Source organism: Anaerococcus ihuae (assembly GCF_928368155.1).
In the GTDB taxonomy this organism is placed as follows: domain Bacteria; phylum Bacillota; class Clostridia; order Tissierellales; family Peptoniphilaceae; genus Anaerococcus; species Anaerococcus ihuae.
Map to the genome: position 1 here is coordinate 1 of NZ_CAKMRU010000001.1, position 57,671 is coordinate 57,671.

At 29.1% G+C, this 57,671-nt stretch carries 53 protein-coding genes and 1 tRNA gene (1 of these 54 running past the window's edge); 41 read left to right on the forward strand and 13 right to left on the reverse strand.

What is annotated here, in order from left to right:
• Positions 1–76: 76 nt before the first annotated feature.
• From L6653_RS00005 to L6653_RS00035, 8 genes are all read left to right on the forward strand, one after another.
• Entirely contained in the window at positions 77–1,177 is a 1,101-nt protein-coding gene (locus tag L6653_RS00005) for a SpoIIE family protein phosphatase (protein WP_236784719.1), read from the forward strand.
• Positions 1,167–1,808, forward strand: coding sequence for a deoxyribose-phosphate aldolase (gene deoC / locus L6653_RS00010; protein ID WP_236784721.1), 642 nt, complete (start codon positions 1,167–1,169; stop codon positions 1,806–1,808). The genes L6653_RS00005 and deoC overlap by 11 nt, the downstream gene beginning before the upstream one ends.
• Positions 1,809–3,254 carry an alpha-amylase gene (locus L6653_RS00015; protein WP_236784723.1) on the forward strand — a complete coding sequence of 482 codons (1,446 nt, stop codon included), beginning with the start codon at positions 1,809–1,811 and terminating at the stop codon, positions 3,252–3,254.
• A 5-nt stretch (positions 3,255–3,259) separates the two neighbouring features.
• Positions 3,260–3,847 (forward strand): ribonuclease H1 domain-containing protein, encoded by a 588-nt coding sequence (locus L6653_RS00020; RefSeq protein ID WP_236784726.1) that lies wholly within the window; start codon positions 3,260–3,262, stop codon positions 3,845–3,847.
• Positions 3,844–4,407, forward strand: a complete 564-nt coding sequence (locus L6653_RS00025; protein ID WP_305854529.1) for a sugar O-acetyltransferase — start codon at positions 3,844–3,846, stop codon at positions 4,405–4,407. Before L6653_RS00020 ends, L6653_RS00025 begins: the two co-directional genes overlap by 4 nt.
• Positions 4,408–4,517: 110 nt before the next feature.
• Positions 4,518–4,652 (forward strand): hypothetical protein, encoded by a 135-nt coding sequence (locus L6653_RS08740; RefSeq protein WP_256444837.1) that lies wholly within the window; start codon positions 4,518–4,520, stop codon positions 4,650–4,652.
• Between the two features lie 877 nt (positions 4,653–5,529).
• A complete protein-coding gene (locus L6653_RS00030) occupies positions 5,530–6,036 on the forward strand; it encodes a helix-turn-helix domain-containing protein (protein ID WP_236784728.1) in 507 nt (168 codons plus the stop codon).
• Between the two features lie 31 nt (positions 6,037–6,067).
• Positions 6,068–6,937 carry an IS3 family transposase gene (locus tag L6653_RS00035; RefSeq protein WP_236785827.1) on the forward strand — a complete coding sequence of 290 codons (870 nt, stop codon included), beginning with the start codon at positions 6,068–6,070 and terminating at the stop codon, positions 6,935–6,937.
• A 428-nt stretch (positions 6,938–7,365) separates the two neighbouring features.
• Here L6653_RS00035 and L6653_RS00040 read toward each other — a convergent pair whose 3' ends face one another.
• The 3 genes from L6653_RS00040 to L6653_RS00050 form a co-directional block, all read right to left on the reverse strand.
• Positions 7,366–8,535 (reverse strand): IS256 family transposase, encoded by a 1,170-nt coding sequence (locus L6653_RS00040; RefSeq protein ID WP_236785828.1) that lies wholly within the window; start codon positions 8,533–8,535, stop codon positions 7,366–7,368.
• Between the two features lie 227 nt (positions 8,536–8,762).
• Positions 8,763–10,199, reverse strand: a complete 1,437-nt coding sequence (argH, locus tag L6653_RS00045; protein WP_236784730.1) for an argininosuccinate lyase — start codon at positions 10,197–10,199, stop codon at positions 8,763–8,765.
• A 9-nt stretch (positions 10,200–10,208) separates the two neighbouring features.
• Positions 10,209–11,744, reverse strand: a complete 1,536-nt coding sequence (locus L6653_RS00050) for a Na+/H+ antiporter NhaC family protein (protein WP_236784732.1) — start codon at positions 11,742–11,744, stop codon at positions 10,209–10,211.
• Positions 11,745–12,247: 503 nt separating this feature from the next.
• Between L6653_RS00050 and L6653_RS00055 the strand changes: the two genes are divergently transcribed.
• Positions 12,248–13,192: an alpha/beta hydrolase gene (locus L6653_RS00055; RefSeq protein ID WP_236784733.1), complete on the forward strand. Its 945-nt coding sequence runs from the start codon at positions 12,248–12,250 to the stop codon at positions 13,190–13,192.
• A gap of 225 nt (positions 13,193–13,417) precedes the next feature.
• On the opposite strand, the gene L6653_RS00060 is transcribed toward L6653_RS00055, so the two are convergent.
• On the reverse strand, positions 13,418–13,972 hold the full coding sequence (locus L6653_RS00060) for a DUF3783 domain-containing protein (RefSeq protein WP_236784736.1): 555 nt from the start codon (positions 13,970–13,972) through the stop codon (positions 13,418–13,420).
• Positions 13,973–14,072: 100 nt separating this feature from the next.
• Between L6653_RS00060 and L6653_RS00065 the strand changes: the two genes are divergently transcribed.
• From L6653_RS00065 to L6653_RS00075, 3 genes are read left to right on the forward strand one after another with little or no spacing between them, the layout of a single operon-like run.
• Positions 14,073–14,558 carry a hypothetical protein gene (locus tag L6653_RS00065; RefSeq protein ID WP_236784738.1) on the forward strand — a complete coding sequence of 162 codons (486 nt, stop codon included), beginning with the start codon at positions 14,073–14,075 and terminating at the stop codon, positions 14,556–14,558.
• A gap of 53 nt (positions 14,559–14,611) precedes the next feature.
• Positions 14,612–15,037, forward strand: a complete 426-nt coding sequence (locus L6653_RS00070) for a phage holin family protein (RefSeq protein WP_236784740.1) — start codon at positions 14,612–14,614, stop codon at positions 15,035–15,037.
• Positions 15,034–15,843: an N-acetylmuramoyl-L-alanine amidase gene (locus tag L6653_RS00075; RefSeq protein ID WP_236784742.1), complete on the forward strand. Its 810-nt coding sequence runs from the start codon at positions 15,034–15,036 to the stop codon at positions 15,841–15,843. Before L6653_RS00070 ends, L6653_RS00075 begins: the two co-directional genes overlap by 4 nt.
• A 41-nt stretch (positions 15,844–15,884) precedes the next feature.
• Here the strand turns inward: L6653_RS00075 and L6653_RS00080 are convergent, their stop codons facing one another.
• The 3 genes from L6653_RS00080 to L6653_RS00090 form a co-directional block, all read right to left on the reverse strand.
• Entirely contained in the window at positions 15,885–16,526 is a 642-nt protein-coding gene (locus L6653_RS00080) for an SdpI family protein (RefSeq protein WP_236784743.1), read from the reverse strand.
• Positions 16,516–16,791, reverse strand: a complete 276-nt coding sequence (locus tag L6653_RS00085; RefSeq protein WP_236785829.1) for an autorepressor SdpR family transcription factor — start codon at positions 16,789–16,791, stop codon at positions 16,516–16,518. The genes L6653_RS00080 and L6653_RS00085 overlap by 11 nt, the downstream gene beginning before the upstream one ends.
• Before the next feature lie 131 nt (positions 16,792–16,922).
• On the reverse strand, positions 16,923–19,631 hold the full coding sequence (locus tag L6653_RS00090; RefSeq protein WP_236784745.1) for an ABC transporter ATP-binding protein/permease: 2,709 nt from the start codon (positions 19,629–19,631) through the stop codon (positions 16,923–16,925).
• Positions 19,632–19,730: 99 nt separating this feature from the next.
• On the opposite strand from L6653_RS00090, the gene L6653_RS00095 reads away from it, so the two are divergent.
• The 9 genes from L6653_RS00095 (at position 19,731) to L6653_RS00135 (ending at position 30,303) form a co-directional block, all read left to right on the forward strand.
• Positions 19,731–20,783: an alpha-amylase family protein gene (locus tag L6653_RS00095; protein WP_236784746.1), complete on the forward strand. Its 1,053-nt coding sequence runs from the start codon at positions 19,731–19,733 to the stop codon at positions 20,781–20,783.
• Positions 20,784–20,793: 10 nt separating this feature from the next.
• Positions 20,794–21,468 carry a hydrolase gene (locus L6653_RS00100; RefSeq protein ID WP_236784747.1) on the forward strand — a complete coding sequence of 225 codons (675 nt, stop codon included), beginning with the start codon at positions 20,794–20,796 and terminating at the stop codon, positions 21,466–21,468.
• Between the two features lie 299 nt (positions 21,469–21,767).
• On the forward strand, positions 21,768–22,700 hold the full coding sequence (locus L6653_RS00105; RefSeq protein WP_236784748.1) for a P1 family peptidase: 933 nt from the start codon (positions 21,768–21,770) through the stop codon (positions 22,698–22,700).
• A 98-nt stretch (positions 22,701–22,798) separates the two neighbouring features.
• Positions 22,799–23,083: a 30S ribosomal protein S6 gene (gene rpsF / locus L6653_RS00110; protein WP_004839216.1), complete on the forward strand. Its 285-nt coding sequence runs from the start codon at positions 22,799–22,801 to the stop codon at positions 23,081–23,083.
• A complete protein-coding gene (locus L6653_RS00115) occupies positions 23,084–23,611 on the forward strand; it encodes a single-stranded DNA-binding protein (protein WP_236784749.1) in 528 nt (175 codons plus the stop codon). It abuts the gene before it with no gap.
• A gap of 16 nt (positions 23,612–23,627) precedes the next feature.
• Positions 23,628–23,852 (forward strand): 30S ribosomal protein S18, encoded by a 225-nt coding sequence (gene rpsR, locus L6653_RS00120; protein ID WP_004839214.1) that lies wholly within the window; start codon positions 23,628–23,630, stop codon positions 23,850–23,852.
• 84 nt (positions 23,853–23,936) lie between these two features.
• Positions 23,937–24,860: a tRNA modification radical SAM protein MnmL/YtqA gene (mnmL, locus tag L6653_RS00125; protein WP_236784750.1), complete on the forward strand. Its 924-nt coding sequence runs from the start codon at positions 23,937–23,939 to the stop codon at positions 24,858–24,860.
• Positions 24,845–25,450 (forward strand): isochorismatase family protein, encoded by a 606-nt coding sequence (locus L6653_RS00130; RefSeq protein WP_236784751.1) that lies wholly within the window; start codon positions 24,845–24,847, stop codon positions 25,448–25,450. The genes mnmL and L6653_RS00130 overlap by 16 nt, the downstream gene beginning before the upstream one ends.
• A 593-nt stretch (positions 25,451–26,043) precedes the next feature.
• Positions 26,044–30,303 (forward strand): 2-hydroxyacyl-CoA dehydratase, encoded by a 4,260-nt coding sequence (locus L6653_RS00135; RefSeq protein WP_236784752.1) that lies wholly within the window; start codon positions 26,044–26,046, stop codon positions 30,301–30,303.
• Between the two features lie 17 nt (positions 30,304–30,320).
• On the opposite strand, the gene L6653_RS00140 is transcribed toward L6653_RS00135, so the two are convergent.
• The gene (locus tag L6653_RS00140; protein WP_236784753.1) at positions 30,321–31,028 is read right to left on the reverse strand and encodes a glycerophosphodiester phosphodiesterase family protein; all 708 of its coding nucleotides are present in this window, start codon (positions 31,026–31,028) and stop codon (positions 30,321–30,323) included.
• A gap of 87 nt (positions 31,029–31,115) precedes the next feature.
• Between L6653_RS00140 and L6653_RS00145 the strand changes: the two genes are divergently transcribed.
• The 15 genes from L6653_RS00145 to L6653_RS00215 all read left to right on the forward strand — a co-directional run bounded on the left by L6653_RS00145 (position 31,116) and on the right by L6653_RS00215 (position 45,586).
• Positions 31,116–31,205 (forward strand) — tRNA-Leu (locus L6653_RS00145).
• 449 nt (positions 31,206–31,654) lie between these two features.
• Positions 31,655–33,640, forward strand: coding sequence for a BglG family transcription antiterminator (locus tag L6653_RS00150; RefSeq protein ID WP_236784755.1), 1,986 nt, complete (start codon positions 31,655–31,657; stop codon positions 33,638–33,640).
• The gene (locus tag L6653_RS00155; RefSeq protein ID WP_236784757.1) at positions 33,591–34,058 is read left to right on the forward strand and encodes a PTS sugar transporter subunit IIA; all 468 of its coding nucleotides are present in this window, start codon (positions 33,591–33,593) and stop codon (positions 34,056–34,058) included. Before L6653_RS00150 ends, L6653_RS00155 begins: the two co-directional genes overlap by 50 nt.
• Before the next feature lie 12 nt (positions 34,059–34,070).
• Positions 34,071–35,408: a PTS galactitol transporter subunit IIC gene (locus L6653_RS00160; protein WP_236784759.1), complete on the forward strand. Its 1,338-nt coding sequence runs from the start codon at positions 34,071–34,073 to the stop codon at positions 35,406–35,408.
• Positions 35,409–35,411: 3 nt separating this feature from the next.
• Complete coding sequence (locus L6653_RS00165; RefSeq protein WP_236784761.1) at positions 35,412–35,696, forward strand: PTS sugar transporter subunit IIB; 285 nt, start codon at positions 35,412–35,414, stop codon at positions 35,694–35,696.
• A 1-nt stretch (position 35,697) separates the two neighbouring features.
• Complete coding sequence (locus tag L6653_RS00170; RefSeq protein ID WP_236784763.1) at positions 35,698–36,531, forward strand: class II fructose-bisphosphate aldolase; 834 nt, start codon at positions 35,698–35,700, stop codon at positions 36,529–36,531.
• Positions 36,532–36,543: 12 nt separating this feature from the next.
• On the forward strand, positions 36,544–37,233 hold the full coding sequence (locus L6653_RS00175) for a triose-phosphate isomerase (RefSeq protein WP_236784765.1): 690 nt from the start codon (positions 36,544–36,546) through the stop codon (positions 37,231–37,233).
• Between the two features lie 3 nt (positions 37,234–37,236).
• On the forward strand, positions 37,237–37,758 hold the full coding sequence (locus L6653_RS00180; RefSeq protein ID WP_236784767.1) for a YjbQ family protein: 522 nt from the start codon (positions 37,237–37,239) through the stop codon (positions 37,756–37,758).
• A gap of 111 nt (positions 37,759–37,869) precedes the next feature.
• Entirely contained in the window at positions 37,870–39,303 is a 1,434-nt protein-coding gene (locus L6653_RS00185) for a glycoside hydrolase family 32 protein (protein WP_236784768.1), read from the forward strand.
• Between the two features lie 257 nt (positions 39,304–39,560).
• Positions 39,561–41,726, forward strand: coding sequence for a hypothetical protein (locus L6653_RS00190; RefSeq protein ID WP_236784769.1), 2,166 nt, complete (start codon positions 39,561–39,563; stop codon positions 41,724–41,726).
• Positions 41,719–42,237 carry a signal peptidase I gene (gene lepB / locus L6653_RS00195; protein ID WP_236784770.1) on the forward strand — a complete coding sequence of 173 codons (519 nt, stop codon included), beginning with the start codon at positions 41,719–41,721 and terminating at the stop codon, positions 42,235–42,237. Before L6653_RS00190 ends, lepB begins: the two co-directional genes overlap by 8 nt.
• 122 nt (positions 42,238–42,359) lie before the next feature.
• Positions 42,360–43,535 carry a DUF7601 domain-containing protein gene (locus L6653_RS00200; protein WP_236784771.1) on the forward strand — a complete coding sequence of 392 codons (1,176 nt, stop codon included), beginning with the start codon at positions 42,360–42,362 and terminating at the stop codon, positions 43,533–43,535.
• 19 nt (positions 43,536–43,554) lie between these two features.
• Entirely contained in the window at positions 43,555–44,550 is a 996-nt protein-coding gene (gene srtB / locus L6653_RS00205) for a class B sortase (protein ID WP_236784772.1), read from the forward strand.
• A 97-nt stretch (positions 44,551–44,647) separates the two neighbouring features.
• Positions 44,648–45,181: a Spy0128 family protein gene (locus L6653_RS00210; protein ID WP_236784774.1), complete on the forward strand. Its 534-nt coding sequence runs from the start codon at positions 44,648–44,650 to the stop codon at positions 45,179–45,181.
• 123 nt (positions 45,182–45,304) lie between these two features.
• Positions 45,305–45,586 (forward strand): DUF6506 family protein, encoded by a 282-nt coding sequence (locus L6653_RS00215; protein ID WP_236784776.1) that lies wholly within the window; start codon positions 45,305–45,307, stop codon positions 45,584–45,586.
• 132 nt (positions 45,587–45,718) lie between these two features.
• Here L6653_RS00215 and L6653_RS00220 read toward each other — a convergent pair whose 3' ends face one another.
• On the reverse strand, positions 45,719–47,047 hold the full coding sequence (locus tag L6653_RS00220; protein WP_236784778.1) for a radical SAM/SPASM domain-containing protein: 1,329 nt from the start codon (positions 47,045–47,047) through the stop codon (positions 45,719–45,721).
• Positions 47,048–47,079: 32 nt separating this feature from the next.
• Complete coding sequence (locus L6653_RS00225; protein WP_236784781.1) at positions 47,080–47,658, reverse strand: TetR/AcrR family transcriptional regulator; 579 nt, start codon at positions 47,656–47,658, stop codon at positions 47,080–47,082.
• A 306-nt stretch (positions 47,659–47,964) separates the two neighbouring features.
• On the opposite strand from L6653_RS00225, the gene L6653_RS00230 reads away from it, so the two are divergent.
• From L6653_RS00230 to L6653_RS00240, 3 genes are all read left to right on the forward strand, one after another.
• Positions 47,965–49,656: a Na/Pi cotransporter family protein gene (locus L6653_RS00230; RefSeq protein WP_236784783.1), complete on the forward strand. Its 1,692-nt coding sequence runs from the start codon at positions 47,965–47,967 to the stop codon at positions 49,654–49,656.
• A gap of 91 nt (positions 49,657–49,747) precedes the next feature.
• Positions 49,748–50,473: an ABC transporter ATP-binding protein gene (locus tag L6653_RS00235; protein ID WP_236784785.1), complete on the forward strand. Its 726-nt coding sequence runs from the start codon at positions 49,748–49,750 to the stop codon at positions 50,471–50,473.
• Positions 50,463–52,097: a permease-like membrane multi-spanning protein gene (locus L6653_RS00240; protein ID WP_236784787.1), complete on the forward strand. Its 1,635-nt coding sequence runs from the start codon at positions 50,463–50,465 to the stop codon at positions 52,095–52,097. The genes L6653_RS00235 and L6653_RS00240 overlap by 11 nt, the downstream gene beginning before the upstream one ends.
• A 469-nt stretch (positions 52,098–52,566) precedes the next feature.
• On the opposite strand, the gene L6653_RS00245 is transcribed toward L6653_RS00240, so the two are convergent.
• The gene (locus tag L6653_RS00245) at positions 52,567–53,418 is read right to left on the reverse strand and encodes an aggregation-promoting factor C-terminal-like domain-containing protein (protein ID WP_236784789.1); all 852 of its coding nucleotides are present in this window, start codon (positions 53,416–53,418) and stop codon (positions 52,567–52,569) included.
• Positions 53,419–53,667: 249 nt separating this feature from the next.
• Here L6653_RS00245 and hydE point away from each other — a divergent pair, with 249 nt between their 5' ends.
• Positions 53,668–54,702: a [FeFe] hydrogenase H-cluster radical SAM maturase HydE gene (gene hydE, locus L6653_RS00250; RefSeq protein ID WP_236784791.1), complete on the forward strand. Its 1,035-nt coding sequence runs from the start codon at positions 53,668–53,670 to the stop codon at positions 54,700–54,702.
• A gap of 354 nt (positions 54,703–55,056) precedes the next feature.
• On the opposite strand, the gene L6653_RS00255 is transcribed toward hydE, so the two are convergent.
• Complete coding sequence (locus L6653_RS00255; RefSeq protein ID WP_236784792.1) at positions 55,057–55,851, reverse strand: histidinol-phosphatase HisJ family protein; 795 nt, start codon at positions 55,849–55,851, stop codon at positions 55,057–55,059.
• A 135-nt stretch (positions 55,852–55,986) separates the two neighbouring features.
• On the opposite strand from L6653_RS00255, the gene L6653_RS00260 reads away from it, so the two are divergent.
• Entirely contained in the window at positions 55,987–57,294 is a 1,308-nt protein-coding gene (locus L6653_RS00260) for a V-type ATP synthase subunit I domain-containing protein (RefSeq protein WP_236784793.1), read from the forward strand.
• 44 nt (positions 57,295–57,338) lie between these two features.
• Here the strand turns inward: L6653_RS00260 and L6653_RS00265 are convergent, their stop codons facing one another.
• A protein-coding gene (locus tag L6653_RS00265; protein WP_236784794.1) for a fructose-1,6-bisphosphatase crosses the window boundary here: on the reverse strand, positions 57,339–57,671 show its final stretch. The gene runs 1,596 nt beyond the window's last position; the window shows 333 of its 1,929 coding nt (coding positions 1,597–1,929); its start codon lies off the right edge, out of view; the stop codon is at positions 57,339–57,341.

A 57,671-nucleotide genomic window follows, 5' to 3' on the forward strand; every position in this document is an offset into this window, starting at 1 on the left:
AGTTTATTTAATTAATTGAAAATAAATCTCATAAATGTTACCATTAATAGAGAATAAATGTTTTAAAGAGGTTCTTATGGGTAAGGCAAATATAGAAAAATTTAGGGATGATAACTTCTATGTCTTAAACTCAATGGATGACTGGGTTAGGATTCTTGATAAGTATGGGAGACTTGTATTTATCAATGAAAAGATGAGGCGTGATATCCACCTTGATAGGTCACTCATTGAGCAAAATATTGACACAGAAAAACTTAGTGAAAAGGCTGATATTTTTAAAAATACTACAATTGAAGAAGAAAAACTTATTAATGGGAAATATTATTCTATTAAATCTTCTCCGCTTTATAATAACAATGAATTTATGGGGATTATTGAAGTTTATAGGGATATTACTAGTGAATCAAAAATGAAGGTTGATCTTTTTAATGCTAATAGGAAGATGCTTGAAGATATAAGATTTGTTAGGAAAATCCAATCTAATATTTTGCCTAAAAATAAGACTTATGGGGATATTAGGCTTGAGGGTAGGTACATTCCTTCAAATGATTTGTCTGGTGACTTGTTTGATATTATAAAGGTTGATGAAAATAAGTATGCTTTTTATATTGCTGATGTGATGGGGCACGGGGTAAAGGCCTCTATTATGACAATGTTTGTGAAATTATCCATAAGTGGTATTTTTGAAAGACACAGTGACTATTCTCCAGGTCAGCTTTTGAAAAAACTTAGAAAAGATTTTGTAAAACTTGATATGAATTCATCCCAATATTTTACTGTATGGATAGGGATTTTTGATAGCAAAAATGATAAACTTACCTATTCAAATGCTGGTCACAACTGCCCACCTCTTCACCTAGTTGAAAATAAAAATAGAGTAAATAAACTTGTTGTTTCTGGTAGGATGATTTCAAATATTATTGAACAAAATATCTACCAAGAAGTAAGTATTAATCTTCACCCAAAAGACAGGATTTTGTTTTATACTGATGGGGTTACTGAAAGTAAGGATATCAACAAAAATGAGTATTCTATTGAAAGATTGGTGGATAATTTGAAAAATAAAAAGAACCTTGAATATATATTAGAAGATTTGGAAAAATTTACTTGGGGCGAACAAGATGATGATATAAGTCTTGCCCTAATTGATTATAAAGGAGAAATAAATGAAAATTAACCAATATATTGATCACACTTTGCTTAAGGCTGATGCAACAAAAGACCAAGTTAAAAAAATTGTTGAAGAAACAAAGGAATATGATTTTAAATCTATTTGTGTAAATTCTTCTTATGTTTCTTTTATTAGAAATATGGATAAGGATATTAGAATTACTTCTGTTATCGGTTTTCCTTTGGGGGCAATGACAACAAAGGCTAAAGTTTTTGAAGCAGAAGATGCTATTAAAAACGGTGCAGATGAAATTGATATGGTAATTAATGTTGGAAGAGTTAAAGATAAAGATTATGATTATGTTCTTGAAGACATAAAAGAAGTGAAAACGGCTTGTGGGGATAAAATTTTAAAGGTTATTATTGAAACTTGCCTTCTTGATGATGAGGAAAAAATCAAGGTATGTGAACTTTCTAAAGAAGCTGGTGCGGATTTTGTAAAAACTTCTACAGGATTTTCTACAGGTGGAGCTACAAAAGAAGATGTTGCTCTTATGAGAAAAACTGTTGGAAAAGATTTGGGAGTTAAGGCAAGTGGAGGAATTCATACTTATGATCAGGCTTTGGAAATGATTGAGGCTGGAGCTAGTAGACTTGGTTGTTCAGCATCAATTGAAATTGTAAAAGGTGAAAAGTAAATGAGTGATGTTATGATGCAAGCCTTCGAGTGGGATACTCCCGCTGACGGAGGCTATTATAAATTTTTAAGGGAAAATGCGAAAAAAATAAAGGATGCAGGAATTGATGCTCTATGGCTTCCACCAATGTGTAAGGGCGGTGGCGACCAAGATGTTGGATATGGAATTTATGACTTGTGGGATTTGGGAGAATTTGACCAAAAAGGCACAGTTAGAACCAAATACGGTACAAAAAAAGAACTTCTTGAAGCCATTGATGAGCTTCATAAAAATGAGATAAAAGTTTATGCTGATGTTGTTTTAAACCATAAGGGAAATGCCGATTTTGAAGAAGAATTTATGGCGAGAATGGTAGATCAAAACAACAGAGAAAAAGATGTATCAGAAGATATGAAGATAAAAGCTTGGACTGGATTTGATTTTCCTGGAAGAGATGGCAAATATTCTGATTTTATTTGGCATTATTATCATTTTACAGGCGTAGATTACGATGCAAATACTGACACAAAAGCAATATTTAGAGTCCTTGGTGATGGTAAATATTGGGATGAAGGTGTAAGCGATGAAAAAGGAAATTTTGATTACCTAATGAACGCTGACATTGATCATTCTCACCCAGAAGTTAGAGAAGAAATTTTCAAATGGGTTGATTGGTTTATGGAAGAAACTGGAGTTGATGGATTTAGGTATGATGCTTTAAAACACATATCTGATGAATTTATATATGAACTTTCCAAACATATAATGGATGTAAAAAAAGATGATTTTTATCTTTTTGGGGAATATTGGCAATATGATGAAGGTCAAATTGATGGATATTTGGATGATACTGATTGGAAAATAGATTTATTTGATGTGCCACTTCATTTTCATATGCAAGAGGCAAGCAAGTCAAATGGAAATTATGATATGAGAAATATTTTCAACAATACAATAGTAAAAAATCATCCTCTCCAAGCAGTAACCTTTGTCGATAACCATGATTCCCAACCAGGTCAATCTTTGGATTCTTGGGTTGAAGATTGGTTTAAAGAAATTGCCTACTCCTTAATTTTATTTAGAAAAGACGGCTATCCTTGCATATTTGCAGGAGATTATTATGGTCTAAAAGGAGAGGTTAAAAAAGATCCATTAAAGGAAATGATAGATAAGATGCTTGGTGTGAGAAAAAAATATGCTTTCGGCGATCAAGATGATTATTTTGACAATCCTCAAGTTGTAGGCTGGGTAAGAAGAACAGATGCTGACACATCTTCTCTTGCAGTTTTAATTTCTATTGGAGATATGGCAGAAAAACAAATGTTTGTTGGTAAAGAAGAGGCAGGAAAAGTTTATATAGATTTATCTGGAAAAAATAAAAACCAAGTTACAATTGATGAAGATGGAAATGGAATGTTTAATGTTGGACCTGGTTCAGTTTCATATTGGGCAGCAAAGGAAAATTAAAATAAATGAAATATTACGCAGTAAAAAAAGGCAGAAATCCTGGGATATATACATCCTGGGATTTGTGCTTAAAAGAAGTAAAAGGCTACAAGGGAGCAATATACAAGTCTTTTAAGAAAAAAGAAGATGCAGAAGATTTCTTGGAAGATAGAGAAATTGAAATAAAAGCAGATAAAGATTCAGTAATAGCCTATATAGACGGATCTTATTCTAAAAAAGACAAAAAATATGGAGTGGGAATAGTCTACATAACAGATGAAAAAATCGAAGAAATCTATAAGGATTTTGATGACGAATTTCATATACACAGAAATGTTGCGGGTGAAGTTAAGGCAAGTGTAGGAGCAATCAACAAGGCAATTTCAGAAGGAAAAAAAACAATATATATTCATTATGACTACCAAGGAATAGAATCCTGGGCAAAAGGCGAGTGGAAAAGAAACAACGAACTTACAAAAAGATATTACGAATTTTTTCAAAAAGCAAAAGAAAAAATAGATGTTCATTTTATTAAAGTAAAGGCCCACTCAAATGACAAATATAATGATATGGCAGATGCTTTGGCAAAAAAATCTTTGGGAATAGAATCGTGAGAGAATTAGAAAAGATGCTTAAAGGCGAGCTTTATAATGCAAATTATGATGAAGAAATATTAAAATTAAGGCAAAAAGCTCAAGATTTGTGTTACGAATATAACCAAACAATGCCATCAAATAGAAAAAAACAAGAAGAAATAATAAAAAAATTGAAAATAAAAACAAAAGAAAATTTCACGATAGAAAGTCCATTTTTTTGTGATTATGGTTTTAATATAGAAATAGGAGAAAATTTTTATGCAAATCATAATTTAATAATCTTGGATTGTGCTAAGGTAGAAATTGGAGATAATGTATTTATAGGACCTAATGTAACAATTGCAACAGCAGGTCACCCACTAGATTATAAAAAAAGAAACAAGGGACTAGAATATGCCTACAAGATAAAAATCGGAAACAATGTGTGGATAGGGGCAAATGTAGTAATAAATCCAGGAGTAAAAATAGGAGATAATACAGTAATAGGATCAGGATCTGTAGTTACAAAAGACATAGAAGAAAATTCCCTAGCATTTGGAAACCCATGTAAGGTTAAAAAAGAAATAAATGTTGAATAAATAAAAATTAACATTTACTATAATAATATTATATAAAAACTCAGACATGATAGAATATTTTGTGAAAAAATATTTGATATAGAAAGTTAGATAATAAATTTAGAATTTTAATGAGAAATAAAATTAAAGATAAAAAAATTAATGGAAATATTTCGCCCATATTTATGGCGAGATTTTTATATTTGGAAGTAGAATTAGGTGTAGGAATTATGTATATTTTAATTTTAAAAAAGATAAATCATTAAGATTAGATAGGGCAGACTTAAAATACAATTAGCATGATAGGACTAGATATGCTTGCACTCTTGATATTTATGATAGAATAAAAATTGGTTCAGAAGCTAATGTATCAATTTTAAAAAATTTTGAATTCGTATCGACTACTTATTATATTTAAGGGAAAAGTTACATCTAGACTATGGATTACCATATTTTTTATAATAATCTCAAGTTTTATTTTAACATTTGATAAAAAGAGTCTTGAATTTTCAATTGGATCTGTATTTGTAATTTTAGTAACCATATCATTAGGACTAGAAAATAATTGTACCAAAAAAATATCTATAAAATAGTTAGATTGAAAGGAATATTTTCAGGCTTAGGTTCTTTAATAATTGGACTTATTTTAAGAAAAAAAATATTAGAATATAAATATATTGGCTTTGCAATGATTTTAGGATTTGTATCCTATGGTTTAAGTATATTTTTATGTTAGAGCACAAAGAAATTTTGGCGCAGCCAAAATAAGCGCTCATTATTCAGTTTATCCTTTTATAGTAAATGGGAAAAGACCAGGTGAAAAAATTTTTCTATCTTTGCTTTTTATCTTAATAGGCACAATTTTTGTAGTTAACGATAGCTTAAAAGAAGAAAGTTATGAAAGAAATTAAGGGCTTTCTTATAATAATTTTTAGGTAAATAATCTGGAAATTTTTTAAAATCATCTAAATAGGTCTTATAAAATTAAAAGGAATTTATATAAATCTAAGCTTTGGAAAACAAAATTAGAAAATAAAAAACCACTCGAGTGAGCAAAGTCCAAATCGAAAATCTATTTGGATGATTTATGAACTGACCCCCAAAAGTTGGACTAACAACCCAACTAAGGAGGTCAGTTTTTTAATGACAAAATACAATACAGAATTTAAGATGAAAGTAGTAAAAGAATATCTAGAAGGACAAATAGGATACAAAGAATTATCAAAAAAATACAATATCCAAGACAAATCTACTGTTAGAACGTGGGTTAATGCTTATGAAAATCAAGGCTATGAGGGAATAAAAATATCAAGAAGGAATAATAATTACTCTTTAGACTTCAAACTAAATGTAGTAAACTTGTACTTAACAGGAGAAATGTCCTATCAAAGTCTCGCTAATGAACTTAAAATCACAAACCCAAGCATAATAGCTAGATGGGTAAGTGAGTTTAGAGAAAGAGGAATTGAAGGACTAAAACCAAAAAAGAGAGGAAGACCTTCAAAAATGAGAAAAGACGGTAAGAAAATATCTGTTAATAAAACTAAAATTAAAGAAGATCTAAGAGAATTAGAAAAACTAAAAGAAGAGAACTACTATCTTCAAATGGAAGTAGAAATTCTAAAAAAAAGATTCAATTCTCTCAAATGACACAGGAAGAAATAGACGAATATCTGAGGTCATTAGATCATTAAGAGAAAAATTTAAACTAAAAGACTTGTTAAAATACTTTAATCTTCCAAAATCAACATACATGTATTGGCAAAAAAGATTAAATAAACCAAATAAAGATCTAGAAATAGAAAATAAAATACTTAAGATAAGAAAAGAAAATCCAAACTATGGATACAGAAGAATAACAGCTATGTTAAAAAGAACAGGGCTAATAATAAATAAAAAGAAAGTACAAAGATTAGTTCAAAAGCTAAAACTACAAGTAAAAAGTTATTCAAGAAAATCAAGAAAATACTCATCCTACAAAGGACAGATAGGAAAAATATCAGACAATAAAATAAAAAGAAACTTTAAAGTAGAAAAACCATACATCCAAATAACAACAGATACAACAGAATTTAAGTATTTAGAAAAAGATAAAAAAGGCAACTATCAAATAAAGAAACTTTATCTAAACCCATACCTAGATATGTACAACAGTGAAATACTAAGCTATGAAATATCAAAACAACCAACAATAGAACCAATCCTAAAAGCCTTAGATAAAGCAATAAAAGTAACTAACAAAACAAAAGAAAAAAGAATATTCCACTCAGACCAAGGATGGGCATATCAAAAAAATCAATACACATCAAGGCTAGAAGCAAACGGCGTCATCCAATCCATGTCCAGAAAAGGCAACTGCTTAGATAACTCACCAATGGAAAACTTCTTTGGAATATTAAAACAAGAAATATATTACGGACACAAATTCTATTCATACGAGCACTTAAAACAAACAATAGAAGATTTCATAAAATATTATAACGAAGAAAGAATAAAAGAAAAATTAGGATACCTATCACCAGTAGAATATAGAAAGAAGAATGCAGCATAAAGATTTCCTACCCCTAGGGGTAGGAAGGACAAAGAAATACCAGAGCTAGTTTAGTTCTAACTCTGGTATTAGGTCCAACTTTATGGGGTCACCTTATTAGTCTCATGGGTGGTTTTTATATATATATTTTAGTTATTAAGCGTATAAGAATATATTCGATTAAATTAAGCGTATTAGAATATATTCATCAATTTTATTGTGTTATATATATTTTAGTATTAAACGTATAAGAATATATTCGGGTCTGTAAATAATTTTGTGTATCAACCTAAATCCTGATAAAAGGGTAAGGGTTGATACATTTTTTATGTATCAATGTTTGTCCATCCCTATAGGAATGGAGCTTTTCTTAATTTTACTTGGGCTTAATAAACTGTCAAATTTTCATGAAAATTTGCAGCTGATTTCATACTAAATTTTTAGCTTAATTAAAACCTCCCTTCAAAAAATATTGATAATTGGGATAAGATTTGATCCCAACCACGTATTCTACTTGTCCATTTGCTTGAGGCATCTACCATTGCTAGATACAAGCTTTTTTGTAGTGCGTAGTCATTTGGAAATATGGTTTTATTTTTGGTCACTTTTCTTAGTTGTCTATTGAAGTTTTCCATAGCGTTTGTTGTATATATTAGTCTTCTTATTCCTTCTGGATATTTAAAATATGTCGATAATTCTGTCCAGTTGTTTTTCCAAGAGCTTACACACATTGGGTATTTTTTACTCCATTTTTCTTCAAAGACTCCTAAATTTGTTAAGGCTAAGTCTTCTGTTGGTGCCTTGTATACTGCTTTTAGGTCTTTCATCAATTCTTTTATATCTTTGTATGACACATATTTAGTTGAGTTTCTTATTTGATGGATTATACATTTTTGTATTTCTGCTTTTGGGTATACTGTTTCTATTGCTTGGCTAAATCCTGGTAGATTGTCTGTTGAGAAGATTAATACATCTTCTAGTCCTCTTTCTTTTAGCTGATTTAATACTAAGAGCCAATATTTACTTGATTCATTTTCTCCTACCCATAGTCCTAGTATTTCTTTAAATCCTTCTAGGTTGTAGCCTAAGGCAATGTATACTGCTTTTTTGACTACTATGTTGTTTTCTCTTACGTGGTAGTGAATGGCGTCTAAAAAAACCATAGGATAGATTTTTTCTAGTGGTCTATTTTGCCACTCTTCTATAGTTGGTAGTATTTTGTTGGTTATTTTACTTACCATTGTTTCTGATATGCCAAAACCATAAATATCTTTGATGTGAGATGATATGTCTCTTGTTGTCATTCCTTTGCCATACATTGATATTATTTGATTTTCTATGTTTGATATGTCTTTTTCATATTTCTTTAATGATTGTGGTTCAAATGTTCCTTCTCTATCCCTTGGTATGTTTAAATCTATATTTCCGTAAGATGATCTAACTGTTTTCTTGCTTGTGCCATTTCTAGTGTTTAATGATAGTGGTTTTTCACCGTATTCATAGTCTAAATGCTCATCTAATTCTGCTTTTAAAAGTTCTTCCATTGTATCACCTAAGAGATCTTTTAGTGCTTCTTGAATGTCGTGTGCACTTTGAGGCTGATATTCTTCAATTAACATTTTTGCTATTTTGCTTCTTTTTGTTTCCGGTCTTTTTCTTGGCATAAAAATTCCTCCTGATTAGTTTTTCTTTACCCTAATCAGGAGGTTTCTATACACAAAATTTTACACAGTCTCATATATTCGATTAAATTAAGCGTATTAGAATATATTCATCAATTTTATTGTATTTATATATATTTTAGTTTTTAAGCGTATTTTTTATATATTTTAGGATCAACCAACTATCATTCTAGTTGATTGAACAAATCTCCTAGTTTATTTTTTATTGGAATTATTTTATCATTGAGATTTTTCACGTATTCTTCCCCAACACTTATTTGCCTATCAACTTCTTTGAAAGCTGTTCCTCCGAATGAATCTCTTCTTTTTATTGATTCTTCAATTTTGAAAATTGATAGGTCATTTAGCTTTACTGGAAACTCTAAAGTTTCTAGGTCTTTTTTATTTATTTGAGAGAAATCTTTATTGTTCTTTTCACAATATTTTACAAGATTTCCTACAATTTCATGAGCTGACCTAAATGGAATATTTTCTTTTACCAAATATTCTGCAATGTCAGTCGCCTCGATAAATCCTTCCTCTAAATGTTTTTTCAAAACTTCTTCTTTAAAGTATGATCCTTCTAGCATTTTTTCAAATATTAAAAGGGACATATTTAGGGTTTTTATTGAATCGAATAGCGCTTCCTTGTCTTCTTGGAAATCCTTGTTGAAAGTTAAAAATGTTCCTTTTACAACTGTTAAAAGGTTCATTAAATTACCTATGTTTCTTCCAACTTTTCCTCTTGCAAGTTCTGCAAGATCAGGATTTTTCTTTTGAGGCATTATAGAAGATCCTGTACAATATCCATCATCTATATCTATAAATGAAAATTCTTGGGAATTAAATACTACAAATTCTTCTGCGATTGATGAGATATGGGTCATGGTTAGGGAGGCGAGATACAAATAATCTAAAATATTATCACGTGAACCCACAGTATCCATGGCATTTTCTGTTGGTTTATCAAAGCCCAGAAGTTTTGTTGTAATAAATCTATCAGTTGGAAGAGTTGTTCCAGCCATAGCGCAAGCTCCGAGAGGATTTTCTTGTAGTCTTTGGAAAAGTTCCATAAATTTTTGACTATCTCTTCTAAATCTTTGGAAATGTGCCATATAGTAATAGCCAACTGTAATTGGTTGAGCATGTTGAAGGTGTGTGAAACCAGGCATAATCTTGTGGCCTTCTTCCTTTGCTTTTTTAAGCAAAACTTCCATCAAAGAACTTAATCTTGTAATAGTTTCAAGCACAGCATCTCTCATAAAAAGTGTTTCATCAAGAGCATTTTGATCGTTTCTACTTCTTGCAGTGTGAAGGGCCTTTCCATAAACTCCAATTTCATTTGTAAGCTCTTTTTCAATTAGCATCATAATATCTTCATTCGCTATATCAAGCTCAACTTCACCCTTATCAAATTTATCTTTAACCTTAAAAAGTCCAGCCTTAATTTTTTCAAAAGTTTTTTCATCAATAATCTTGCATTCTTTTAACATATTTACATGGGCAAGACTTCCTAGAATTGAATAAGGATATAAGACATTATCAAAGGAGAGGGACTCGTTATAAAGAGCAGTTACCTCATCCATTTGTTTGGAAAATCTTCCAGACCATAAATTTTTCATCTAATCCTCCTAAAATTTTTCAAAACCATATTTTTTCATAGATATTTTGTGCAAAATGTAAATCAAAATGAACAAAACTATCACAGAAACAAATATAATTGCATTTGAAGCCATATGGCCTGCAATAATAAAAGTTATAAAGGAAATTCCACCAACAGTTAGGGAATATGGAACCATACATGAGAAAAAGTCCATGTGATCTCCACCAGCTCCGGTTGATGCAAGCATTGTTGTATCAGAAATTGGTGAAGAAGAGTCTCCAAAAAGTCCACCAGATGAAACAGCAGCAACTACTACAGATAATGAAACTCCTAATTGGTGAGCCATTGGAATGGCCAAAGGAATTAAAATTGCCATAGTTCCCCAAGAAGATCCAGTCGCAAAAGACATGATACATCCAATAAGGAAAAATACTGCAGCAAGCATTTCAGGAGATAAGAATCCTTCAGTGATTTTTAAAATATATTCTGCAGTTCCCATTTGAGTAGAAACCCCACCCAAAGACCAAGCAAGGGTAAGAAGAACTGCCATAAAAGAAGAGTTTGAAACTCCCTTTAAAAATGCTGACATACACTCATTAAAAGTCATAAGTTTATCTTTTAAAGATAAAATAATAAGGGATATAGTTGCAAGCATAAAACCTGCAGCGATAGATGCCCTAATCATTTTTCCAGGAACAACTTCTTTTGGAAATCCATTTAAAAATAAATTAGTAAAAATAGTCACAACCATTATAATTAATGGAATTACCATAACCATAACAGAAACATCCTTGTCATGTTTATGAGTATCCTTAACAGATTTTCTCATAGGAGTTCCGCCTTCTCTCATAGTTTGACCAGTTGTAGCAGCTCTGTGTTGAGCCTTTAACATTGGACCATAGTCAAATTGACTTATAGCCAAAAATCCTGCCATAAGAAGGGCTAAAATTGCATAAAAATTAAAAGGAATAGCTCTAACATAAACAGACCAAGAACTAACATTAGTTAAGTTCAAATTTTTAAGTTCAGTATCAATTAGACCCATGGAATAAACTCCCCAACCAATAATTGGAATAAGAGCAGCATCACAAATTGATGTTACGTCCAAAATGTAGGCGAATTTTTCTTTTGAAGCTTTAAGCTTGTCCAAAATTTCTTCAAAAATTGGACCAAGAATTAATGAATTTCCTGTATCAGTAAACCAGATTACAAGTCCACCAATCCATGCTAAAAATTCTCCCTTGGAACGAGTATCAAGCTTTTGAGTCATATTCTTAGCAAAAGAATTTGCAGCACCAGTTGAAGTCAAAAGAGCAACGAACCCTCCAATAATTGCCATCATAAAAATAGTTTGCGCATTAGAATCCTCGGCGATTTTTACATACATAAAATCACTTATCATAGAAATTAAAGCAGTAAAAGGATTAAACTTATTAATGATAAGTGAGCCAATATAAACTGCTGTCAAAAGCGAAACTATTATGTTTTTTGTAGAAATTGACAAAATAATTGCTATAAGTGCCGGCAAAAGGGATAAAAATCCATAATAAATATTTTCTTCCATAATTTCCTCCTTTTAAAATTTATTTCAAAGATTAAACTTGAAAAATTAAAATTGTGTAATAAAAAAACGCCCCAAGAAAGGGACGATATAAACGTGTTGCCACCCTAATTTACAAATAAAATTTGCCTCATTAGAAAACTTAAACGCAGTCAACGGAAAGCTTATTAATTACACTTTCAACTATTTCAAGCCTCTATTCAATTAAAAATATCATAGTTCATTTCACCAAACAGAACCTCTCTGGGATTAATAATTTTTAATCTACTAAACTCTTCAAAGTATTTACGAAAATGATATCATTTGTTTTTCAGATTGTCAAATTTATTTACAAATATTTTATCCATTCACATTTAGAGTGGAACATAGATTTTTTGATTTTTATAAATAAAAATGAATTTTATAAAATTTTATACAGAATTGTAAAGATTGAGTAAAATTTTATACAAAATTTTAGGTTTAGTGCAAAAATTTATGTATAATAAAATTAATTTAAGGGGGATTTTATGAAAAAGATTTTCAAAATATTTGGAACATTGTTTTTGAGTTTTATAATTATTGCAATTCTTGGTATGGGATATTTTACAGGAAATGAAACTTTTAAAGGACTAACAAATATAATGCCAAGAGAGAAAACTGTAGAAAATATTTCTTTATATAAGGATGAATATCAAAAATTTGCTGAAGATAAAAAAATAAAAGAAATTAAAATTAAATCTTCAAAATTTGACCACGAAATTCCTGGTATATTTGTTAAAAATAAAAATACCAATAATATTGCAGTAATGGTTCATGGTCTAGGCGGGACAAAATATTCAATGTCCAGTCAAGGCCAAGGACTTTATGATTTGGGATTTTCCCTATTAATCTTTGATCAAAGAAATTCAGGTGAAAATTTAGAAAAATATTCTACATTTGGAGTGTTAGAATCTTATGATTGTCTAGATTATTTAAAATATGCAAAAAAGATTGTTAAAAAGGACGGGAAAATTCTTTTATATGGAGAATCCTATGGAGGGGCAAGCTCAATAATAGCTGCAAGTCGTGACGATAGCCTTATAGATTATATGATTTTAGATTGTCCAGTTTCCGATTCCAACGAATTTTCCGATAAGGTTTTTGAAAAGATAGAAAAAAATCAAGGAGTACCACAAGCTTTGATGAAATTTACAGGAAATATTTTCTTAAAAACAAAACTTGGTTTTACCTTAAAAGAAATAGATACAAGAAAATGGCTTGAAAATACAAAAATTAATTGTCCAGTTTTAATAATAAATTCAAATTCAGATAAAGTTACCCCATATCACATGGGAGAAGATATATATAAAGCTATAAATTCCAATAAAAAAGAAATTTATACCTGCAAAGAAATTCCACACACAAAATTTGCAGAAAATGAACCAGAAAATTTTAAAAATCTTATTTCTAAATTTTTAAAAAAATATAAATAAAAACTCTTACAAATTAATGTAAGAGTCAGAGCGTAGACAAAGTCAGTTTAGTAATTCATTATTAATTTGAAAATAAAATTATGCTACAACCCATCTCGACTAAGTGAGTGAAACGAACGCACGGAGAGATCTCATGAGATTTCTCGACTCACTACGTTCGTTCGAAATGGGAAAAGTTTAGTTTTTCAACAGTCTGACTCTTACAAAGTAATGTAAGAGTTTTGATTATAAATTTTCCACCAAATTTTTAATTTTATCCCTAAATTCTTTGGCAACTTTTATATCAAAATCTTCTCCTGCTGTTTGGAAATAGTGGTTTAATTCTTTTACAGATTTCGCTATTTCTGGATTTTCTTCTCCAGTTTCTTTTTTTATTTTGCTAGCCTTTTCTAAATAGGAATTGATTTCTTCAACAATTTGCATGGTTTTGTGTTCTTGGTCGTTTTCTTCAAGTAAATATCTTAATGTCCATTTTATATTTGTTGGGGTTATTCCTGCCTTATGGTCTATAACTACATTGTTTTCTCTCATTTTATCGATGAAGGCAAACAGATCTTTTTCTTCAAAATCTTTGAAAAATGCAAAGGTGAAATCAAATTCTTCTAAATATTCTCCCTTTGATTCGATTTTTTCAAATCCATCTATTTCTGCAAGATATCCTACCTTTTGATCTACATCTTCCATTCCTATTAGTTTTAATCTTACATTTTCTTTTTCGCACAAAATTCTTAATTTTTCTTTTTCTATATCATTAGCATTAAATAAAATTATTAAAGCCATAAAATCTCCTTTTCTTTTTAATATTATTACTATACCCAAAAAGATATTTTACTCACTTTTGGGTATAATATAATATAGAGAAAAATTTGGGGAGATATTTATGAAAGATTATAATTATGAAAATGCCAGAATAAAAGAAATTAATAAATTGCTTGATGAGGCGAGAGAGGCTCTTGGAGTTTTGCAAAGGGCAAGCAGGAGGGTTGGAAAATCTTCTGATTATTCTGTTACTGGTCTTATTGGTAGAAATATTGTTGGAGATTTTTTGAGAGCTAATAAAAATAATACTATTAATAAATCCATTGATAGAACTCAAGATGTTTTATTAAAACTTCACGCAAATCTTTTGCTTTTTGATCCAAAGCTTGCAAGTATTTTGGACCTTCCTTATAAACTTAGTCAATTTTCAAGTCCAAGAAATGCTCTTTCTGATATGAAATTAAGAATTGATATGAGAAAAAAACAATTGGAAATTCAAAATGCTGAGAAGAAACTTATTACTATTATAAAAAAACTTTCTAAAGAAAAATCTAAAGAAATAAATAAGATCAAAAAAAGCATAGAGCTTAGATCTTTTGAAGAATAATTTTTGGGACATTATCACCTTTCTACTTATATATAAGTAGGAGGTGATTTTTTATGATAAAAATTATAAAGGGGGAAGATATGAATAAATTTAAAGATATTATTAAACTTTTGTTTACACTCTTTGGATCTTGTATGGGATTTTTCATTGGTGAAATGGATATTTTTGTTTATACTCTCCTTTGCTTTGTGATTTGTGACTATATAAGTGGGATTATAAGGGCAGGATTTGAAAGAAAACTTTCGTCAAAGGTTGGATTTAAAGGAATTTTAAAAAAGATTATGATTTTTATAATAGTTGGAATTGCAAATCTTTGCGATAAAAATTTGATACAAAATGAGGCTATGATAAGAAGTGCCATAATATTTTTTTATATAGCAAATGAGGGACTTTCTATCCTTGAAAACTCCCTTGCCATTGGCCTTCCAATTCCAGAGAAGTTAAAAATTTTATTAGAACAATTTAAGGAGGAAAAATGACTTATAGCAAATTAGTTGATGATATAATTTTATCCCCAAACCACAGTGGAAAAAGAAGTGAAAAAATAAGTAAAATTGCCATTCACCATACTGGTGGAATTATTTGTGGAAGAGATTTAGCAAGGATTTTTCTTCCAAAATCAAGAGGGGCTTCTGCAAATTATAATCTAGGATCAGACGGGATTATTGTTCTTGGAGTTTATGAAGAAAACAGAGCATGGACAACATCTTCATCATGGTGCGATAATCGTGCGATAACAATCGAAGTTGGAAATTCTACAAGAGGAGCAAATTGGGAAATTTCAGATTTTGTTTTAGATAGGTTGATTGATTTGGTGACAGATATTTGTATGCGAAATAATATTTATCCTTGTACCTATACGGGAGATAAAGAAGGAGTTTTGCAAAAACACGAGTGGTATGCCAACACAAATTGCCCAGGGCCTTACCTTGGTAAAAAATTTTCCTATATTGCAAACGAAGTCAACAAAAGGCTTAGGAAAAATGCTAGAAAAAATTCAAATTTATATAGAGTTAGAAAATCTTTTAAAGATATTAAAAGTCAAAAAGGAGCTTTTAAATCCATAGAAAATGCAAAAAGATGCGCTGATAAATATAAAGAAAAAGTATTTGATGATATGGGAAATGAAATTTATCCAAGAAAAAATAACAAATCAATTGACACACTTGCAAGAGAAGTTATAAGAGGTGATTGGGGAAATGGAAATGAGAGGAAAAAAAGATTGACCCAGGCAGGATATGATTATTATGCTGTGCAAAGAAGGGTTAATCAGATTTTAAGCTAGGGAAAAAGCATTGGACTTAAGGTTCAATGCTTTTTTCGTATTTAAATTCCATTTTTGTAAAGATAAAAAGAATAAATCATTGGAACAAAAAATATTATGGCTATGGTTATTAAAACTAAATATTGATTTCCAACGAATGGGCTTAGTAAAAAAGCAAGCCCTCCTAGTATAAAAGTATAGCCGCCAAGTCTATGAGTTTTTCTCCAATTTTCGTCACTATTTAAAGTCCATGGAAGTTTTATTCCAACCGTATAATTTCTTTTTGTCTTTGGTAGATAGTTTCCGATTACAATTAAAAGAAAACCTACAAATAAAGAAACCATTACCGTAACATTTATTCCTTTGCCTAAACCATAAAAAACACTTATCATAAAAGTTATAAGTAAAACGAGTGGAACAGTAGCTTTTCCAATTAGTATTATAAGCTTATTTTTATTTATGTTTTTTGGGTCATTGTCGAGCATAAAACAAGAAAAAATATTTAGTAATATTAAAAATATTGGTGTTTTTATAAAAGCACTAAACTTGCTAGAATAATCATCAATTTCATTGTTAATATTCCAATGTGTTGGTATAGTTTCTGGCATTTTTTTATAAAATATGATGTTTACAAGGGCAAACAAGATAATAGAAAAAATTATAGAGATTATGCTTTCTTTTTTAAACTTTATTTTATTTTTCATTTTCTCCTCCTTTAAATTTAACAAACCAAGCCATTATTTCTTCAAAAATACTTGTGTTTAGCTCATAATAAATAAAATTTTTCTTTTTTGTTTCATAAATTAAATCTTCATTTTTTAATAATTTTAAATGGTGGGAGATGGTTGCCTTTGATAGGTCAAAATTTTCAGCAATTTCTCCTGCATTCATACGTCCTTTTTTTCTCAATAAATTTAAGATTTCAATTCTTACTGGATCAGATAAGGCTTTAAAAGTATCAGAAAACAAATTATCACAACCTTTCATTCTATTTTGATAATTATCTAAATAGCTATTTTTATTATAGATTCTAAATAAAAAAAAGTCAAATCTATTTTGAAAAATATCTAAATAGATTTGACTTAAAATTATTTTTAAATTTATTCACTTTGCAAGGCCTCAACCGGATCTTTTTTGGCTGCTATTGATGATGGGATAATTCCTGCAAGAAGTGTTAAAGATACTGAAATTATTACAAGAATTATTGCTGCCTTATTTGGAAGGGATGAGCCGATGTAGGAAATATTTGTTATATTTCTCATAATTTTTGTGATTGGTATATTTAATAAAATAGTTACAAAAACTCCGAGAAGTCCTGACAAAAGTCCTTCCATAAAGGTTTCTGACAAGAAAACTTTTCTTATGTCTTTTTTGCTTGCACCGATTGACCTTAAAATTCCTATTTCTTTTGTTCTTTCAAGAACGGAAATATAGGTTATTATTCCAATCATTATTGATGAAACAACAAGGGAAACCCCGACAAAGGCAATCAAAACATAGGAAATTGCATTTATTATTGTTCTAATTGATGAGGTTAAAAGTCCTACAAAATCTGTGTAGTGGATTTTATCTTTTTCTTTTTTGTTTTTATTAAAATCATTTATTATATTTTTTACATTTTCCCTGTTTTCAAAATCTTCTACATAAATTTTAATCTCTGATGGGGCAGATTTTGAAACAAAACCAAAATCTTCTAGGTTATTTTGGTAGGAATTTGATGAAAGTTCTTCTTCGTATAATTTATCCAAAACCTTATCTTCTGGATTTTTTAGGAAAAGTTCAATTATATCAATGTTTTGCCCTTGATTTTGACTTGGATTATTCATTGAATTCATAGAAGCTTTTTTTATATTTTCTTTTAATTTTTCTGAATTTGCAAGTAAAAATGATTGGGCCTTTAATCTTTGGTCTTGGTCTAGGTTTTCAAGATATGATTTGCTTGCTTTTCTTTTTTCATTTTGATCTTTTGCCTTAAAGGCAATATTATTTAAAATATTTATTTCTTTATTTTTTTCTTGGTCTTTTACTATTTCTGACTCACCTGCTCTTTTTATCATTTGGTCAGTAAATTTTGAGGTAAAACCAAGGGGAGCTGTGATGTTTTGGTTTTCTTCGCTATCTTTTTTTGCTCTGGCAATTCCTACAATTTTTATTTTATAGGCATTTTCAATTGCCTTTTTCTTTTCATTTTCATCTTCTTTTATATTTTTGTACCTATTATTTTCTTTTTTATAAAAATCTACAGGCATTAGGGCGCTAAATTCATGATTTAAAAAGTCTTTGTTTTTTATTTTTTTATCGTCAAGTTTTATTTTTTCACCTTCATCTAATTTTTTTAGGATATTTTTGTAATCTTTTTTTGGTAAAATTCCAAGCTCATACAAACTTTCCCTATCTATAGAATTGTTTTTGTCTGTAAATAAAACCAATTCATTGGCATTTTCTGGCCATTTTCCATCGATTAAATCATATTCTTCTTTGACTATATTTGAAATTGATCCGTCCTTGTTTGAAATTATTTGTTTGAAATTTTTGTGTTCACTTGAGCCTATATTTAAAAAGGATGGACCATTAGACTTAAACATAGAATCTTCTTTATCTTCAAAATCTGAACCATCAGTGTTTATAATCTCTCCATCTTCATCTTTTGCATAGATTTCAAAATTTAAATCGTATATATAATTTATGGCATGTTTGCCAATTTTTTTATTTAAATCTTTTTTATCTAGATAAGTTTTGAAAGGGGAGAGATTATTTTCTGTAATTGATGAGGAAAGAGAAGATTTTCTTTTCAAAATATCATTGTTTGCCCTGACATTTTTATCATCTTTTTTGTATTTTTTATCTCCAGCTGGATCTTTCAAAAAATTATCTCCCAAATTTAGACTTTCTTCTTTGATTTCGATTGGATAAGATTTCAAAGTTTTTCTTTGACTTTCCTTGATAAAATCATCAACTCCATTTGATAAAGAAAGAATTAAAGCAATTCCAATAATTCCAATAGAACCTGCAAAGGCTGTAAGGATAGTCCTTGCTTTTTTGGTTAAAAGATTGTTAAAAGAAAGTTTTAAGGCAGTTGGAAGGGAGAGGGATAATTTTTTTGTTTTGAATTCATCCCTTGTTTTTTCTTCCTCAAAAAGATTTGAATCTGATAAAATTTTCCCGTCTTTTAATCTTATAATTCTTGTAGAATATTTTTCAGCCAAATCGGGATTGTGGGTTACCATAATTACAAGTCTATCCTTGGCAACTTCTTTTAATAAATCCATAATTTCTTTGGAAGTTTCAGTATCTAAAGCTCCAGTCGGCTCATCAGCAAGAATTATTTCTGGATTATTTACAAGGGCACGAGCTATGGCAACTCTTTGCATTTGCCCTCCAGATAATTGGGCAGGTTTTTTGTAGATATGATCAGTAAGTCCAACTTTTTCTAAGGCTTTTTTTGCCAAATCTTCTCTTAATTCTTTCCTCTCGCCAGAAAGGGTCAAGGCAAGTTCTACGTTTTTTAAAACATTTTGGTGGCCAATTAAATTGTAAGATTGAAAAACAAATCCAACCGACCTATTTCTATAATAATCCCAATCCCTATCCTTAAATTTTTTGGTAGATCTTCCATCTATTATCAAATCTCCTGATGTATAATTCATAAGGCCACCGATTATATTTAAAAGGCTGGTTTTTCCACCACCAGATGGACCAAGAATTGAAACAAATTCATTTTTTCTAAATGAAATACTTATATCATCAAGAGCTTTTTGTTCATTTTCTCCTGTTTTATAAATTTTACTTATATTTTTAAGCTCTAACATATTTTTCCTTTCTATTTTCTTACTCGATGATTATACTCTTTAATCAATTGTTTTGAATATTTCACCATAAAAAATATAATGGAATTAAAGGAAAAAATTATGGGAAATATTTTTTATAGGACTTATCCAAAAAAATTTAATAAAGATAAATCAAATTTGGGATTTTTTGATATTTATGATCTAGACCAAAGATTTATCTTAGGGAAAATTCTTGGAATTGATTATATTGTAATCGAAGATATTTTTAAAAGTGACGAAAATTTTTTAGACTTTTCCCAAATAAATAAAAGTTTGGGACAAAGCCGAGATTTTACAAGTCAAATTTCAAAGGCCCATGACCTAAGTCTTGGGATTTTTCTAAGGATTGATTTAAGCAAAATTAGAAAAATTAATAAGAAAAATATTAATTCTATATTAAACTTTTGGATTAATAAGGGGATAGATGGGTTTATTCTTGATGATTTTTCAAATTCCTATAAATTTTTTGGAGAAAATATCGAGGCTTTAAAAAATTCTTACAAGGATATAAAATTTATTTTAAATACAAATGATACAAAAATACAAGAGAAATTTGATGGATATGTAAATTTTTCTAAGGATAAAAATTTATATTTTAGAAAATCCATACTAAAGGAAAATAAAAATGATTTTGCCTTTGCCCTTAATGGAGATTATGGATTTTATTGCCAGAAATTTTTGGATTTTAAACATTTTTACACAAATTGTTCAAAACTTATGGCTATTATATCTATAATGAGAAGTAAAGACATTTTTATAAAAGAAGGTGAGGAGACCCTATATTATAAAAAAGAAATAGACCCAGATATTAGAAAAGAAATTTTTGATTTTTATAGAAAAATTATCTTAATAAGATATGATTATCTTGATATAATAAAAGAAGGATATTATCCATTAAATTATAAAAACAAGGACATACTTGCTTATTTTTATTTTAAGGAGAACAAGGCTTTGGTAATTTTAAATAATTTATCACAAAAAGATGTGTTATTAGATTTACCAGAATTTTTTGATACAAAAAAATCGAAATTTCTAGTTGGAAATATTTCTCAAAGGGAAATTTTTAAAAATATAAATTTGAGAGCCTATGAGTCTATTGTTTTTACAAGTTCAATAAAAAAATATAAGCTATAAAGGAGAAAACATGGAAGAAAAAATGAAAAAATTTGTGCCTCAAGTACATTCAAAATTAAGAAAATCTTTTATCACAGTACCAGAAGAAATATACAGGGCAAGTGGGATAAAAATTTATGAAAAAAGAATAAAATCCCTCTTATTTACAACCGACCTTGCCATAATTAGAAATACAAATGCAGATTCTATCATGGCAGTTTATCCTTACACTCCACAAAATACAATTGCCCAATCAATAATTTCAACCGCATCAGTCCCATGTTTTATTGGAGTTGGTGGAGGAACAACCCAAGGAGCAAGATCAAAATACATAGCTTTTGATGCAGAGCTTGAGGGAGCCTATGGAGTTGTTGTAAATTCTCCAATTCCAAATAAGGATATTAAAGCAATTTCAGATTTTGTAGATATCCCAGTAATTGCAACTGTGACAGGATTTAAAGATGATGTAGTTGGAAAAATCGAATCAGGGGCAGAAATTTTAAATGTATCAGGAGGACCAAAAACTCCAGAGCTTGTAAGTGAAATTAGAAAATTAATTGGAGATGAATTTCCAATAATTGCAACAGGCGGCAAAACACCAGAATCAATTTTAAAAACAATAAAAGCCGGAGCAAACGCAATATCATACACTGCCCCATCATCTGCAGAAGTTTTTGAAGAAATGATGGATAGGTATAGGAAGTAGGATTTGTGTTTTTTGATAAGCTTAGAGATTTAAGAAATATTTAGAATAAAAGTCCTAAGTTAATAAAAGAGATCTCTCGACTGCGCTCGAGATGGGTTATTATTGTATTTATTTTTAGGCTAAAGTTTAAGTGGAATAATATTAATTTGATTAATTAAATTTGTAAGGCTTTTAAAAATTGACTAAGACACAAACCCATCTCGACCTTGTGGAGAGATCTCTTGATGGCTATTAGCTGTATAAGAAAAATAAAGCTTAATTTATTGAATATAATATTAAAATTTTAATAAGGAGAAAAAATGTATAAGGGTTATATTACCGACATTGATGGAATAAAAGTTGGCCATGCTCAAAATTTTGATGGAGGAACTGGGCTTACGGTTTTAATTCCTCCAAGAGGAAATACTGCAAGTGTTGATGTAAGAGGGGGAGGACCTGGAACTCGTGAAACGGATCTTTTAAATCCTGTAAATACTGTAAGCGAAGTTTCAGCTCTTGTTTTATCTGGTGGTTCATCTTATGGACTTGCAGGATCAATTGGAGTTGTTGAAGAATTAGAAAAAGACGGGATTGGATTTAAGGTTCCAAGCGGAATTGTTCCCATAGTTCCCCAAGCAATTTTATACGATTTGGATTATAAATCTTATAAAATTAGACCAGACAAAAAAATGGGAAGGGATGCTTATAAAAATGCAAGTTTTGATGAAAATCGCCAAGGAATAATTGGGGCAGGATGTGGAGCTACAGTTGGAAAGGCCTTGGGCAAAGAATTTTCTATGAAATCAGGACTTGGATCTGCCACTATTTGTCTTGGAGATTTAAAAGTTTCAGCTATAGTTGCAGTAAATGCTATGGGGGATATTTTTGATGATGAAGAAAATAAACAAATTGCAGGAATTTTAAAAAATAATAAATTTATTCCGACTCTTGATGTTTTAGAAAAAATTTCTGAAAAAAATTCTTTGAACACAACAATTGGAATTGTTGCAACAAACGGGAAATTTAATAAAACTGAACTTAGAAAAATCGCCTCAATGACTCACAACGGCTATGCCAGAGCGATTAGACCAGTTCATACAATGATGGATGGAGATACAATTTTCTCCCTTGCAACTAATAAGGTTGATGCTGATATAAATCTTGTGGGAAGCATTGGGGCAAAAGTTATGGCACGTGCGATTGCAAATGCAATTTATTTTTCTAATATAGAAAATTCTTGTGAATTTATTTGAGAAAATAATTGACTTTTAAAACTGTTTATAGTAACATAGATAAGAATTCTCTACTCCGACAACAGATCGGGGTCAAAGACCAAAGGGAGGTGAAATAGATGAATAACTACGAAGCAGTATTGATTTACAAACCAGAAGTTTCAGATGAAGAAAGAAATAAATCTTTAGAAATCTTCAAAGGCATTATAGCTGAAAGTGGAGAAGTAGAATCTGTAGATGACTGGGGAAAAAGAAAACTTGCATACGAAATCAACTATATCAAAGAAGGATATTACTATATCGTTGATTTTAAAGCTAGTGGTGACCACATCAAAGAATTTGAAAGAAGACTTAGAATATCTGATTTAATTCTTAGATACATGGTAATCAGAAAAGAGGACTAAATGAATAAAGTTTTTCTTATAGGAAGACTCACAAAAGATCCAGATTTAAGATATACCCAATCTGGACAAGCAGTTGTTAGTTTTTCTTTAGCAGTTGATAGAGGTTTAAGTAAACAAAAAAGACAAGAAATGGAATCAATGAATCGTCCAACAGCTGATTTTCCACGTATAACAGTATGGGGAGTCCAAGCTGAAAATGTATCAAGATATCTAAAAAAAGGAAATCAATGTGCGATAGATGGTAGAATCCAAACAGGTTCTTACCAAGATAAAGATGGAAAAACAGTCTACACAACTGATGTTGTAGCAGACAGAGTTGAATTTTTGGAATCAAGATCAGATGGTCAATATCAAAATTATAACAATCCAATGAACCAAGATAATGGTTTTGGAAATATGAACCAAGACAGATCTTACAATAATTCAAATAATTTCCAACAAAATAACAATCAAAACATGAATAATAATGATGACTTTTTTGACGATGACTTTACAGAAATTGAAGACGACGGAAGAATTCCTTTCTAGATTTTAGGAGGATAAAATGCGTAGAAATTTCAGACCAAGAAAAAAAGTCGATCCATTTGTCAAAGACCCTTCAAAAGTAATAGATTACAAGGATATTGATACTCTAAAAAGATTTGTTTCTGATAGAGGAAAGATCCTTCCAAGAAGAGTTACAGGACTAAATGCGAAACATCAAAGAGAAATTACAAGAGCAATCAAAAGAGCTAGACAAGTAGCTTTATTGCCATACGAAGATAATTAAAGATAAATAGAATATATAAACTTTCAATAAGCAAGCAAAGGCACCAAAAGGTGTCTTTTTTTTATATAAAAGTAAAATAAAATTATGGAAATAAATAAAAAAAGATATAGGGATGTGGATTCCTATTTTAAAAGAAAATTTAATAAAAAAATAATAAAAATTCCCCTTGATGGTGGATTTACTTGCCCAAATAGGGACGGAAAAATTTCAAAATTAGGCTGTATTTATTGCTCAGAAAATGGGGCAGGAGATTTTACAAAATACGATGATTTAGATAAGCAAATAGATTTTCAAATAAATAGATTAAAAAAAGAAAATAGAAAAGAAGGCTACATGGCATATTTTCAAAATTTTACATCTACCTATGGTGATATAGATAAAATGAAAAAATTATTTTATAAAGCCATAGAAAATCCAAACATTATGGGCCTTACAATTGCAACTCGAGCCGATTGTCTTTCTGATGAAGTAATTGATTTACTTTATGATTTGAATAAAAAAACTTTTCTAATTGTGGAGCTTGGACTTCAATCTGTAAATGATAAATCTATAGAATTTATAAATAGAGGCTATTCTCACAAGGAATTTGACCAAGGACTTTTAAAATTAAAAGAAAAAAATATAAAAACTTTGGCCCATCTTATAATTGGTCTTCCAAAAGAGGGGATTGATGATTATCTTAGAGCTATTTCTTATATAAATGTAAGAGAATTTTGGGGAATTAAAATTCACAATCTTTATATAGAAAAAGGCTCTAGAATTTATGATTATTATTTGAAAAAACAAAATGAATTTACTATGACTTTGGATCAGTTTGTCGATTATGTTATACTTATTTTGGAGAATTTAAATCCAAATATAATTGTCCAAAGGCTAACCGGTGATGGACGTCGTGATAAAATTGTTTGGCCGATTTGGTCAAAAAATAAGGCGAAAGTTTTATCTACAATTGACAAAAAATTAAAAGATTTAAATAAAAATCAGGGGGATTTATGGAAAGAGAAATAGGAAGCTTTTTTATAGAAGGTTATAATTTTGATACAAAAACTTATGATAATAAGGAAAACACACTTTTGTTGGTAATTGATTTGCAAGAAAAATTGATGCCAGCAATTTATGAATCTGAAAAAATAATTAAAAATTCCAAAACACTTTTAAAAGTTTTTGAAATGTACGGAATTAAAAAAATTGCAACAGAACAATATCCAAAAGGACTTGGTCAAAGTGTAAGTGAAATAAAAGAAAATCTTGATGATGAATATATTTTTTCAAAAACTAGCTTTGATGCAATAACAGATGAAGTTTCTTCATATTTAAAAGAAAATAAAATTACAAATGTAATAATAACAGGAGCAGAAACTCATATCTGTGTTTATCAAACAGTAAGAAGACTATTATTTGAAGGCTACAAAGTTTTTGTGGTTGAAGATGCAGTTTCAAGTTTTAATGAAAAGCAAAAACTCTTGGGCCTAAAAGCCATATCAGATATGGGAGCAAGCCTTGTTAATACAGAAATGTTAATGTTTGATTTGGCAAGTGATGCAAAGGATGAAAATTTTAAAGAAATTTCTAAAATGGTAAAAAATTTAAGAAAATAATTTAGCCTTCTTATGAAGGGTCAGACTGTTGACGAACTAAAATTTTTCCATTTCGACCGAGTGCAACGAGCGGAGAAATCTCATGAGATCTCTCCATGCGTTCGTTTCACTCACACTAAAACACGTTTGCTTAGCAAACTTCTTCGTGCTTTCGCACTTAGTTTTAGGGATGATTGTGCCAAATCAGGGCACAATCATCTAGTCGAGATGGTACGTAGCGTAATTTTTATTTTAAAATAAAATATTATCTACATTCATACTTTGTCAACAGTCTGAACCTTTTTTATGAAGGCTATTTTTGTGATTATTTTTATATTTTTTTATAATAAATAATTTCTAAATAATCCTTGATAAATTTTATTTTTTGTCCTATTATATACTGATACAAGCATGGAATATTTTGTATAAATATTGTCGAAAAAATTATATAAATTTCCAATAAGTTTACAAAAAATATTTTATATAATTTAATTAATAAAACCAAGTAATTTGCTTGTATTTGCTTGTAATTATAATAAAATAAATAGTGTAGGATTAAAAATCCTTTTAATTTTAAATGAAAATAATTTTTTATATATAGGAAAGGAAAATGTATGAATTTACATATGGGACTTGATGTCGGATCAACGACTGTTAAGATTGTTATTACTGATGATAATTTTAATACTCTTTATTCAGTTTACAGACGACATAAATCAGATGTAAAACAAACAGTTACAAATGTTTTGATGGAAGCCTATGACAGGTTTAAAGATGATTATCTTACAGTAAATGTTACAGGTTCTGGTGGAATGTTTGTTGAAAAATATTTGGGAATTAATTTTGTTCAAGAAGTTATTGCTGAAACAAAAGCTATAAAAAAATTTATTCCTCAAACTGACGTGGTAATTGAACTTGGTGGTGAGGATTCAAAAATCACCTATCTCAAGGGTTCTGTTGAGCAAAGAATGAATTCAATTTGTGCTGGTGGAACTGGTGCTTTTATTGATCAAATGGCAGCTCTTCTTGATACTGATGCGCAAGGTTTAAATGAATTAAGTAAAAATTATAAAAAAATTTATCCGATTGCAAGTCGTTGTGGGGTTTTTGCAAAAACTGATATCCAAGCTCTTATGAACCAAGGAGCAAGCAGAGAAGATATAGCAATTTCTGTTTTTCAATCAGTTGTAAATCAAACAATTTCAAACCTTGCTTGTGGAAGACCAATAAAGGGAAATGTAACCTTCTTGGGAGGTCCTCTTCATTTTTTAAAAGCTTTGAGAGATAGGTTTATTGAAACTTTGGGTGAGGAAGAAAATAATTTTTATATTCCAGAAGACGCAGAGCTTTATGTGGCAAAGGGTGCTGCAATTTTATCTCAAAATGAAGAAAAAATTTCCTATAAATCACTTATAAAATCTTTGAAAGAAGATAAAAAAGTTGATATTGAAATGACCAAAAAAATGGAAAGACTTTTTGAAGATGAAAAAGACTACCAAGAATTTAAACAAAGACACAAGACTAATCTTGTAAAATATAAAAATATTGAAGATTATGAGGGAGAAATTTTTCTAGGAATTGATGCAGGATCAACCACCTCAAAAATTGTCTTAATCAGCAAAGAAAATGAAATTTTACACCAAGATTATAGGATGAATTTGGGAAGACCTCTTGAGGTTGTAATTTCTATGCTAAAAAATGCTTACAAAAAAATTCCAGAAAATGCCCAAATAGTTTCATCAGGAATTTGTGGATACGGGGAAGAATTTATTAGAAATGCCCTTCATATCGACAACGGCGAAGTTGAAACCATAGCTCATTATTCTGCAGCCAAATTTTTTGATCCAGATGTAGATTTTATCTTGGATATTGGTGGTCAAGATATGAAAGCTATGCATATTCGCGATGGAATTATAGATTCAATCCAATTAAACGAATCTTGTTCATCAGGTTGTGGATCATTTTTATCAACTTTTGCAGCAAGCGTTGGTCTTTCTGTAGAAGAATTTCAACAAAAAGCCCTTTTTGCAAAAGAACCTGCAGATTTGGGTTCAAGATGCACAGTTTTTATGAATTCAAAGGTAAAGCAAGCCCAAAAAGAAGGGTCAGATGTTTCTGATATAGCGGCAGGACTTTGTTATTCTGTAATAAAAAATGCCATCCAAAAAGTTATAAAAGTCCGTGATCCAAAATCTCTTGGAAAAAATATAGTTGTCCAAGGTGGAACTTTTTATGGAGATGCAATTTTAAGAGCTTTTGAAAAATTATCATCAAGGGATGTAACAAGACCTGAAATTTCAGGCCTTATGGGAGCTATGGGTATGGCTTTGATTTCCAAAGAAAAATCAACAGGCCACTCCAGAATTTTATCAGAAAGTGAAATAGATAATTTTACCTACACCCAAAAATCTGCAAGGTGTGGAAGATGTACAAATAATTGTTCCCTACAAATAAATATTTTCCCAGACGGATCAAGATTTATAACAGGAAATAGGTGTGAAAGAGGAGCTGGAGTAAAACAAGAAGAAACTTTGGCAGACCTTAATATGTACAAATTTAAAAATAAACTTTTGTTTGATAGGAAGACTTTGGGAGAAAAAAATATTTTCGGAAAAGTTGGACTACCAAGAGTTTTAAATATGTACGAAGATTATCCTTTCTGGCATGAATTTTTCACATCCTTAGGTTTTGATGTTATTTTATCGGATGAATCAAACAGAAAAATTTATGAAAAAGGGATTGCAACAATCTCATCAGAAACTGCTTGCTATCCTGCAAAAATTGCCCATGGACATATAGAAAATTTGCTAGAAAAAGACATAGATATTTTATTTTATCCAGCAATTTTTTATGAGTACAAGCAATTTGATAGGGCACAAAACCACATGAATTGCCCAGTAGTTTCAGGTTATCCTGATGTAATAGAAAATAATGTTGATGGATTAAAAAATATAAAATATATGGCCCCATATCTTTCATTTGAATCTGAAAAAATAATTGCAGATAGGCTGGTTGAAATATTTGAAGGATATGAACATGATGGATTTGTTTTAAAGAAAAATCAAATAATAAATGCAGTAAAAAATGCTTGGCAAAAACAAGCCGACTACCATGAAGATATAAGAAAAAAAGGTAGGGAAATTTTAGAATATGTTCATGTGAACAAGGAAAAGGCCATAGTTCTTGCAGGTCGTCCTTACCATATCGATCCAGAAATAAATCATGGGATTCCAGAATTAATTGAGTCAATGAGAATTCCAGTTTTATCAGAAGATTCTATAGCTTATTCAACTGAAGATTTGGAAAATAAGACAAGAGTTTTGGACCAATGGTCATATCATGCAAGATTATATAGGGCGGCGGAATTTGTAGGAAAAGATCCTTGTCTTCAATTAGTTCAATTAAATTCATTTGGTTGTGGTCTTGATGCTGTTACAACCGATCAAGTTCAAGATATATTAGAAGCAAATGGGAAAATTTATACCCTATTAAAAATTGATGAAGTGTCAAATCTTGGAGCAGTAAAAATTAGGATTAGATCTTTAGTTCAAGCCCTTGACCAACAAGAAAACGAAAATATTCATTTGAAAAAAAGAAAAGATAAACTTTCCTACGAAAACCACGAATTTACAAAAGAAATGAAAGATGATGGATATACAATCCTTGCTCCTCAAATGGCAAGAGAGCATTTTCAAATTATGGAAAGTTTATTAAAAGGATCTGGCTATAATATAGAATTTTTGGATAAGGTTGATGAAAAAGTAATAGATAATGGTCTAAAATATGTAAATAATGATTCATGTTATCCATCAATTACAGTAGTTGGTCAACTTATGGAGGCGGTAAATTCTGGAAGATATGATCCAAATAAATTAGCCCTTCTCATGACCCAAACAGGAGGAGCATGTCGAGCTTCAAATTATGTAGGATATATTAGAAAAGCCTTGAAAGATGCAGGATATCCACAAATTCCAGTAATAGCACTTTCAGCCCAAGGAATAGAATCCCACTCAGGTTTTGACCTTAGAAAAATTTCCACAATTCCAATGGTAATAAATTTATTAAGGTCAATTTTGTTGGGAGATTTAATAAATAGGGTGGCAAATGCAACAAGACCTTACGAAAAAAATGAGGGCGAAGTTAATAAATTAAAAGAAAAATGGATAGGAATTTGTTGTGAAAATATTTATGATATGAGCTCAAAAACCTACAAAAATATAATCAGACAAATTGTAGAAGAATTTGATAAGGTTGAAGTTTTAGATATCAAAAAACCAAAAGCGGGAATTGTTGGAGAAATTCTTGTAAAATATTTACAAGAAGCAAACAACCACCTCCAAGATACACTAGAAGCTGAAGGAGCTGAAGTAATAGTTCCAGATTTGACAGATTTTCTCATGTATTGTTTGGCAAATACGGAGCTTAAAAAAGAACTTTATGGCAAAAGTCCAATCAAGGCATTTTTTGGAAAAGCTGCAATAAACACAATAGAAGTTTACAGAAAACCAATTAGAAAGGCCCTAAAAAATTCAAAAAGATTTTCTGAGCCGATTTATATAAATGATGTAAAGACTTTTGCAAGAGAAGTTACAAGTCTTGGAAATCAAGCTGGAGAAGGATGGCTTCTTGCAGGAGAAATGGTAGAATTAATCCACCAAGATGCACCAAATATAGTTTGCATCCAACCATTTGGCTGCCTTCCAAATCACATAACCGGCAAGGGAGTAATGAAAAAAATCAGAGAAATTTATCCACAAGCAAATATAGTAGCAATCGACTACGACCCAGGTGCAAGCGAGGTAAACCAAATCAATAGGGTAAAACTCATGATGAGTCAAGCAAGAGAAAACTTGAAAGAAAATGTAAAAGCATAAAAAAATCTAGCATTTTGCTAGATTTTTTTTACAAATTTTTCGACATGATTTGTGATAATTCCATTAGGATTTAAAATTTCTAATTTTTCATGGTCTTCTTTTTTATTTGAAAACCAAATATTTGTCAAAACTCCCATATTTTTTAATTCTTTTATTTCCTCTGGACTTACTGCTGTATTTTTTGGGTGATAAAATTGTAAATTTAAGTCCTTGCAAAGACTTTTTATATTATCAAGCTTTTTGCTAGTCAAAAGAGCTAGGGGGATTTTTGTATCAATTTCTCTTATTTTTTTCAGTGAATTTAAATTAAATGAAGAAATAAATACCTTATCAACCAAACCGTATCCATAAATTTTTCCCATCAAAAGTTTTTCTATATTTGGATATTCTATTACATTTGTTTTGATTTCTATATTTGTCAAAATATCCTTGTCCTTAAAATAAGAAAAATATTCGTCAATATCAGAAATTTTTATATTTTCAAAATCCTTATTGTAAGAAAAAGAATATTTTTGTAATTCTTCAAGGCTGTGGTCTTTTATAAATCCTTGACCGTCACTGGTTCTATCGATTTTTTCGTCATGAATTATAATCAATTCTTGTTTTTTTGATAAATGAACATCAAGTTCAATTGCATAAACTCCCATCTCATATGCTTTTTTAAAAGCAAGCATGGTATTTTCTGGATAAAGGGAAGAAAAGCCCCTATGTGCAATAATTTTCATAAAACCTCCTTTTTATTTATACCCATAATAAGTTTTAAAGAAAAATTTGACATAAATTTAATAATTTAGTATTATATTAAGGTACTCGCAGGATTGGCGGAATTGGCAGACGCGCAAGACTAAGGATCTTGTGTCCGATTTTAGGACGTGGAAGTTCAAGTCTTCTATCCTGCACCATATAAAAATTATACAAAAATATAAAAGGATATTTGCTAAAATAAGCGAATATCCTTTTATTTTTATTAAATTGCTTGGACAAAAAAGGATATAAAATGATTTTAAAAACGTCTTTGTAGTTTTTTATAGTTAGTTTATAAAAATATAAGATTTAAGTATGAAATATTTAAAAAAAATTTTTTGATAATTTACAAATACCCTCTCTACTTATAAAAATAGTAAGAGGGTATTTTTTATTGAAAAAAATTTATCTTCCTATAAAATAAAATCTTTTTTCAAAAAATATTTTTCTCTATTTTATTTGATTCCATCAAAAAATTAATTTATAATATTAAACCTAGTTATAACTTCTACATTAATGTAGACATATATAGATTTTAATAAAAAAATATATTAATATATACTAATGTTAAAGAAGATAACATTTTCATTGATTGTGAGGTGAAATTGTGAATAGTAGGCAAATTATGATTCTACAAACTGTTAGGTTAAATGATGAATTTATTACTGCTAAGAGTTTGTCAGAAATGTTTGGAGTTTCTACTAAAACTATTTATAAAGATATTGACAAAATAAATGAATACTTCAAGGAGTATGGCATTGAAATTGAAAAATTTCCTCGAAAAGGAATTAGGATTGATGACAAATTTAAATCTAAAAAAATTGATTTGATTTTATCAGATATTGATAGTAAAAAAAGTTTGGACAATCAGTCAATTGAATATAGACAGGATTATTTATTTAAAGAAATTTTACTAAAGAGAAAAAAGTTAAATATTGATGTTTATGAAGATAATACATTTATAAGTGAGGGATCTGCTAGAAGAGATATTAAAAAATTGGAAAAAGAGATTTCTTCAAAAAAATTACTTTTAATAAATGAGAAGGGCAGATATTTTGTAAGTGGTGATGAGTCAAGGATAAGAAAGGTTATTAAAGAATACTTATCCTCATTAATTGATGACTCAAATTTCGAAGATATCAAAACCTTGTCTAGATTTTTTTGTAAGGAAACTATATTAAATTGTAAAAATATTATAAAGGAACTGGGCAAAAAATATGATTATGACCTTAGTAAAAGATATTTTAATACTCTTTTGATAGATTTACTGGTTCAAATAAACATGATTGAATTAGGTTTTATTTTAAATGATTATAAAGCTAGCATAAAATTTGATATTAATCATTTTGAGGCTTATTTTTATGCTAGAGAAATTTTAAGTAAAATATTAGGTTCGAAAAAAGAAATCCCTAGTCAAGAAATTGAGGCCTTATCCTACACCTTGCTTGCTTCTGGATTTAAAATCAATAATGCTGGTTATAATTTGAGATTGGATAATAGTGTAAGTAATTTTATTAAAAAAGTGTCAAACATTTTGGATATTGATCTTACTCATGATGAACATTTAAAAGATATGTTGATAAGCCACATTGGTCCTATGATTTTTAGATTGCAAAAATCTATTTCAGTTAATAACCCAGTAGCTGAGGAAGTAAAAAAACAATATAGCGTATTGTATAATGTTGTTTGGCTTTCAGTAAGGGAACTGACTGAAGAATTTAATATAAAAATGACAGCTGATGAGGCGGCTTTTTTGGCGATTCATTTTCAAATTGCTGTAGAAAAAGTTCATAAATCTTTAAATATTTTAGTAATATGCCCACATGGAATTGCTACTTCTGAACTTATTGTTAGTAAATTAAAAAGGATAATTTTAGATACTGATAAGGTAATAAAAGTTGATTTTGATGATTTAGATAAAATAGACTTAAATAATATTGATTTTATTGTATCTTCTGTAAAATTACCCAACATGAAAGTACCAGTGTTTGAGGTTAGTCCAGTAATAACTGAACAAGAAATGAAAGAAATTGGTTTATTTTATAATAATAATTTAGATAAGAATAGGTTATTAAAATCTAGTGAAAAAAGTGAAACTAACAATAACTTAATTAGAGAGTTGTTAGATGAAAATATATTGTTGAAATCTAAAGCTAAGAACAAAGATGAAATTTTCGAAGAAATTTTAAAAATTTCAAATGAATTAAACAGAAAAAACAATTTATTTTTAGATTCAATAATAAAAAGAGAGAATATGGGGAGCACTAGTGTTTATACAGGAATTTCAATTCCCCACTGTGACCCCAAATATGTAAACAGATCTCAACTTGGAATTATAACTTTGGATAAGCCAATAAAGTGGGGGAAAAATTTAGTTAAGATTGTACTTTTAATTGCTATAACAGATGAAGATATTGATAGTACAAAGGATATTTTGATAAATATTTATAGAAAAATAGAAAATAAAAATTTTATAGATGAGCTATGGAAGTCAAAAACGAAAGATGAATTGGTTTCAACACTAATAAATTGGAGGGATGATTATGATAGAAAAGAAAATCATAAAATTAAAAGTAAAAAATTTAAAAGATAGTAAGGATGTGTTAAGTTATCTAGCTGATTGTCTTATAGAAGAGAAAATGGTAAAACCGTCATATAAAAATGCAGTTTTAGAACGTGAGAATTCTTATCCTACTGGACTTCAGTTTGACGGTTATGCAATCGCATTGCCCCATACAGATAGTGAACATGTAATTAAATCTCAAATTGCAATAATGACATTAGAAAAACCAGTAAAATTTGTTGAGATGGCATCATCTGATAAAGAAATTGATGTAAAAAATATTTTTATGTTGGCTTTAAAAGATTCCAACCAACACATTAAAATTTTACAAAAAGTAATGGAATTATTACAAGATAAGGAAGATATGAGCAAGATTGAATCATTTGATGATTCAAAGGAAAATGTAGAAAAATTAGTAGAAATATTAGAAAAACATGAATTAAATTAAAGGGAGGGAAAAATGTTAGAACTTTTTCAAAAATTTGTTGATTTGGGAGCCATAGTTGTGCTACCAATATTAATATTTATATTTGGAATGATACTTGGAACAAAAGCCAAAAAATCTTTTACATCAGGAATAATTGTAGGTGTAGGTTTTGTTGGTTTGAATATGGTAATTGATTTACTTGGAAATAGTTTGGGACCTGCTGCTCAACAAATGGTAGAAAGATTTGGATTAAATTTAACAACAATCGATGTTGGTTGGCCAGCAGCTGCAGCAATTTCTTACGGAACAGTTTTAGGAAGTTTAGCAATTCCTATAGGAATAGGTCTTAATATAATTTTATTATTTTTAGGCCTTACAAAAACATTGATGGTAGATATGTGGAACTTTTGGCATGCAGCTTTCGTAGCATCTTTAGTATATGCAATAACTCAAGATTTTGCCCTAGGAATTTATGCAACAATAGCATATTTGACAATGATATATTTATTAGCAGATATTATAGCACCAAGAATTGAAAAATTCTATGGTTTTCCAAATATAACATTCCCACATGGAACATCTGCACCAGGATTTTTATTTGCCCTACCATTAAATTGGATTTTTGAAAGAATACCAGGATTTAATAAAATCGAAGCTGATCCAGAAACAGTTCAAAAGAAATTTGGTGTCTTTGGAGAAAGTACAGTTTTAGGATTAATAATCGGTTTAGGAATGGGAATTTTGGCAGGATATGACTTGGGTGGAATTTTGCAATTAGGAGTAAAAACTTCTGCAGTTATGGTATTAATGCCAAGAATGGTTTCACTTTTGATGGAAGGACTTGCACCAATTTCTGAAGCAGCAAATACATTTGTACAAAAAAGATTCCCAGGAAGGGAAGTAAATATTGGAATGGATTCTGCTTTATCAGTTGGTCATCCAGCAGTTTTATCAAGTTCATTATTACTAGTACCAATAACAATTCTTTTGGCTGTAATTTTACCTGGAAATACTACATTACCTTTTGGAGATTTGGCTACAATACCATTTGTTGTATGCTTAATGTCTGCAGTATTTAATGGAAATATTGTACGTACAGTAGTAGGAGGAAGTATATATATGACTTCTATTTTATATATAACTTCTTGGGCATCACCACTTGTAACAATGGCAGCACAAGCAGCAAAATTTGATTTAGGTGGAAACAAAAGTATAACAGCAATGGCAGAAGGTGGTTTATGGCCAACATGGTTATTTATAATGTCAGGAAAACACATGCCATGGATAATGCTAAGTGTAATATTTATTGTTAGTTTAGCAGGCTTATATTATGTAAACAAAGTTAAAGGAAAAAAAGAAATTAAGGAGTAAAAAATGAAAAAATTATTAATAATGTGTGGATCAGGAATAGCAACTTCTACAGTTGCCACAGGAAAAGTTAAACAATGGTTAAAAGATAATAATCTAGAAGATGAAGTGAAAATTTATCAATCAAAAATAGCAGAAGAAGTTAATCATATTGATGATTATGATGCAGTAATAACCACAACAACAGTTCCAGATAGTATTAAGGACAAGGTTATTTTTGGACTTCCTTTACTAACAAATATGGGACTTGATCAAATGTGGGATCAACTAAAAAAAGAATTGGAAAAATAAAATGAAGGCATCATCTCGAGAAATTTTAAAAAAAGCCCAAAAAAATTCTTATGCAGTTCCATCATTAAATTTTATTGATGGACTAACTGCCCAAGCTTATTTAGAAGTTTGTGAAGAATTTAAAGTTCCTATGATTTTATCATTTGCCCAAGCTCATGAAAAATGGATATCACTAGAATATGCAGCTTGGATTGGGAAAAAAATCCAAGAGAAAGCATCTACACCAGTAGTTTTACACCTAGATCATGGCCAAGATATATCTTTTATTAAAAAGGCAATTGATTTAGGATTTAATTCTGTAATGATTGATGCGTCAACTCAAAGTTTTGAAAATAATATAAAAACAACAAAGGAAGTTGTTGATTATGCTCATGAACGAGGAGTTGATGTAGAGGCAGAAATAGGCTTTGTAGGTGCAAATGAAAATCTAGAAAATCATGAAGTTGTAAATTCGATTTATACAGAAATCAATGATGCTGTAGAATTTGTAGAAAAAACAAATGTAGATTCACTTGCAATTTCTATAGGAACAGCCCATGGAGTTTATAAGGGAGAACCTAAAATTAATTTTGAGAGATTGTATGAAATAAGAGAAAAAGTTGACACTCCCCTAGTTTTGCACGGTGGTTCTTCTACAGGTTATGAAAATTTAAGCAAATGTGTCAAAGGTGGAATAACAAAAATAAATTTATTTACAGACATGATTAATGCGGGATTTGCTGCTATAAAAAATGAAGATGTAGTAGATTATCCATCTTTGATTATAAAGATTAAAGAAAATATAAAAGAAGAATTAATAAAATATTATAAAGTTTTTGGACTAATTGAAAGATAGGAGAAATAAAAAATGAAGATAAATTCAAAAAATCATTTCTTTGTGTTCAATCCAAAATCATATTTATATGGTGAAAAACTAATAAAATATGCTAAAGTTGCTGACCAAATGGCAAAAAAATATCCTGATATAGATGTTTTTGTGACAGGACCTTACGCTGATTTATATCGTTTGAAAAAGGAAACAGAAAATATAATTGTAACAGCACAACACTTGGATGGGATAAATCCGGGCCGTGGAATGGGAGCAGTTTTACCAGAATCATTAAAAGAAGCTGGAGTAGGTGCTACATTTTTAAACCACGCCGAACATCCACTAACTTTAGCGCAAATCGCAGCTTCTGTAAAAAGAGCTAAAGAATTAGGGATAATTACAATTGTTTGTGCAGATTCAAAAGAAGAAGCCAAGGCAATAGCAACTTTGGATGTAGATATTATTTTGTGTGAGCCAACAAAATTAATAGGAACAGGAAAGACAAGCGATAGGAATTATGTAGAATCAACAAATAATTCCATTAGAGAAATAAACCCTCATGCTCTTATAATGCAGGCGGCAGGAATAAGCACAGCAGAAGATGTTTTTAATACAATAAGCCAAGGTGCAGATGGAACAGGATGCACAAGTGGAATTGTAAAAGCAAAAGATCCTGAACAAATGATAAGAGATATGATTGAAGCTGTTGATAAGGGAAGTAGAGCGTGATTTATGACAGTATATATGAAAGATTATCAAGTGGAAAGTAAAGAAGGACAAGTAAGTTTTGTAGATATAACAAAAAATGTAAAAGAGGCTATAAAATTAAGTGGTATAGAAAAAGGAACTTGTACAGTAACAACAAGTCATACAACATGTTCAATATTTTTTGAAGAATTTACCCATGATGTAGATGAAAACGGAACAGAATTTTTACTTCTTGATATGGACGAATGTCTTCAAAAAATAGTTCCAAATCACGACAGCAAAGATATCTACAGATATCCAGGAGAAAAGCATTATCAAGAAGTCGAATCTTGGCCAGATGTAGACAAATGGCTACCAGGAGGAGATAGAACAAAACTATGGAACGCAGACGCACATATTAAATCTTCAATTATAGGAACAAGCGAAACCTTTGTTGTAAGAGATAATAAATTGGCGGTTGGAGTAACTGGCTACGTATATTTTGTAGATTTTGATAGGACAAGACAAAGGAAAAGAAAATTTACTGTTACTGTAATGGGAGAGTAAAAAGTTGTCATAATAACAATAAATAAATTTAAAATATAAGTTAATATATTATTAAACTGACCTTGTCTAAGCTCTGATGAGAATTTCAAAATATAGAAAAGGATAAAATTTATGAATAGACAAACATATATTAATCTAGAAAATGAAAATCAAGAATTTAGAAAAAAAGTAAATTCTGATCCAAATAGGTTGAAATTTCATTTGATGCCACCAACAGGATTTTTAAATGACCCAAACGGTCTTTGTCAAAAAGATGGACTATACCATATTTATTTTCAATACACACCCTTTAATCCGGGTTGGGGTTTAAAAACTTGGGGCCATTGTACAAGCTCCGATATGCTTACTTTCAAAGAAGAAGAACCATTTTTATATCCAGATATAAAAGAAGATAAGGACGGGGTTTATAGTGGGTCAGCTTTCATAGAAGATGGAAAAATTTATTTCTTTTATACAGGAAATGTGACCTACAAAGATATGGAAGGCTACGATGGAGTTTTGGTTGGGAGAGAACAAAATACAATAAAAGTTACAAGCCCAGACGGCTTTAATTATGACAAAAAAAATATTGTTTTAAAAAATAAAGACTACCCTGAATTTATGTCCTGCCATGTGAGAGATCCAAAAATATTTAAAAAAGATGGAAATTATTATATGGCAATCGGAGGAAGGATGAAAGATGATGTGGGATGTTTGCTTTTATACAAATCCAAAGATTTAGAAAATTTCGAATTTTTTGATATGATCACAACAAAAGAAAAATTTGGATATATGTGGGAATGTCCAGACCTTTTTGAACTTGATGGGAAATTAGTCCTAGTTGTTTGCCCTCAAGGAGTCGAAAAAGAAGGATACAAGTACGAAAATGTCTACCAATGTGGATATTTTTTCCTAGATTATGATTTCGAAAGAAAAAAATATTCCTTAAGTGAATTTAAAGAATTAGACCACGGCTTTGATGTATATGCTCCCCAAAGTTTTTTGGATGAAAAAGGAAGAAGAATTCAATATACATGGATGGGAATTCCAGATGCAGAATATACAAACGAACCAACGATAAATTATGGTTGGAACAACGCCCTATCCATGCCAAAAGAATTAAAAATTAAAAATAATAAACTTATACAAAATCCAATCGAAGAAATGAAAAAACTACGCATGGATGAATATTCTTGTAAAATTAAAGAATTTGAAGATTTAAAAATTAACGACGAAATCTATGAAATGAGAGTAGACTTTGAAAAAAAAGAAGATTTTAAATTAGAAATTAGAAAAAAATTATTTTTAGAATACAAAGAAAATCTTTTGACTCTAACAATGAATGAAAGTGGTTTTGGAAGAGATAAAAGACATATTGAAATTGAAAAAATTAAAAATATAAGAATATTTAACGACACCTCATCAATCGAAATATTTATTAATGACGGAGAAGAAGTAATGACAAGTCGTGCCTATACCGAAAAAATTTCAAAACCAAGATTTATTACAAAAAATAAAGGAAAAATTCAATATTATCCACTAAGAGGATATGAATATATAAAATAAATGTGTATTTTATTTTCTTAAGAAAATGAGTTAAATCTACTAAATTAATAAATTTCTTTTTAAACGAAATAAAATTTTTTAGGTTTAGCTCATTTTTTATTAATGTTAAATTATTAACTTGATAAAAAGACTTGATTATGCTAATATATGTTTAATAGAATACTTATAAAAAAATGTATACTATTTTAAGATGAAGCGTTCTTAAAAATCATTTTTTGATTTTACGATTTAAATTGTAAAGGAGGTATGTATATGATATGAAAAAATTCAAGATAACATCTTTGTTTTTGGCTTTTTTTATTTTTTCAACAAGTATTTATCCAACATCCGCAGATGAAATCTATAGCAATGAAAAAAGCATTATAGATGGTTTATTTGACACAAATGAAAACGATTTTCAGAAAAGAAGTGATAATATTCAGACAGATTTTAAAAATCAAAATCTTCAAAAAAGCAAAGAAAATGAAAAGTCTAATATAGAAAATGAAAAAAAACCTGGATCAGATCTTGATATAGCAGAAAATATAAAAACAAAAAATCCTAAGATTTTATCTACTAGATATTTTAATCCAAAAATTGATAAGACAAAACTTATTGTAAAAATCAAATTACATGGTCTAAACGAAAACGATTTCGATTTTAAAAAAGTCTATCCAAAAGGTGGGAAAATATATCTAAAAGGGAAAAGTTCAGTTCATTATAATGATATTGTCGATGGAAAAGAAGTTATTAAACATTATGTAGACGAATTAAATAAATCTAGTGATTTTTCTAAAGATAAACTTGAAATAGATTTTGGATTAGTTTCTCAACTGTTTTTTGCTGATGAGTTTTTAAATTCTTATCAAGATGAATCTTATGTTGAAACATCTTTTGACTTATCAAATGAAAAAACTTTTAAGACTGATACCAGTAAAGAAATTAATTGGGATGGGAAATACCCTACAACTACACTAAATATTGATCTTTACCAAGTTCAAAATACAGAAATTATTGTAAAAACAAAGGATGAAAACGAAAATCTTGTAGATAATCCTAGTTTTGGCGAAATAATCTATAGGATAGGTAATGAAAGTAGGACAAAAAATATTCCTAAAGATAATAATAAGCATGATTTGTACGAAAATCTTAAAGTAGATGAAAAAAATATAGGCAATTTTAATGGCAGTAAAAAGAAAAAAATAAACTTAAAAGATGCAAATTCTAATGGATTTATTAGCAAGGCTGGAGAAGATTTTGCCTACAAAATTGAAAGGATCAAACAAGAACAGCCTTCAAATCCAACAGAAGTAAATCTAATTAGAAAGAAAAAAGTTATTGTAGGGAAAAATCGCCCGACATATCTTGATTTGGATACTGGAAAAAGTGTTTTTGATAATGATTATGTGAAAGTAGAATTTGATTGTGGAGAAAAAGGAAATATAGAAGACCCTAACAAAATTTATTGGGTTTTAAAAGGAGAAAATGTTAAAGGAAAAATTAAAGCTCCAAAAGTTTCTTCACAAAAAGGCTATGAGCTAATTGGATGGAATCCTAGTTTTGATTCAAACTTAGAAGTCTATTACAAAGATACAATATACAAGGCTAATATAAAAGAAATATCATATTTTGATTATTCGACCTATGCAGGAGATATAGTTAATTATCCTATAAAAATAAAAGGTGCTAGGAAAATAGAACAAGTTTCATTGGAAGAAGAGAATAATCAGTTAAAAAAATTAGATATGAAAGATAAGCTCGATTTAGAAAATTTGCAAGAAGTAAAGATTAATATAGGAAATCAAACATTTGAAAATCAAGATTCTGGAAATTTAGTAACAGATTTAAAACTTGAAGTTTATAATGGGCTTGGAGATAAGATTCTAAAAAGCGAAGATAAAAAGATAGTCAAAAAAATATACATGCTTTCAAGTGATGTAGATGAAAATAAATCATGGTCAGCTATAAGGTATACAATAAAAACCCAAAATTCTAAAGGAGAGGTAATACCACAAGAAATAAAGGCAAGGACAGATGAAAAGTTAAGTAAGAAAAAAATAATTGAAGCTGTAAAAAAAGGCGAATTTACTTACAATGAAGATGTTCCACAACAAAATAAAACAGGACAAAATGCTCTTGATATGAAAGTTGATGGAAAAAATGTTTTGAATCCAGATAAGATAAAAAATATTGAAGTAAAAGATGAAGATTATAAAAAAATAAATCTTTCAAAAGAAAATAAAAAAGAAGTTCCAGTTACAATAACATATTTGGATAATTCAAAATCAACGGTAAATGTTAGAGTAAATTCCAACAAAGAGGTTTTTACAGGAATAGGTGATTTTACTAATAATTTTACAAAAATCATATTGGCATTAGGAATTTTTGGGGTTTTTGTAAGTATAATTAATTTTTGGAAAAAAAGTCTAAGAAACTATGAATAAAAAAAATCAAAAAACAAAAGATCCAGTGGCAAAGGCCCTAATCAAATTTTTAATTAAACTTGTTACAATTTTAATAATAATAGTAAGTACTTTTACATTCGTCTTTGGAATTCATAGATTTGAAGATGATTCAATGATACCAAGTGTAAAGCCAGGAGATATGATCTTGTATTTTAGAATAGATAAAAACTTACTTGTCGGAGAAACGGTTGTTTATAGCTATGATGGAAATACAAAAATTGCAAGAGTTGTAGCAATGCCTGGAGATACAGTCGAATTTAATGAAAATGGTCTTGTGGTAAATGGTTCTAATCAATACGAACCAAATATTTATAAACCAACACTTCCCTTTACAAATGGAGAAAAATATCCCCTTACTTTGAAAGATGATGAAGTTTTTCTTCTTGCAGATAATAGGGATAAGGCTGTTGACTCAAGATTATTTGGACCAGTAAAAATTAATTTGATTAAAGGAAAAATATTTACCTTATTAAGACGAAGAGGAATATAAAATTTTATTATAAAAAATTATTTAACTTTAAAATTTGTAGAAATTTTAAAATAAAAAAATGTTATTTACTTTTCCAAGTAAGGAAAATAAATATAAATTGAAAATAAAGAAAGGAAAAAAATATGAAATCAATAAAAAAGAAAATAATAGCAAGTGCATTAGCAGTAACATTGTTGGGCGGAGCTTTTATGCCAAAGGCAAAAGCAGAAGGCGCGACAGAAAAACAAATTTGGAAAGATTTAAAGATTACAAAAATACTAAATAAGGTTGAAAAGGGTGTTACTACACCAGATGCAGAATTTGAATTTAGTTTTACACCAAAAACTGAAGGTGCTCCAAAAATTGAAAATGTAAAAATAGGATATACAGCAGCAGATAATACTGATGCTGATACTAAAGATGGCATTCAAGTTGAAAAGACTGTAGGTGTTGATTTAAGTAAAATACCATGGACAGAATCTGGAATATATGAGTATGAATTAGAAGAAGTGATTCCAAATGCTGGGATTAAAGATATGGACTATGGTTACTTATTAAGTTATAAAAATAGATATTTAAAGCCAGGACAAAGAGATTATACCCCTTATAAAATTACATTTAAGGTTGAAGAAATAGATGGAAAACTAGAAGTAACAGGAATTACAGTTTTTAATCGAGATGGAAAATTTTCAGGAAAATTAGAATATGATGATGAGAAAAGCCTTAAATTTAAAAACTTTTACGATAAAAAAGATGGAAATGATAATCCAGGTGGTGGAACAGATATAACAAAGGCTGACAAAAAAGGTTTTGCTTTTAAAAAGATTGTAGATAGTAAAAATCAAGCTGATTTAGACAAATCTTTTGATTTTGATTTAAAAGTTGAAAAAGCTGTTGGTTCAAATTCAAAAGACAAAGAATTTAAATATGTAGTAGTGGATAAAGATGGGAATGTTGGAGGAGAACAAACAGCAGCTTATGGTTCAGGATTTGAAGTTAAACTAAAAAATGATGAGAGAGTAGTATTTACAGATGTAATTTTAGGCTCAAAGGTAAGTGTAACAGAAAAAGATTCTAAAGGTCTTACTCCATCTATAGAATCTAATTTCTTTGAAAAAGACGCTTCATCAAATGATAAAACTGTAGTAGGTTATATTGGCGACCAAGAAAGCGGCAACTATGCAGAATTTACAAATAAAAATATGCCTATAACAGGTATTTTAATTAACAACCTACCATATATTGCTTTAGTAGTAGTTGCAGGATTTGGTATATTCTTCTTTGTAAAAAATAGAAAAGAAGAGGAAATCTACGCATAATTTTATTTAGTTACTATTGATGAAAGATAAGAGAAAAAAAGAAAGTATAGATAATTCTCAAATAAAAAATGATAGAAAAATAATTCTAAATGATGAACAAAAAAAGAAGATAAGAAGGATTAGAAAAGCATCCAGAATCTTGGATTATTTTATCCTAATCCTTTCTCTTCTTGCTATGTTTATTGGAATTTATGCTTTTTGGGATACTCATAAAGTTATGGAAATTGCGGATAGCGATTATTATGAAGTTTACAAACCTAATAGTGAGGACAATCTAACTTTCAATGATTTGAAAAAAATTAATCCGGATTTGATAGCTTGGATTGATATTTATGGAACAAATATTGATTATCCAGTTGTTCAAGGAAAAGATAATGATGAATATTTAAATAAAACAGTTCTTGGAAAGTTTTCTACGGCTGGATCAATTTTTTTGGATTCGTCAAATAGCAAAGATTTTTCTGATTATCAAAATATAATCTATGGACATTTTATGGCAGATAGAAAAATGTTTGGAGATTTGGAGCTTTTTGATGACAAGAAATTTTTTGAAAGTCACAAATATGGAAAACTCGATAGACTTGGCAAGAAAACTAAGGGGATAGAATTTTTTGCTTTAATAAAAACTGTTGGAGACGATCAAAAGATTTTAAATACTGCTAAAACTATAAAAGAAAATCCTGAGCTTATTGACTATATATATAAAAATAGTAAATATTCTAGAAAAATAAATTTAAGTAAAAAAGAAAATATTGTTATTCTAGATACTTGTGATTTTTCTGTGACAAATGGAAGGTCAATTCTTGTGGGTAGGCTTACTGATAAGCTAGAAAAAAATATCTACAAGGAAAAAGAAAAAAAAGAAAATAAATTTGCTAAGCTAATTTCAAAATTTTATAAATTGAATCTTTTGATTATTTTAATTATAATATGGATTATTTTAGTTTTAATATATTTGATTTACCAAAACATTAGCCGAAAAAAAAGAGAGGAGTCTAATAAGAATGTACAATAAAATAAGTATTAAGTTAAAAGCACTTTTTTGCTTTTCCTTAACTTTAGCTTTTCTCTCTGTGTTTTTTCTCTTTCAGACAAAAGCTTATGCTAAAGGCGTGGATTATTCTTTTGAGATTGGACAAGATGTGAGTATAAACTCACCATATTCAAAACCTCAAGATAGTTTTGAATATGTTTTGGAAGCAATTTCAAAGGATGCTCCTTTGCCAGAGGCGAAAAAGGGGACTTATAATTTTAGTTTAAAGGCAGATGAGAAAAAACAAATAAATATAGAATATCAAAAACCAGGTGAATACAAGTACAAATTATATCAAAATAAAACAGATATAAAAAATGTCACCCAAGATAAAGAGCTATATACTTTATTTGTAAAAATTATAGAAAAAGATGGGCAACTAGTAAAAGATGAAATCATGATCATAAACTCTTCAAACAAGAAGGTTGAAGAAATGAATTTTCACAATATTTACAAAATAAGAAGTCAAGAAAAAGCAAAAAATAAGAAAAAAATCAGTGCTGTTGTAGCAACTGGTATAAAAGAAAATTTTATTTTGTTAATCTTGATAATTTTAGTTGCAAGAAGACTATTTATTTTAATTAATAATAGTAGAGATAAAGAAAAAGTATAAAATTAATAAGAATTTTGATGGGCTTTTGCAAAGTGTGATTTTCATACTTTTGTAAGAGTCCATTTTTTATGGATAAACTGGTATAATATTTTAAACTTATTAAAAAGTACTAAGGAGAAAAAAATGAAATTTATTTATATGATTATGGGGCCTTTTGATTCAAAGATTGATAGGAAGGCTATTGGAAAAAATAATAATGCTGAAATTATTGGTGTTAAAAATCTTGAAGAAGCGAAAGATATTTCTAAATCTTTAATGGGGATTGCTGATGTAATTGAGCTTTGTGGAGCTTTTGGAAAAGAAGGGGCAAGGGAAATTATTGATGCAACAAATGGAAAAATCCCTGTTGGTTTTGTTACCCATCTTGATTGTCAGGATGATTTGTTTGATGAATTATTTTCTTAAACTTAATTTTTTATTAGATTTACTATTTTTAACAAAGTGAAATATTTATTTTAAAAAGTGCCAGAATATGTAATCTGGCACTCTTTTTGCTTATTTTTCAATAAGTTTTGCTAATTCGATTTTTTAAAAAGTTTAATTATTCCACAATTCTTCGGCTACTGGTTTCCAGTCTTCGGCGTAGTCTTCGCATTTGTCACACAAATCGTCTACGTTTTCTTTTTCTAGAATATCTGTGGATTTTGCCATTGATTTTTTTACCATATCTCTTAATAAATTTGGATTTTCTAGCATTGGACATGGTCTTAACATATTTTCGTTAAATGGTTGTCCGTCGTGGTATGCCATAAATAATGGTGATTGTAGACTTTCTACTAGGGTTTTTTCTTTTATATTTGAGTCTGAATAATGGATAAATACGCATGGTTCTAGATCGCCGTTTGCATTTATGTGAAGGTAATTTCTTCCTCCTGCAATACATCCTCCGATATATTCTGCGTCATTTTGAAAATCTAGGAAAAATAGTGGTTTTGTTTTTCTAAATTTTCTTAATTGGTGGTAGACGTGTTTTCTTTGGTCTGGTTTTGGTAAGAGTTCTTTGCCTGTGCCTTTTCCTACTGGCATAAAGTGGAAGTACCAAGCAAACAAGGCTCCTCTTTCTATCATTTCGTCTACAAATTCTTCGCTAATTATTGACTCATAGTTTTGGGAAGTGTAGCAACATGATATTCCAAATGGAAGTTTATTTTCTTTTAATAAATTCATTTTTTCTATAACTTTATTATAAACTCCATCGCCTCTTCTTGCATCTGTTGTAAATTCTTCTCCTTCTACTGAGATTGCTGGAACTATATTTTTGAGTCTGAGCATTTCTTCAATAAAATCTTGGTCGATTAGGGTTGAATTTGTAAATATCAAAAATTCGCAGTCATTGTGTTTTTCACAAATTTTTAATATATCTTTTTTTCTTACAAGTGGCTCGCCGCCTGTAAAAATGTAAAAATAGATTCCTACTTCTTTTCCTTGACGGATAATATCATCGATTTGTTCATAGGATAAATTCAAACTATTACCGTATTCTGCTGCCCAGCAACCCTTACATTTTAAATTGCAGGCTGTTGTAGGATCTAGAAGGATTGTCCAAGGAATATTACACTTATATTTTTTTCTACTTTCTTTTTTCAAATCTTCACTGAACAAGACTGAATTTAATAGAAAATTTATAATTGTTTTGTCGAACACTTCGGGATCTATTGTGTTTAGCATATTTAATATGTATTTATGGTAAACATCTTCTGGATCTTTTATTACTTTATCTATTGTTTCTATTTGTGTTCTATAATCATTTGGTGAGATTTTCTTTGCCAAATCTATTGCTTTTTTTAGATTTTTTTCTGGGTACTTGTGGACATATTTTAAAGTTTTTTCTACTCCATATGTTTTAACTTTTTGGTTTAAATTCATAATTTCCTCCTTTAACTTACTTGTAAAAATTTTTAGCTTATAATCTTTTCTAATTGTTCATAGGATCTTTTTAATAATTCTATAAGCTCGTCTTCTTTTTTTGGATCTGCATCGTACAATTTTACTGCTAATAAAATTGGTGAATAGAAGATAGTAGATAGAACTTTTAGGTCAGAAAATTTGCTTAGACCATAATAGTCTATAATTTCTTGCTGTTTGGTCATTGGATTTTCTATAAATTTTTCCACATAAAATTGCATGGCTTGTGGATTTTTGTACATTTCTATAGATAACATTTTCCTAACTTTTGAAACAAAGGGATCATGGAGTAGGTATTTGAAAATATCTATAGATAATTTTTCTATATTTAATGATGTGTGACCATTTTTTATAATTTTGTAGCTATCTACATCATCTAATTCATTGTCAACCCTAATTACGGCATCTTTTATAATTGTGTCAAAAATGATTTTTTTTGATTTGAAATGCTTGTAAATCGAAGGGGCTTTAATTCCAACTTCTTTTGCAATATTTTCCATAGATACATCTGAATAACCGTATTTGGAAAATAAATCCAAAGATTTTGACAAAATTTTCTCTTTTGTATTCATGCTTCCTCCCAAGAAATATTTCTTAATTCCATTATAGGCTAATGGTCATTAGCTGTCAATTTTTATTTTAAATTTTAGATATCAAATTTTTTATTTTAAACTTTAGAATAGAAAAATCAAAAATATTTTATTTTTTATTAGAATTTCCTTAGAAATTTTTAGTGGTTTTATTAGTTTTATTTTCTTTATTGTTTTTATTTAAATATTCGTTTTTCAATTGTTGTTTTGTATTTTTTGTGATAATATTATATTTAAGTGAGATTTTTGTAAAATCTTTTTATCTTAAATAAATTATTTGGAGGAATTATGCAATTATCGAATTTATCGTCTTTGCAGTGGAACCTGATTGCAGGTGGTCTTGCGATATTTTTATTTGGTATAAATTTAATGGGGGAAGCCCTTACAAATTTTGCTGGACCAAAGCTTAGAGGCTATGTTGAAAAATATACTTCCAATCCTATCAAGGGAGTTTTAGTTGGAATTGTTATTACTGGACTCATTCAATCATCATCAGCAACAACAGTTATAGCTATTTCTTTTGTTAGGGCTGGAGTAATGAGTCTTGAGCAAGCCATTGGTGTAATTTTGGGTGCCAATATTGGTACAACTGTTACCGCAGTTTTGATTGGTTTTAATTTGGATTATTTATCTTATTTTATTTGCCTTATCGGAGTTGTTGTTTTTTTATTTGCCAAAAAAAGGAAGGGCAAATATATTGGTGAAATCCTAATTGGCTTTGGACTTTTATTTATTGGTTTAAAAATGATGGGTGATAGCCTTGCTGAACTTAAAAATATTCCAGGTTTTGAAGAGATTGTTACAAATCTTGGTCAAAATCCAATAATTGCTGTTTTGGTTGGAGCTTTATTGACTGCCCTTATCCAATCTTCATCAGCCTTTATAGGAATTGTTCAATCCTTGTATGCATCTGGAGCAATTGGTCTTGATCTTTCTTTAGGATTTTTATTCGGAGCAAATATTGGAACTTGTATAACTGGAATTCTTGCATCTTTGGGTGGTTCTTTGTCTGCAAAAAGAACAAGTTTGTTTCATGTTTTATTTAATATAATCGTTTCGGGGATTTTCTTGATTTTCTTGGTGCCTTACGAAGGATTTATTTCCTTTTTAGCCGATAAATTTTCATTAAATCCAATGATGACTATAGCACTTGGACATTTTTCATTTAACTTTGTTGGTATGGTTATTTTTGTTCCAATTATAAAATATGTTTCAAATATTCTTCACAAAATTATTCCTGGAAAAGACTCAATCTTCTCTGATGTGTCAGACATTGAACTTGAAGAAAGCTTGATAAATACTTTTCCTGCTGCAGCTCTTGATCAAGCAAAAACTGCAATTATAAAAGAAAGTAAAATTGCACTTGAAACTATAAAATCAACACAAAAATTTTTAAACTCAAGAGACAAAAACGACCTATCCACAGCCAACCAAGCAGAAGCCTTGGTAAATGAAATGGATACAAAAATTCAAAAATATATACTAGATATTTCTAAATCAAATCTAGTAAGTGAGCTTGAAGGAGATATTCATAACTATTTACAAGTTCAAATAAATGTTGAAAGAGTTTCAGACCTTGCACAAAATCTTGGAGAATATTTTGACGAGATAGATGAGGCTGGAGAATTTTATAATGAAGAAGCATTGGCAGATTTGAATAGAATTTATGACCTAGTTATAAATAACTATGTAAATGCAATAGAGGTTTTCGAATCCGAAGATTCATCACTTTATAGTACTTTAAAAGAAGACGAGGCAAACCTTGATTTACTAGAACAAAATCTAAGAAGAGCTCATTACAGAAGACTTACAGAAGGAGAAAAATTGTCCACAGTTGCAAGTTCTGTTTTTGTTGATATAGCATCAACTATAGAAAGAATTGGAGACCACGCCTTCAATATTGCTCGTCTTACAGTTGATCCTGTTAAGGTTCACGATGAATATGAAAAACAAATTGTAACCGTTGAGGGTTCAAATTAAAATTTATAATTAATCTCATGGAATTTTCCGTGAGATTTTTTTTATTTATTTTTGGGTAAATATAAAATGAGTTTTTATACAAGGAGGTTTCATGCTTGAAGTAAAAAATTTTACAAAAAAATATAAAAATGCCAAACTTGCTGTTGATAATATATCATTTACTGTAAATAATGGTGAAATATTTGGGTTTTTGGGTCCAAATGGAGCAGGAAAATCTACAACAATAAAGGCAATTGTTGGTTTGATTAAAAAAAGCAAGGGTGAGATAAGTATTGATGGGATAAAACTTGAAGATGACCCACTTTTATACAAAAATAAATTTTCATATCTTGCAGATAATCCAGATTTGTTTGAGAAATTTACGGCAGTTGAGTACATAAACTTTGTGGCAGATATTTATGGAATTGATGAAAAAACAAGAGATGAAAGGCTTAATACTTATCTTGATTATTTTGATATAAGAGAGGCTATGGCGGATTTGATTTCTTCATTTTCTCATGGAATGAAGCAAAAACTTGCTATAATTTCATCTCTTATTCACGATCCAGACCTTTTGATTTTGGATGAGCCAATGGTAGGCCTGGATCCAAAATCTTCTTTTAATCTTAAAAAAATAATGAGGGAGCGAAAAGAAGCTGGTAAAATGGTTTTCTTTTCAACTCACATTATGGAAGTTGCAGAAAATATTTGCGATAGGATTGCCATAATTTCAAATGGAAAGATTGTTGCCCAGGGAAGACTTGATGAAATTAGGGAAAATCTTAATGAAGATAAGTCTTTGGAGGAATTATTTTTGGAGCTTACAGATGAAAAATAAAAGACTAAAAAGACTTTTTATGAAAAATTTCAAAGAAGAAATTTCCAAATATCTTCCGGGAACAAAAGTCTATGGACTTCCAAATGATTATACTTTAAGAATTTTATATTTACTTTTGATGTATGGTTTTTATACCATTGTTGGTCTTGGGACTTTCGCTTTTTTGGCTTTTACCTATTTAACAAAAAATGATGAATTTTCATATTTTACATCAGCATCATTAATAATAAGTGTATTTGTTGTGATAGGCTCTGCTGTGGATTTAGTTTCAGATTACACTAAAAGCAAGGACATAAATATTTTGATGACCATGCCTATAAAGGATGAAGAAATATATTTATCAAAATTTCTGGCAATAATTTTATCAAAATTTGAAATTTTTTATTTTTATATTTTGATGATTGGAGTCTATTTATTTAATATGGGCTTTTCTTTTATAAGAATTATAGGACAAATAATAAATGTTTTTCCTATATTTCTAACATCAGTCGCCATAATTTCTATTCCCATAATGCTAATTATGAGATTTTCAAATATTAGAAATTACAAGACGACATTTAAATTTATAGGATACGGAATTGCCTTATTTGGGCTTGGTTTTATATATTTTTCAGCCTTTACAAAAGATGGAAGGTCAAGTGATCTAATTTCAAATTTGATGAAAATATTTGTAAAACATTCAGGAAAGTTTTCGTTTTTATTTTTCCATACAAGAATATATGGAAAAAGTTTGAGTGGAAATACCTTGGATTTTTTCTTGTATAGTTTTTCCTTGTATTTATATAGTTTTATAATTTTATTTATACTTGCAAAGCTTGCATCAAAAATCTACCTTGATTCACTTACAGGAAATGAACAGGTTAAAATTCACAAGAAAAGAAAAAATATTTCCTACAAAAAATCATCAACAATATTTGCAATTTGCAAAAAAGATTTTAAAACAATTATAAAAAGTCCGGTTTATCTATTTCCAGTCCTATCATCAATAATTATGCTTACAATTTTGTGGGGATTTGGATCAAGTGGACTTTTTGAACTTATTAAAGAGGCGAATTTGAAAAACAAAGAAATATATTTATTTATAATTTTGGGATCTTTTGTATTCAGATTTTTTGTATCAGGAAATGATATTGGAATAAATTCATCCCTATCAAGAGAAGGGGAGAGCCTAAACCAAACTTTGACACTTCCAATATGTCCAAAAGAAAATGTAATTGGAAGAGCTCTTTCAATAAATACAATAAATTTAATTATAAATTTATCCCTTACAATTGTTTTAAGTCTTATTACAAAGATAAATATTTTGGCAAGTATTTCAATTTTTATAGGATTTAGCTTGTCAAGTCTTATCTCATCCCTACAAGGATTATTGATGGACGCAAATGCGATTAATATTCACTGGGAAAAAGAAAGAGACCTTACAAAAGGCTCATCACAAAATGTTGGATATTATCTAGTAGAAGGATTTATCCTAATAATCGTAGGAGCCATAACTTTTATAATTTATCAATTTACAAATATATATTTTGGTTTTTTATTTGTAATTGCCTTAATTATCCTTGCAATAATATTTTTGTACAAAAAAGTAATTAAAAAATACCAAGAAGGATTTTTTGACTTATAAAAAAATTTAATAACAATAGCACGATGACGAGAAAAATCATATAATTTCAATCAAAATCAATCCCATCTCGAGCAGATAAATATGCCTTGATTTGGGATATTCAACCCTAAAACTAGTGCGAGAGCACGGAAGAATTTACGTAGTAAATGAGTTTTCATAAGCACGGAAAAATTTGCGAAGCAAACGGGTTTTAGTGTCAAGAGATCTCTTATTAAAATTAGTTTGAAATTAATAAAGTTTGAAATATAAAAGAAAGCAAATAATTTATTAAACTATAAAATATAAACTAAACCGAAGCAATCCCATCTCGAGTGAAGTCGAGAGATCTCTTAATTAGACCTAGCTTGTAATTTATTAGAGCCTTGATAATAAATAAAAATAAAAAATAATATCTCGTTTATAACCATATTCCCAACAAAAAAACTTCAAGCAATTTCGCTTGAAGTTTTAAATTTCTAATTATTTAATTTTAGTACCAACCATTGTTGTTCCAAAATGCTAGTGCATTGTCCCATGAACCATATCTTTGAGCTACATATTGATCAGCAACTCTTTCTTGGTTAGCTGGAGAATAATCTCCGTTTAAGTAAGCTGATGATAATTGATATTTTCCAATATATTGACCGTTTCTAGCATTGTATGATCCACCAGATTCTCTTTGAGCTATAATTTGTTTTGCTGATGAATTATTAGCTGTGTAAGATTGAGCAGGTGCTTGGTAAGTTTGAGCTGGTTGTTGGTAAGTTTGGGCAGGTGCTTGATAAGTTTGGGCTGGTGCTTGTGCTTGTGTAGTTTGAGCTGGTGCTTGAGCTACTTGTTGGTTAGCACTTGCAACTTGACCCATTGCATTATTTATAATATGTTGAGAAAGATCTAAAAGATTGCTGTAAACATATCCTTCTTTTCCTTCAAAAGATACTTTAACAAATCCGTTGTTAGCTATTGCTTTAACTTCAACAACATCTCCTGCTTGAAGAACTTGATAAATTTCAGAATCTAAGTTATCAGCTTTTCTAAAGTTTGCTGGGCTTACAACTTTAGCTTCTTCTGTAACATTAAATAAATCTCCATAAACAAAAGCTTCTTTTCCGTTAAAATTAATTTTTAACCATCCATTATTATTTTCTATAATTTCGTAAGCTTTATTGTTGTTGATTCCTCCGATAATATTTGAATCAAGTCCAGCAGCTTCTCTAACATTAACTGCATTTGCCTTGTTTGCATCTTTAACTGCAACAGCAGCTTCTGATTTGTTTGATGCAGTAAAAATTGTTGGTAGTACGATTGCCGCTGCTAGAGCGTATTTTTTTAAATTTATCATAATGATTACTCCTTTTATGTAATTTTTTAATTTATTGTAACTATTTCCTAGTTATATTCTTTAAATTATTTCTATTCCGTAACAATAGTTACAAAATATTTACAACTCGTTTTCACAAGCATTATATTATCCTATGAATGTGTAGAAATTATGTAGAAATAAAAAATCTATATTTTTTAAAAATTTCTAAATTTTTCTTATACTATATTTTTTGTTATAATAGATGAATACAAAAGGAGTGGGTAGATAATGGGATTTGTAAAAGCTGAAAATTTTTCTGATGAAGAACTTCTAAAATTTTTAAAAGATGACGTATATAACGAATATTTGGCAAAAAAAGCCGACAAGGTCAGACAAGAAATTTATGGCAAAGATGTTTTTGTCAGAGGATTAATTGAATTTACAAATTATTGTAAAAATGATTGTTATTATTGTGGTATAAGAAAATCAAATTCAAATGTAAAAAGATATAGGCTTTCTTTTGATGAAATTATTATTTGTGCAAAAATTGGTTACAAATTAGGTTACAGAACTTTTGTCCTCCAAGGTGGGGAAGACTTAACCTATAAAGATGAAGATATTTGTAAAATTGTAAAAGAGATCAAAAAAATTCATCCAGATTGTGCTATTACTCTATCTATTGGGGAAAGGTCAAAAGAATCTTACAAGAAATTTTTTGATGCTGGAGCTGATAGGTTCTTATTAAGAGAAGAAACGTCAAACAAAAATCATTATTATAAAATTCATCCAAAAGAAATGTCTTTTGAAAATAGGAGAAGAGCTCTTTTTGATTTAAAAGAAATTGGATTTCAAGTTGGGGGAGGTTTTATGGTTGGTTCCCCTTTCCAAACAGATGAAGATTTAATATCAGATATAAGATTTTTACAAAAATTGAAACCAGATATGATAGGAATCGGCCCATATTTATCCCAACATGATACTCCATTTAAAAATATGGAAAACGGATCCTACAAAAAAACTTTAAGACTTGTTTCTATTTTAAGATTAATGTTTCCTTATTGTTTGATACCAGCAACGACTGCACTTGGAACAATAAATCCCTTTGGAAGGGAAGAGGGCCTAAAGGCGGGGGCAAATGTCCTAATGCCAAATTTATCTCCAACATCTTATAGAGAACTTTATTCATTATATGATAATAAAATTTGCACAGGAGATGAGGCGGCAGAATGTAGAAATTGTTTGGAACTTAGAATAAAAAAAGCAGGCTACAATATAGTAACCCACAGGGGAGATGTGTCTACTTATAAAAAAATGTATGAATAAAGGCTCTTTTGAGCACGGAGCGCATACAAATTCTCAAGCACGAATATCTAACTCCAAAAATTGATGATTTCTAAATTTTAAAATTCTAAAATCGCAAACTCGCTAACGCGATTACAGATAAATAGCTTAAAATTGTGCCAGTGGCACGATTTTAATATTTATCCCTCGGAATAAAACGAAGAATTAAAATTTAATTGAAGTTAATTGATTTAATAAATTATCATTGCTTTAAATTTTAGAGTGCGATTTTTGACGAATTTTTAAATTTGAAATCAAATCAATTTTTTCCGTATGATATTCTTAGCATGAGAATTTATATACCTTTTCTTCAATTTGAAGCTCTTTATAAGCCTTTTAAATTTCTATTGTTTTTTCTTTTTTATTTTCAAAATATGAAATATGGTCAAAGCCTAAATCTTTTAAATGTTTTATTCCATCATTTATTTTATAGGAAATTGTATCTGGAAAATGAGAATCTGAGCCAAGAGTTATTATATTTCCTCCTAGATTTTTGTATTTTTCTAAAATTTTATCTTTTGGGTTAGCATGTGATAAATCATTTCTAAAACCTGCTGTATTATATTCAAAACCTCTATTTGTTTTTATTAATTCTTTTAAAATTTCTTCAACCAAGTCTTCATAAAATGAAAAATCTGGTATTACTGATTTATCTTCAAGGTACCTGTCAATGTAGTCGATATGGCCCAAAACTGAGAAGTTTTTGCAGGATTTTACGGAATTTAGCATATACTTATAATATTTTCTATAATAATATGCTGGATTTTTTTCTATATTTTTCCTATTTGACCAAACATCTTCAAATTCAACCGCATGTATTGATCCGATTACAAAATCAAAGGGATTTTCTTCGATAAATTTGTTTATTTTATCTGCATTTTCATAGGCTATACCCACTTCAATACCTGCTAGAATTTTTATTTGATTTTTATATTTTTCTCTAAGCTTATATATAGTAGAAAAATATTCTTCAAGGTCAAAGGATATATCTCTAGAATTTTGGCAAAAATTATCCATGTGGTCTGTAAAGGCCATTATTTTTATATCATTTTTTATGGCTGATTTTATATTTTCTTCTGGGTTCGTGTTTGAATCAAAAGAAAAATTTGAATGTAAATGTAAGTCTTGCATATTATTCCTTTCTTTTTTATTCTTTCTTCATATATGATAACATATATTTTCTTTAAGATAAATTTGATAAAAACTACAATTTTTTTAAAAAATTTGATATAATCATAATTAGAAGTTAAACAGGAGAGAGGAATTATGAAAAAAAATAGTAAAATTTTAATTTTGGGACTTGGTTTATCTTTGGCATTCGCACCAATTAATAGCCTAGTTTCAAGTAATATTAATGTTGCATATGCTGAAGAAGCTGTAGAAGAAAATAAAGAAAAAGAATTAAGTCCAGAAGAAGTTATAAAAAAATCTAACGACTTTTTGCAATCTGATGCTTTTAAAGCGTTATCAGAAGATGATAAAAAAAATTATAAAGAATTAATTAAAGATTTAAATACTGAAAACTTAGAAGAAAGAAAAGAAGATATTTTAAATTCTATTAAAAATATTGAATTATCTTATATACAAAAACAATATGAGGATATACAAAAACAATACGATGATTTAAAGAAAGAAGTTTTAAAATTAAATGTGGATTCTTTGTCTGATGATTTGAAAAAAGAAATTGAAGAATACAAAGATTCATATGAAACTTATGAAACTTATGAAGATTACGAAAAACAAATAGAAAATCTCAATAATACTAAATCAAATATTGAAAATTACAATAAGAAGTTAGAAGAATTTAAAAAGATTTTAAAAGAAGGTCTAGATAAAAATAAGAACTCTGGTCTTGATTTTAAGAATGAAAAAGCAGTTTTGGATGATGAAAAATCAAATCTTGATAAGGTAGAAAAAGCTATCGATAGTTTAAATAAAAAAGTTGAAGAGCATAACGCACAAGTCAAAGAGGAAAAAAGAAAAGCTGATATTAAAACTTTAAAAGGAATTATTGACCAAGAAGTAGAAATAAAAAAAGCTACTTATTATAAAAAAGCAAGCAAAGATTTAAAAGATAAATTTAACCAAAGTCTAGAATCTATAAAACAAGCTTACAATAAACTTAATAATAAGGAAGAAGTTAATAATGTAAATGTTTTGGTTAGTGCTTATAAATCAGCTTATAATAATTTAGACGGAAATAAATTTGAAGAAGAACATAATAAACTTTTTGAATATTTTGAAAAAAATAAGGACAAATTATCAGGAGAAGATCAAGAAAAATTTGCTAAATTAATTAATGAATTGCCTGATAAGGAAGATTCAAATTTAGAAAGTATAGAAAAATTAAAAGCTGAAATAGGAAAAGCTATAGAAAAAAATCAAAAAGAAGATCAAAACAAAGGAAAATTGAAAAAAATATCAAGACAAGTTTCAGTTCCAAAATCTGGTAGCGGCATTAAAAAAAGCCGTTCCTTTGTAAGAACAGGAGTAAAATCTGTAGGAATTGTTCTTGTAGTTTTAATTCTTGCAGGAATTGCATATTTCTTTACATCAAAGAAAAGTAAAAAATAATAAATAATAAAGAAAAATCTTCAAGCAAAACTTGAAGATTTTTTTTATTTATTTGAAATATTTTTCCCATTATCAATAAGGTCCAAGACTTCTTTTAAAACTTCTATCCTAGTTCTAATTGTTTCGCCCTCGTCTGTGTCTTTTATTAGCATTCTTGGAATGAGTTTTTCAGTTTCATAAATTTTTGGTGTGTAGGATCCCATATTATCTCTGATATTGGAATAAGAAAGGTGTTCGGCAAGGGCAACATGGTGGGAATTATACATCAATGTGTAGCCTGCAATGCCTGTCTTTTTTTGGTAGGGTTTAGAAATTCCCCCGTCAATTACATACAATTTTCCATTTGCTCTTACGGGTTTTTTACCTTCTTTGACCCT

What these genes read in the sequence shown, in the direction of transcription:
- L6653_RS00080 (WP_236784743.1), bottom strand. Translation starts at nt 16,526, where the DNA reads ATGAAAAATAAAATAAAGTTTAAAAAAGAAAGCATAATCTCTATAATT.
- L6653_RS00215 (WP_236784776.1), top strand. Translation starts at nt 45,305, where the DNA reads ATGAAATTTATTTATATGATTATGGGGCCTTTTGATTCAAAGATTGAT.
- L6653_RS00065 (WP_236784738.1), top strand. Translation starts at nt 14,073, where the DNA reads ATGAAAGATTATAATTATGAAAATGCCAGAATAAAAGAAATTAATAAA.
- L6653_RS00155 (WP_236784757.1), top strand. Translation starts at nt 33,591, where the DNA reads ATGATAGAAAAGAAAATCATAAAATTAAAAGTAAAAAATTTAAAAGAT.
- lepB (WP_236784770.1), top strand. Translation starts at nt 41,719, where the DNA reads ATGAATAAAAAAAATCAAAAAACAAAAGATCCAGTGGCAAAGGCCCTA.
- L6653_RS00190 (WP_236784769.1), top strand. Translation starts at nt 39,561, where the DNA reads ATGAAAAAATTCAAGATAACATCTTTGTTTTTGGCTTTTTTTATTTTT.
- L6653_RS00055 (WP_236784733.1), top strand. Translation starts at nt 12,248, where the DNA reads ATGAAAAAGATTTTCAAAATATTTGGAACATTGTTTTTGAGTTTTATA.
- L6653_RS00225 (WP_236784781.1), bottom strand. Translation starts at nt 47,658, where the DNA reads ATGAATACAAAAGAGAAAATTTTGTCAAAATCTTTGGATTTATTTTCC.
- L6653_RS00100 (WP_236784747.1), top strand. Translation starts at nt 20,794, where the DNA reads ATGGAAGAAAAAATGAAAAAATTTGTGCCTCAAGTACATTCAAAATTA.
- L6653_RS00235 (WP_236784785.1), top strand. Translation starts at nt 49,748, where the DNA reads ATGCTTGAAGTAAAAAATTTTACAAAAAAATATAAAAATGCCAAACTT.
- L6653_RS00075 (WP_236784742.1), top strand. Translation starts at nt 15,034, where the DNA reads ATGACTTATAGCAAATTAGTTGATGATATAATTTTATCCCCAAACCAC.
- L6653_RS00005 (WP_236784719.1), top strand. Translation starts at nt 77, where the DNA reads ATGGGTAAGGCAAATATAGAAAAATTTAGGGATGATAACTTCTATGTC.
- L6653_RS00090 (WP_236784745.1), bottom strand. Translation starts at nt 19,631, where the DNA reads ATGTTAGAGCTTAAAAATATAAGTAAAATTTATAAAACAGGAGAAAAT.
- L6653_RS00160 (WP_236784759.1), top strand. Translation starts at nt 34,071, where the DNA reads ATGTTAGAACTTTTTCAAAAATTTGTTGATTTGGGAGCCATAGTTGTG.
- L6653_RS08740 (WP_256444837.1), top strand. Translation starts at nt 4,518, where the DNA reads ATGAGAAATAAAATTAAAGATAAAAAAATTAATGGAAATATTTCGCCC.
- L6653_RS00115 (WP_236784749.1), top strand. Translation starts at nt 23,084, where the DNA reads ATGAATAAAGTTTTTCTTATAGGAAGACTCACAAAAGATCCAGATTTA.
- srtB (WP_236784772.1), top strand. Translation starts at nt 43,555, where the DNA reads ATGAAAGATAAGAGAAAAAAAGAAAGTATAGATAATTCTCAAATAAAA.
- rpsF (WP_004839216.1), top strand. Translation starts at nt 22,799, where the DNA reads ATGAATAACTACGAAGCAGTATTGATTTACAAACCAGAAGTTTCAGAT.
- L6653_RS00180 (WP_236784767.1), top strand. Translation starts at nt 37,237, where the DNA reads ATGACAGTATATATGAAAGATTATCAAGTGGAAAGTAAAGAAGGACAA.
- L6653_RS00165 (WP_236784761.1), top strand. Translation starts at nt 35,412, where the DNA reads ATGAAAAAATTATTAATAATGTGTGGATCAGGAATAGCAACTTCTACA.
- L6653_RS00050 (WP_236784732.1), bottom strand. Translation starts at nt 11,744, where the DNA reads ATGGAAGAAAATATTTATTATGGATTTTTATCCCTTTTGCCGGCACTT.
- L6653_RS00185 (WP_236784768.1), top strand. Translation starts at nt 37,870, where the DNA reads ATGAATAGACAAACATATATTAATCTAGAAAATGAAAATCAAGAATTT.
- L6653_RS00140 (WP_236784753.1), bottom strand. Translation starts at nt 31,028, where the DNA reads ATGAAAATTATTGCACATAGGGGCTTTTCTTCCCTTTATCCAGAAAAT.
- L6653_RS00220 (WP_236784778.1), bottom strand. Translation starts at nt 47,047, where the DNA reads ATGAATTTAAACCAAAAAGTTAAAACATATGGAGTAGAAAAAACTTTA.
- L6653_RS00070 (WP_236784740.1), top strand. Translation starts at nt 14,612, where the DNA reads ATGATAAAAATTATAAAGGGGGAAGATATGAATAAATTTAAAGATATT.
- L6653_RS00060 (WP_236784736.1), bottom strand. Translation starts at nt 13,972, where the DNA reads ATGGCTTTAATAATTTTATTTAATGCTAATGATATAGAAAAAGAAAAA.
- L6653_RS00135 (WP_236784752.1), top strand. Translation starts at nt 26,044, where the DNA reads ATGAATTTACATATGGGACTTGATGTCGGATCAACGACTGTTAAGATT.
- L6653_RS00230 (WP_236784783.1), top strand. Translation starts at nt 47,965, where the DNA reads ATGCAATTATCGAATTTATCGTCTTTGCAGTGGAACCTGATTGCAGGT.
- L6653_RS00040 (WP_236785828.1), bottom strand. Translation starts at nt 8,535, where the DNA reads ATGTTAATTGAAGAATATCAGCCTCAAAGTGCACACGACATTCAAGAA.
- L6653_RS00240 (WP_236784787.1), top strand. Translation starts at nt 50,463, where the DNA reads ATGAAAAATAAAAGACTAAAAAGACTTTTTATGAAAAATTTCAAAGAA.
- L6653_RS00170 (WP_236784763.1), top strand. Translation starts at nt 35,698, where the DNA reads ATGAAGGCATCATCTCGAGAAATTTTAAAAAAAGCCCAAAAAAATTCT.
- L6653_RS00200 (WP_236784771.1), top strand. Translation starts at nt 42,360, where the DNA reads ATGAAATCAATAAAAAAGAAAATAATAGCAAGTGCATTAGCAGTAACA.
- L6653_RS00095 (WP_236784746.1), top strand. Translation starts at nt 19,731, where the DNA reads ATGGGAAATATTTTTTATAGGACTTATCCAAAAAAATTTAATAAAGAT.
- L6653_RS00020 (WP_236784726.1), top strand. Translation starts at nt 3,260, where the DNA reads ATGAAATATTACGCAGTAAAAAAAGGCAGAAATCCTGGGATATATACA.
- L6653_RS00105 (WP_236784748.1), top strand. Translation starts at nt 21,768, where the DNA reads ATGTATAAGGGTTATATTACCGACATTGATGGAATAAAAGTTGGCCAT.
- L6653_RS00030 (WP_236784728.1), top strand. Translation starts at nt 5,530, where the DNA reads ATGACAAAATACAATACAGAATTTAAGATGAAAGTAGTAAAAGAATAT.
- L6653_RS00130 (WP_236784751.1), top strand. Translation starts at nt 24,845, where the DNA reads ATGGAAAGAGAAATAGGAAGCTTTTTTATAGAAGGTTATAATTTTGAT.
- L6653_RS00245 (WP_236784789.1), bottom strand. Translation starts at nt 53,418, where the DNA reads ATGATAAATTTAAAAAAATACGCTCTAGCAGCGGCAATCGTACTACCA.
- rpsR (WP_004839214.1), top strand. Translation starts at nt 23,628, where the DNA reads ATGCGTAGAAATTTCAGACCAAGAAAAAAAGTCGATCCATTTGTCAAA.
- L6653_RS00015 (WP_236784723.1), top strand. Translation starts at nt 1,809, where the DNA reads ATGAGTGATGTTATGATGCAAGCCTTCGAGTGGGATACTCCCGCTGAC.
- hydE (WP_236784791.1), top strand. Translation starts at nt 53,668, where the DNA reads ATGGGATTTGTAAAAGCTGAAAATTTTTCTGATGAAGAACTTCTAAAA.
- argH (WP_236784730.1), bottom strand. Translation starts at nt 10,199, where the DNA reads ATGAAAAATTTATGGTCTGGAAGATTTTCCAAACAAATGGATGAGGTA.
- L6653_RS00260 (WP_236784793.1), top strand. Translation starts at nt 55,987, where the DNA reads ATGAAAAAAAATAGTAAAATTTTAATTTTGGGACTTGGTTTATCTTTG.
- deoC (WP_236784721.1), top strand. Translation starts at nt 1,167, where the DNA reads ATGAAAATTAACCAATATATTGATCACACTTTGCTTAAGGCTGATGCA.
- mnmL (WP_236784750.1), top strand. Translation starts at nt 23,937, where the DNA reads ATGGAAATAAATAAAAAAAGATATAGGGATGTGGATTCCTATTTTAAA.
- L6653_RS00255 (WP_236784792.1), bottom strand. Translation starts at nt 55,851, where the DNA reads ATGCAAGACTTACATTTACATTCAAATTTTTCTTTTGATTCAAACACG.
- L6653_RS00175 (WP_236784765.1), top strand. Translation starts at nt 36,544, where the DNA reads ATGAAGATAAATTCAAAAAATCATTTCTTTGTGTTCAATCCAAAATCA.